This is a genomic window from Roseovarius halophilus (ex Wu et al. 2025) (assembly GCF_047086965.1).
This window is the reverse complement of sequence record NZ_JBKOTX010000031.1, coordinates 1-41,794: the sequence shown is the minus strand read 5'-3', so window position 1 is coordinate 41,794 and position 41,794 is coordinate 1. Positions and strand designations below refer to the sequence as shown.

Below are 41,794 nucleotides of genomic sequence, written 5' to 3'. Positions count from 1 at the left end.
CGGTTGGCTGGTGGCGCGGGCGCGCGGCTGGTCGGCCCTGACGCTGCTGGCCGACGCGCGCGACAGCTGGTTTCGCGACGGCGCCGTCCACGCCTACTTCGACCGACTGATCGACGCGGGCTATTTCGAGGATTTCGACCGGGTGCTGTTCTTCGGCGCGGGCGGCGCGGGCTATGCCGCGGCGGCCTATTCCGTGGCTGCCCCCGAGGCGCGGGTACTGGCCATCCGCCCACAGGCAACGCTGGACCCGGCCCAGGCCGCCTGGGATCGCCGGTTCCTGGGCCAGCGCGCCAGGGATTTCACCAGCCGCTTCGGCTATGCGCCTCAGATGCTGGAGACCGCCAGCCGGGCCTGGATCCTGCACGATCCGCTGGTGGCCGAGGACGCCATGCACGCGACCCTATTCGCCGCGCATAACACGATGCTGCTGCGCACACCCCACCTTGGCCCCACGCCCGAGCGCGAGCTGGCGGCGATGGGTGTGCTGGACCACCTGATCGACGATGCGATGGCGGGCACGCTGGATGCCGCCCCATTCGCTCGCCACTGGCGCGCCCGACGCGAACACCTGCCCTACTTGCGGACGCTGTTCCGGCAGCTCGACGATGACGGCCGCGTGGGATTGCTGGCCCGGTTGTGCCGCTTCCTGATGCACGACAGCAACCGGTCGCTGTTCGCCGACCACACCCTGGCCCCAAACGAGGCCGGCCGCGCCGGGGCGGCACCCAGGGCAGCGACGGGCCACGACACCCCCGATCCCGGCAGCGTCTGAGGCTGATCAGGGCAACCAAGGCCGGCGCGCGGCGCGGCATCCCGATACGATCATGCTGGAAAGCGCGGGGCCGGCGGTGTATGCCCCGCACATGAACAAGCGCGACCCGATGCGGCTGACGATCCGCCGCCCCGACGACTGGCACCTGCATCTGCGCGATGGCGAGATGCTCAGGGGCGTTCTGCCACACTCCGCGGCCCATTTCGCCCGGGCGATCATCATGCCGAACCTGGTTCCCCCGGTTGTCACCGGCGCCCAGGCCGCCGGCTATCGCGACCGCATCCTCGCCGCCCGGCCCCCGGACAGCACCTTCCAGCCGCTGATGACGCTCTATCTCACCGAGGAGACCGACCCCGAGGATGTCGCCCGCGCCCATGCCGAGGGGCTGATCGCGGCCGTGAAGCTCTACCCCGCCGGGGCCACCACGAATTCGGCCAGCGGCGTGCGGGATTTCGACAAGGTCCGCCCGGTGCTGGAGAAGATGGCCGAGATCGGCTGTCCGCTGTGCGTGCATGGCGAGGTCACCGACCCCGAGGTCGACATCTTCGACCGCGAGGCGGTGTTCATCGACAAGATTCTCAAGCCGATCCGCAAGAAGACCCCCGATCTGCGCGTCATCATGGAACATGTCACCACCCAGGATGCGGTGGACTACGTGCGCGACACGCCGCGCGGGCTGGCGGCCACGATCACCACGCACCACCTGGTCATCAACCGCAACGACATCCTGGTCGGCGGGATCAAGCCGCATTACTACTGCCTGCCCGTGGCCAAGCGCGAACGCCACCGCATCGCGCTGGTGCAGGCCGCCACGAGCGGCGACCGGCGCTTTTTCCTGGGCACCGACAGCGCCCCGCACAATGACGCCAACAAGCTGCAGCCCTGCGGCTGTGCGGGCTGTTTCACCGCGCCCAACACCCTGTCCTGCCTGGCCGAGGTCTTTGACGTCGCCGGCAAGCTGGGCCAGCTGGAGGCCTTCACCTCGCGCAACGGGCCGCGCTTTTACGATCTGCCCGTCAACGAGGAGACGATCACGCTGGTCAAGGGCGACCCCGTCGCCTATCCCGAACGGATCGAGACCGGCGACGGACAGGTCACGGTCTTCGATCCCGGGTTCCCCCTGCACTGGCGTGTCGCGGGCTGACACCGGGCGCCGATCGAGTTTACTTGCCAAGATGAAGACAGGAGCCAGCGGCCGATGATCCCCGCCTCTTTCCCCGACAAGCCCGAGATCGCCCGCCTGACCGCACGGATGCTGATCGAGATCGAGGCGATCCATTTCAACGCGCGCGAGCCCTTCACCCATGCCAGCGGCAAGCAGGCGCCGACCTACATCGACTGCCGCAAGCTGATCTCCTATCCGCGGCTGCGCTCGGTGCTGATGGATTTCCTGGCCGTCACCGTGATGCGCGAGGCGGGCTTCGAGGCTTTCGACAACATCGCCGGCGGCGAAACCGCCGGAATCCCCTTTGCCGCCTTGGTGGCCGAGCGGCTGGCCCTGCCCATGACCTACGTGCGCAAGAAGCCCAAGGGCTATGGCCGGAATGCGCGCATCGAGGGCACCATGACCGAGGGACAGCGCGTGCTGCTGGTCGAGGACCTGACCACCGATGGCGGCTCGAAACTGTCCTTCGTCGAGGCGATCCGCGCGACTGGCGCGCAGTGCCGGCATACAGCCGTGATCTTCTTCTATGGCATCCATCCAGGCGTGCAAGAGAGCCTGGCCGAGCACGATGTGTCGCTGATCCACCTGTGCACCTGGTGGGACGTGCTGGCCGAGGCCCGGGCCATGGGTGCCTTCGACGCCGACACGCTGGACGCGGTGGAAGGCTATTTGCACGAGCCCGCCGGATGGGCCCCTGCAGGCGCCTGACGCGCGGCCAGACCGGGACAGGCCGGATTTCCTTGGGATAACCTGTGGAGCAATCCCGGACTAACCCGAGGCACGCGGGGGCGATGGCTGGCCGATCTTGCGAGGGTTGGACATCCGACCACCAGATGTGCTGCTATTGTAGGGCAAGTGGCGTCTGTTGGCGCCTTGCCCACAGCCTGTCCCCAGCTTTTTGCAGATGGCGTGCGCCCCGCGCGACCGCTAGAACCCGGGGCCTGGGACAGGACAGCGGGAATCGGGGGCGAGCGCATGAACGAGATCACCACATTCAATGCCAGCGGCAGCGGCGACGCGGGCAGCCTGCCCCATTCCATCGAGGCCGAACAGCAACTGCTGGGCGCGATCCTGACCAACAACGATGTCTTCGACCGCATCGCCTCGATCGTGAAGCCCGATCATTTCTACGACCCGGTCCATGCCCGCATCTTCGAGACCGCCGCGGCGCGCATCCAGAAGAACGCGCTGGCCTCGCCGGTGACGCTCAAGGCGTTCCTTGAGGATGACGAGGGGCTCAAGGAACTGGGCGGACCGGCCTATCTCGCGCGGCTGGCCGGGGCGGCGATCTCGGCCTTTGCGGCGCGCGACTACGCGCAGATGATCCATGACCTGGCGGTGCGGCGCGAGCTGATCCAGGTGGGCCAGGACATCTCGGCCAAGGCGGCACGGGTCGACGTGGACAGCGAGCCGCGCGAACAGATCGTCGAGGCCGAACAGAAGCTTTACCAGCTGGCCGAACAGGGCCAGTCCGAAAGCGGCTTCCAAAGCTTTCTCAAGGCGGTGACGGACGCTGTTAACGTGGCCAACGCGGCCTACCAGCGCGAGGGGGGCCTGGCGGGCGTCGCCACCGGGCTGGCCGACATGGACACCAAGCTGGGCGGCCTGCATTCCTCGGACCTGCTGATCCTGGCCGGGCGGCCCTCGATGGGCAAGACCTCGCTGGCCACCAACATCGCCTTCAATGTCGCCAAGGCCTACAAGCGCGGCAAGCTCTCCGATGGCACCGAGGGCGCGGTCGACGGCGGCGTGGTGGGCTTTTTCAGCCTCGAGATGAGCGCCGAGCAGTTGGCGGGCCGAATCCTGGCCGAGGCCTCGGAAATCTCCAGCCACAAGATCCGCCAAGGCGACATGGACGAGACCGAGTTCCGCCGCTTCGTCGAGGCCGCCAAGGAGTTGGAGGCCTGCCCGCTCTTCATCGACGACACGCCCGCCCTGCCGATTTCCCAGGTCGCTGCCCGCGCGCGGCGGCTGAAACGGACCCACGGGCTGGACCTGCTCATCGTGGACTACCTGCAACTTCTGCGGGGCAACGCCGACAACCGGGTGCAGGAGATCGCCGAAATTTCCATGGGCCTCAAGGCCATCGCCAAGGAACTGGACATCCCCGTGCTGGCCCTGTCGCAGCTTTCGCGCCAGGTCGAGAGCCGCGACGACAAGCGCCCGCAACTGTCGGACCTGCGCGAATCCGGCTCGATCGAGCAGGACGCCGACGTGGTCATGTTCGTCTTCCGCGAGGAATATTACGTCGAGCGTGAGAAACCCTCGGAGGACAAGCTCGACGAGATGGCCGCCTGGCAGGAACGCATGGCACGGCTGCACGGCAAGGCCGAGGTCATCATCGGCAAACAGCGCCACGGCCCCATCGGGTCGGTCGAACTGGCCTTCGAGAGCCAGTTCACCCGCTTCGGCAACCTGGTCAAACCCTGGCAGCAGGGCGCTGGCGACTTCGGATAACGGCACCCGGAGCAAAGCGCGCTTGCCCCCCTGCCTGCCACCTGTCAAAACCCCAGCCATGTCGAGTGGCTTCCTCAATATCGATCTGACCGCGCTGACCCGGAACTGGCAGGCGCTGGATGCCATGACCGAGGTCGAGACGGCCGCGGTCGTCAAGGCCGACGGCTATGGGCTGGGGGTGGACAAGGTCGCGCGGGCGCTGGCGCGCGCGGGCGCGAAAACCTTTTTCGTCGCCGTCGCCGAAGAAGGAGTCAGGCTGCGCCAGGCGCTGGGGCCGAACCCCGCGATCTGCGTCTTCTCGGGCCACATGCGCGGCGACACCGACATGATCGGCGACATGGGCCTGACGCCCATGATCAATACCGTGGGCCAGTTGACCCGCCACCTTGAAAGCCTGCCCGACCATCCCTTCGGCATCCAATTGGACACCGGCATGAACCGGCTTGGCATGGAGATCGAGGACTGGGCCAGCGTCGCCGAGATCGCCCTTGGCCAGAACTGCCAACTGGTGATGAGCCACCTGGCCTGCCAGGACGACCCGGAGCATCCGATGAACCGCCAGCAGCTCGAGGAATTCCACCTGATGACCGACGGCATCAAGGTGCCGCGCTCGCTGGCGGCGACGGGGGCCATCCAGATGGGGCCGGAGTATCACTTCGACCTGACCCGGCCCGGCGTCGGCCTTTACGGCGGGCTGCCCTTCGCCGATGCCCGGCCGGTGGTGCAGCTTGACCTGCCGGTGATCCAGCTGCGCGACGTGGCCGAGGGCGAGACGGTGGGCTACGGCAACACCTGGACGGCGCAGCGGCCCACCAAGCTGGTCACGGTCAGCGCGGGCTATGCCGACGGCATCCATCGCGTGCTGTCCAACAAGGCGCAACTGTGGCACGGGTCGCAGCCGGTGTCGGTGGTGGGCCGGGTGTCCATGGACCTGATCACCGCGGATGTGACCGACCTGGACGAGGTTCCGGGCAGCCTGTCGCTGCTCTCGCCGCAGCAGACCGTCGATGACATCGCCGACCAGTCCGGCACCATCGGATATGAGGTGCTGACCGCGCTGGGCAGCCGCTACGCGCGCCGGTATTCGGGCGCATGACGCGGGCGCTGGCCGCAACGGGGGCGGCGACACTGAGCCTGCTGGCCGCCATTGGACGGCTGGCCATCTTCATCGGGCAGACCGTCTCGCACCTGGTACGCCCGCCGTTCTATTTTCGTGAATTCGGCCATGCGCTGGTGCAGATCGGCTATTTCTCGCTGCCCGTGGTGGGGCTGACGGCGCTGTTCACCGGCGGCGCGCTGGCGCTGCAGATCTACGCCGGCGGCTCGCGCTTCGACGCCCAGGCGGTGGTGCCGCAGATCGTGGCCATCGGCATGGTGCGCGAACTGGGCCCTGTCCTGGTGGGACTGATGATCGCCGCACGTGTGACATCCTCCATCGCCGCCGAGATCGCCACCATGAAGGTGACCGAACAGATCGACGCGCTTGTCACGCTGTCCACCCATCCGATGAAATACCTGACCCTGCCGCGGGTTCTGGCGGCGACGCTCGTCATGCCGGTTCTGGTGGGCATCGGCGACATCATCGGTATCATGGGCGGCTTTCTGGTCGGCACCGAACGGCTGGGCTTCAACGCCGCCGCCTATCTCAAGAATACCGCCGATTTCCTGACCCGGCTCGACATCGTCTCGTCATTGGCCAAGGGCGCGGTCTTCGGCTTCATCGCCGCGCTGATGGGCTGCTATTACGGGATGCAGTCCGACCGCGGCGCCATGGGCGTGGGCCGGGCGACCAAGACCTCGGTGGTGGCCGCCGCGGTGCTGATCCTGGCGGCGAACTTCCTGCTGACGGAGGCGTTCTTTTCCGCATGATCCGGCTCAGTGACCTGCACAAATCCTTTGGCGCCAACGCGGTGCTGCGCGGCGTGGACCTGCACGTGCCCCGCGGTGAAAGCATGGTGGTCATCGGCGGGTCGGGCACCGGCAAGTCGGTGCTGATCAAGTCCATCCTCGGGCTGGTCACGCCCGACAGCGGCACCATCGAGGTGGACGGCGAGGACGTGACCCGCGCCGACCGCGACGCATTCCTCGCCCGGTTCGGGATGCTATTCCAGGGCGGTGCGCTCTTCGACAGCCTGCCGGTCTGGCAGAACGTCGCCTTTCGCCTGCTGCGCGGCCGCCTCAAGCGGCCCAAGGCCGAGGCGCGCGAGATCGCGGTTGAAAAGCTGCGCCGCGTCGGGCTGTCGCCGGATGTGGCCGACCGCCTGCCGGCCGAGCTTTCGGGCGGGATGCAGAAACGCGTCGGCCTGGCCCGGGCCATCGCCGCCGAGCCCGAGATCATCTTCTTCGACGAACCCACCACGGGGCTGGACCCGATCATGTCGGGTGTCATCAACGAATTGATCCGCGAGATCGTCACCGAAATGGGCGCGACCGCCATCACCATCACCCACGACATGACCAGCGTGCGCGCCATCGCAGACGACGTGGCCATGCTGCACGCGGGCAAGGTGCGCTGGTCCGGCCCGGTGGCGCAGATGGACAACAGCGGCGATCCCTACCTGCACCAGTTCATCACCGGCAGCGCCGAGGGGCCGATCGAGGCTGTGCGCTGATGGACGCCGCCCTGCGTGTGGCCAACCTTTGCCTGCTGGTGCTCTTTCCGGTGGCCTGGTTCGCGCCCTTGCTGCGGGCGGCGCTGCTGCCGCTGTTCGGGCTGAACGAGATTTCCATCGTCTCGGGGCTGCAAAGCCTTTGGGACAGTGACGTGGTCCTGGCCGTCATCGTCACCGCGCTGGCGCTTTTCGCGCCCTACCTCAAGTGCATCGGGCTGGCGCTGGTGCAGGTCCGCCTGCTCGATCTGCGCGCCCTGCCCGTGCTGGCCTGGCTGGGCAAGCTTGCCATGGCCGATGTCTTTCTGATCGCGCTTTATGTCGTGGTGGTCAAGGACGTCAGCCGCACTCATGTCGAGGGCGCCTGGGGGCTTTACCTTTTCACCGGCTGCGTGCTGGCCTCGATCCTCCTCTCGGGGCTGACAGAGCGGCGGATGCGCGGGCCATGGACAGGCCCCGCGAAATGGGCCAAAAGGTGAACATGGCCAAGGATCTTTCCTTCATCTGCACCGCCTGCAACGCCGCCCATTCCAAGTGGTCGGGCCAGTGCGACGCCTGCGGCGCCTGGAACACGATTGAAGAGGCCAAACCGCTGTCCAGCGGGCCCAAGGCCAAGGGGCTGGGGGTCAAGCGCGGGCGCGCGCTGACGCTGACCGATCTGGCCACCGAGGAACCCGAGCCGCCGCGCACCCAGTCCGGCGTGGCCGAGCTTGACCGGGTGCTGGGCGGCGGGCTGGTCAAGGCCAGCGCCCTTCTGGTGGGCGGCGATCCGGGGATCGGCAAGTCCACGCTTCTGTTGCAGGCCGCGGCCCGCTTCGCGCGCACCGGGCTGAAGGTGCTCTATGTCTCGGGCGAGGAATCGGCGGGCCAGGTGCAGATGCGCGCCCGGCGGCTGGAGCTGACCGAAAGCCCGGTGCAGCTGGCCAGCGAGACCAACCTGCGCGACATCCTGACCACGATGGATGCGCAAGCGCCCGACCTTGTCATCATCGATTCCATCCAGACCATGTGGCTGGATTCGGTCGAGGCGGCCCCCGGCTCGGTCAGCCAGGTGCGGTCGGCCGCGCACGAGCTGACGAATTTCGCCAAGCGGCGCGGCATCGCCGTGGTCATGGTCGGCCATGTCACCAAGGATGGCCAGATCGCCGGCCCCCGCGTGGTCGAGCACATGGTCGATACGGTCCTCTATTTCGAAGGCGAGCGCGGCCACCAGTTCCGCATCCTGCGCAGCCACAAGAACCGCTTTGGCCCCGCCGACGAGATCGGCGTCTTCGAGATGTCCGGCCGGGGCCTGGTCGAGGTCAGGAACCCCTCGGCGCTGTTCCTGTCCGAACGCGGCGACCCGGCGCCGGGGTCCGTCGTCTTTGCGGGGATCGAGGGCTCGCGCCCCATGCTGTGCGAGTTCCAGGCGCTGGTCGCCCCCTCGCCCCATTCCCAGCCCCGCCGGACGGTCGTGGGCTGGGACGGCGGGCGCCTGGCGATGATCTTGGCGGTGCTGGAATCGCGCGCGGGGCTGCCCTTTACCGGGCTCGACGTCTACCTGAACGTGGCCGGCGGGCTGCGGGTCTCGGAACCGGCCGCCGATCTTGCCGTGGCCGCCGCGCTGATCTCGGCCAAGGAGGATGCGGCGCTGCCGGCCGACTGCGTCCTGTTCGGAGAGATATCGCTGTCCGGCGCCCTGCGTCCGGTGGCCCAGACCGAAAACCGGTTGAAAGAAGCCGCGAAACTTGGTTTTAAATCGGCGGTAACGTCCGTGCGCGCAAAACGCGTGGGCTCCGGTGGGGTCGCCCTGCGCGAGATGCGCGACCTGCCGGAATTCGTCGAAGGGGTCTTCGGGGCGCGATAGCCCGGGCCGCCGCCAAAGGAGCAAGGGGCCGGGACATGGGCGATTTCACCCTCATTGACGGAATCGTGGCCGTGATGATCGTTCTGTCGGCCCTGCTGGCCTACAGCCGCGGCCTTGTGCGCGAATTGCTGGCCATCGCCGGCTGGGTCGCGGCCGCCGTAGTCGCCTTCATCTTTGCCGACCGGGTCACGCCGCTGGTGCGCCAGATCCCGGTTCTGGGCGACTTCATCGGCGACAGTTGCGAATTGTCGATCATCGCGGCCTTCGCCGCGGTCTTCGCCATCGTGCTGGTGGTCGTGTCGATCTTCACCCCGGTGTTTTCCTCGCTGGTGCAACGCTCGGCCTTCGGCGGGGTCGACCAGGGGCTGGGCTTTCTCTTCGGGGCGCTGCGGGGCATCCTTCTGGTGGCCGTGGCCTTTTTCGTCTACGAGACAATCCTCGAGACGCAAGAGGTCGCCATGATCGACGACAGCCGCGCCGGTGCCGTCTTCGGCGGTTTCACCGATCGGATGCAGTCGGAAGACCCCGAGCAGGCGCTGGGCTGGATCACCACGCAGTATGAACAGCTGGTCGCGGGCTGTACCCCTGACTGACCCGGCCAAGCGGCCGCAACGCGCACCTGGGAATGTAATCGTTTGGTGACAGCGACCCCGCACAGGACTATGTGAGGGGCAAGGTTCAGTCCGTGAGATTCGGAGGGTCCATACGTGACCAAGGTGCTGCCACTCGCCCATCCATTCGACTATACCGGCGACGGGGCTGACGACGACAAACTGAAAGAGGAATGCGGGGTGTTCGGCACCGTCGGCGTGGCGGATGCCGCTTCGATCGTCGCGCTCGGCCTGCATGCCCTGCAACACCGCGGGCAAGAGGCCGGCGGCATCGTCACCCATGACGCCGAACAGGGCTTCAACTCGGCCCGCCGCTTCGGGCTGGTGCGCGACAACTTCACCTCGGAAAAGCTGCTGGCCACCCTGCCCGGCCCCATCGGCATCGGCCATGTGCGCTATTCCACCGCCGGGTCCAAGGGCGGCACCCAGATCCGCGACGTGCAGCCCTTCTTCGGCGAATTCTCGATGGGCGGCGCCGCACTGGCCCACAACGGCAACATCACCAACGCATTGCAACTGCGCCGCGAACTGATCGAACGCGGCTCAATCTTCCAGTCCTCCAGCGACAGCGAATGCATCATCCATCTCATGGCGCGCTCCATGGGCCGGACCATACCCGACCGCATGGAAGAGGCCCTGCGCAAGGTCGAGGGCGCCTTTTCCGTGGTCGCCATGACCCGGACCAAGCTGATGGGCTGCCGCGACCCGCTGGGCGTGCGCCCGCTGGTGCTGGGCAAGCTGGGCGAGGGCTGGGTGCTGGCCTCGGAAACCTGCGCGCTCGACATCATCGGCGCCGAGTTCCTGCGCGAGATCGAACCGGGCGAGATGGTCGTGATTTCCCCCGAGAAGGGCGTGCAGAGCCATCGGCCCTTCCGCCCGGCCAAGTCGCGCTTCTGCATCTTCGAGCACGTCTACTTCAGCCGCCCCGACAGCATCCTGGGCGGGCAGTCCGTTTATTCCACGCGCGAGAGCATCGGGCGCGAGCTGGCCAAGGAAAGCCCGGTAGAGGCCGACCTCGTCTGCCCCGTCCCCGACAGCGGGACCCCGGCGGCCATCGGCTATGCCCTGCAAAGCGGCATCCCCTACGCCATGGGGATCATCCGCAACCAGTACATGGGCCGGACTTTCATCGAGCCGACCGAGCAGATCCGCAACATGGGCGTGCGGCTGAAACTCAACGTCAACCGCGCGCTGATAAAGGGCAAGCGTGTGATCCTGGTCGACGACAGCGTGGTGCGCGGCACCACCAGCCGCAAGATCAAGGACATGATCCTCGATGCCGGGGCCGCCGAGGTGCACTTCCGCATCGCCAGCCCGCCCACGGCCTGGCCCTGCTTCTACGGCGTGGACACGCCCCAGCGCGAAAAGCTGCTGGCCGCCACCATGTCCGAGCACGAGATGCGTGACCACCTGGGCGTCGACAGCATCAAGTTCATCTCGCTCGACGGGCTCTACCGGGCTGTGGGCGAGGCGCAGGGCCGCGATACCGCCTGCCCGCAATACTGCGACGCCTGTTTTTCCGGCGACTACCCGGTGGAACCCACCGACATGCTGGACCAGGGGTTCCAGATGAAGGCCGCCGAATAACGCCAGTCCCGCGCGTCGGCCAGTTTTCGCCGCAACGCGGCATTGCCCGTGCGCGCGTCCTTTCGCCCCTCTGCCGCGGCGCATATCTGCCTGTCTTCGGTATCCCTTGGCGCAAGCAGGAAGACCCCAGATGACCCAGACAACCAACGCGGCCACCGCCCGGGCGGCGACCGATCCCGAGGCCCTGTAGCTGCATGGCACGCGGCTGATCGGCACCATGACCGGCGGCCCCCGGGCAAGCGCGCTGTTGCGCGAGCGCGACGGAACAATTCGCAAGGTCGCCGTCGGGGACAGAACCGATGCGGGCCGGGTCGAACGGATCGCCGAGGATCACGTGATCCTGCGCCGGCGCGACCGTCTTTACCAACTGGCCTTGGCGGGCTGAGCCTGCGGGAGAGGAAACAGACGGGGGCGACCGGGCGGGATTGCCAAGCCCGTGCGGCTGTCTTAACAGCGGGCCATGACTTCGATCGCCCTCATCACAGGTGCCAGCCGCGGCCTTGGCGCCGCCCTGGCCCAGGCCCTCGCCCCGACCCATCACATCGTTGCCGTGGGCCGCACCACCGGCGCGCTGGAAGAGCTGGACGACCGCATCCGCGACCGGGGCGGCGAGGCGACGCTCGCGCCCATGGACATCACCACCGACCCGGCCATGCAGCAGCTCTGCCGCTCGATCCACGACCGCTGGGGCAAGGTGGCTCTCTGGGTTCACGCGGCGGTTCATGCCGCCCCTCTCTCGCCCGCCGCCGCCATGGGCAGCAAGGATTTCGACACCGCCATGAACGTCAATGTCACGGCCACGCAGCGGCTGATCGGCTATGTCGCCCCCCTGCTGGGCCGTGACGGCCGCGCGGTCTTCTTCGACGATCCCCAGGGCGGACAGCCCTATTACGGCGCCTACGGGGCCTCCAAGGCGGCGCAGATCGCGCTGGCGCGGTCCTGGCAGTGCGAGGCCGAGCACACCGGCCCGCAGGTGCGCATCCTGATGCCCAGGGCGATGCCCACGGGCACCCGCGCCCGTTTTCACCCCGGTGAGGATCGCAGCGGACTGGCGCGCCCCGAGGACGAGGCGGCCCGGCTTTTGGGCGACATCACCGGCTAGCCGAGCGCTCTGCGGGCCGCGCTGAGCGCGAGGCGCACCGGGGCACCGCACAAGACGGCGGTCACTGCCGTCCTGCGGACCGGCCTAAGGCCACTGCCGGTCCTTGCCGCCCGCCGGCACCCCCGGTAAACAGGCCAAAAGGGAACAGACATGCGCATTCTCATCACCAACGACGACGGGATCAACGCGCCGGGGCTGGCGGTCCTGCACGCCATCGCCACCGAGATCGCGGGCCCCGATGGCGAGGTCTGGACCGTGGCCCCCGCCTTCGAACAGTCCGGCGTCGGCCACTGCATCTCCTACAGCCATCCGACCATGATCGCCGAGCTGGGCCCGCGCCGCTATGCCGCCGAGGGTTCGCCCGCCGACTGCGTTCTGGCCGGGCTGCACGATGTTATGGCCGGGGCCCGGCCCGACCTGGTGCTTTCGGGGGTGAACCGCGGCAACAACGCCGCCGAGAACGCGATGTATTCGGGCACCATCGGTGGCGCCATGGAGGCCGCCCTGCAGGGCCTGCCCGCCATTGCCCTTTCGCAGTACTACGGCCCCGACAACGCCAAGGCCGACACCCCCTTCGAGGCCGCGGCGCTGCATGGCGTGGCCACCGTCCGGAAACTGCTGGACAGCGCGCCCTGGGACAGCGGCGCCGATTACCGGCTGTTCTACAACGTGAATTTCCCGCCCGTCCCGGCGGCACAGGTCAAAGGCCTGCGCGCCACGATCCAGGGGTTCCGCCCCGACACCGGGTTCTCGGTCGAACCCACGCATTCGCCCGCCGGGCGGCGCTTCCTCTGGATCAAGGGTGGCGCACAGCACGCGCCGACCGCGCCCGGCACCGATGCCGCGGCCAACCTCGAGGGCCATATCTCGATCACGCCGATGCGCGCGGACCTGACCGCCCATGACCGGCTCGAGGCCCTGCGCGAGGCCCTGGCGTGACCCCCGAGCAGCAGATGCGCTTCGTCTACGCGCTACGCTCCAAGGGGGTGACGGATGCGCGCACCCTTGTGGCCATGGAGCGCACCGACCGTTCGCGCTTCGTCAAGGGCCATTTCGCCGATCGCGCCTACGAGGACATGCCCTTGCCCATCGCCTGCGGGCAGACCATCTCGCAGCCCTCGGTGGTGGGGCTGATGACCCAGGCCCTGCGGGTGCAGCCGCGCGACAAGGTGCTGGAGGTGGGCACCGGCTCGGGCTACCAGGCGGTGATCCTCAGCCACCTGGCCCGGCGGGTCTACACCGTGGATCGCCACAAGCGGCTGGTGCAGCAGGCCCGCGCACTGTTCGAAGAAATGGACCTGACCAACATCACCGCCATGAGCGCCGACGGCAGCCACGGGTTGCCCGACCAGGCGCCCTTCGACCGCATCGTTGTGACCGCCGCGGCCGAAGACCCGCCGGGCCCGCTGCTGGCCCAGCTTAAGCCCGGTGGCGTCATGGTCTTGCCGGTGGGCCAGTCGGACACGGTGCAATCGCTGATCCGGGTGACCCGGGGCGAGGACGGCTTCGACTACGAGGAACTACGCCCGGTGCGCTTCGTGCCACTTGTCGAGGGCTTGGGCGCGGACTGATTTTCCCCTATACTTCGCCGAAATGGCGACGCAGACCGAGAACGATCGCCCCAGACCCGAGGATCGAGCCGATGTTCATGCCCCCGCTGTCCCGTTTCCCCGCCCGGCCCCACCGCCTGCTGCTGGCGGGAACCGCGTTGCTCGCCCTGGCCGCATGCGATGGCGATGGCAACCTCGCGGATTTCGACCTGCGTGACATCGGCGGCGGGTTCGACACCTCGCAATCGGTGGCCGAACTGCCCGACCGGCCGCGCCCCGATGATCGCGGCGTGATCTCCTATCCCGGCCACCAGGTGGTGGTGGCGCGCCGGGACGAGACCGTGCGCCAGATCGCCGAGCGGCTGGAAATCTCGGCCCAGGAACTGGCCCGTTACAACGCCATCGAACCCGACACACCGCTGCGCCGGGACGAGATCGTCGCCCTGCCGGGCCGCGTGACGGAACCCTCGCCCGAAACGGGCGCGCCCGGTACAGGCCCGATCCGCGCGCCTTCGGACGTTGACGTGACGACGCTGGCCTCGGACGCGATCGACCGCGCCGAACCGCAACAGGAGGACGCGGCCGCGACAGAGACCCCGCAAGACGACGCCCCCACGGGCGTGGAACCGCTGCGCCACCAGGTCGCGCGCGGTGAGACGGTCTATTCCATCGCCCGGCTCTATGACGTGCCGGTGCGCGGTCTGGCCGAATGGAACGGGCTGGGCGCCGACCTGACGATCCGAGAGGGCCAGCAACTGCTGATCCCGGCCAGCGGCACGGCACCGGCCGCGTCCGACGACGACGAGGTAACAGAGCCGGGGCGTGGCACGCAGACGCCGACCCCGCCCAGCGCCGCCAGTCCCCTGCCAACGGAGAGCCCGGAAAGCGGGACAGAGGACACGGCCGATGCAGAGGCCGAGGACCCGCCCAGCCCCGACATCGGCGAGCAAAGCCCGGAACAGACGGATGCGCCACTGATCGCGCCGGTTTCGGGCAGCATCATCCGCGATTACAATCCGCCCGAAAACCGCGGCATCGTCTTCTCGACCGATGCGGACGCCCCGGTGCGCGCGGCCGCGGACGGCACGGTCAGGCTCATAAGCGAAGAGGTGAACGGAACGAAGTTCATTCTCGTCAACCATGGCAACAATATCTCCACCATCTACATCGGCGTGGCGGAGATTTCGGTGACACAGGGCGACTCTGTCTCCCAGGGCGGCACCATCGGTCGCACGGCAGACGGTGACAATGTCACCTTCCAGTTCCAGGTGGCCGATGGCACCGACCGGGTCGACCCCGCCGACTACCTGCCCTGATCAAAATTCCAGAATTTTGAACGGCGACCGAATTTCTGGAAATTCGTTCATATCCGCATGCCCTGGCGCCCGGCCAGATCGGTGAAGAACTGCCAGGCCACGCGGCCCGAACGGGCGCCGCGCGTGGCTTGCCACTCGATCGCCTCGGCGCGCAGGCTGTCGCGGTCGAACACCACGCCATAGGCCGCGCAATAGCCCTCGATCATGGCCAGGTAGTCGTCCTGGTCGCAGGGGTGAAAGCCAAGCCAGAGCCCGAAACGGTCCGACAGCGAGACCTTCTCCTCCACCGCCTCAGCCGGATTGATGGCGGTGGAGCGTTCGTTCTCGATCATGTCGCGCGGCATCAGGTGACGCCGGTTTGACGTGGCATAAAGCACGACATTCTCGGGCCGCCCCTCGACCCCGCCATCCAGCACGGCCTTGAGCGCCTTGTAATGCTGGTCGTCGTTAGCGAACGACAGGTCATCGCAGAACAGGATGAAGCGTTCCTCACGCCCACGCAGCATCGCAAGGCACCGGCCGATGCTGGGCAGGTCCTCGCGCTGGATCTCCACGATCTTTAGCTGGGAGTGCGCGGCGGCCAAGGCCCCGTGCACCGCTTTGACCAGCGAGGATTTTCCCATCCCCCGCGCGCCCCAGAGCAGGGCATTGTTGGCCGGCATGCCGCGGGCGAACTGCTCGGTGTTGCGGCGCAGGGTGTCGCGCGCGCGGTCGATGCCCAGCAGAAGGTCGAGCTCGACGCGATTGATCCTGTCCACGGCCACCAGCCGGTCCGGGTCGGGGTGCCATACGAAGGCCGGCGCGGTGCGGAAATCAGGTGTCGGCATAGGTACTGGCGCCATGCGCTCAAGCGCCCTGGCGATGCGCTGCAGGGATTCTTCCTCGGTCACTTTTCCGGGTCCTCGTTGCTGCTGTCGTCGTCGGGATCGCCGACGTCCGGGTCGTCGTCGAACCACAGCCCTTCGGCACGCAGCTTTTCCTCGCGCTTGCGCTCGACCCGGGCAACCAGCTGGATCGATATCTCGTAGAGGCCGTAGACCACCACGAAGAGGATCACCTGCGTGATGACATCCGGCGGGGTCACGAGCGCGGCCAGCGCCAGGATGCCGACCACCGCGTATTTGCGCACCTGCCGCAGCCCCGGTGCGCTGACCAGCCCGGCCTTGCCCATCAGCGTCAGCAATACCGGCAGCTGAAAGCACAGCCCGAAGGCCAGGATGAACTTGATCGTCAGGTTAAGGTATTCTTGGGCCGAGCCCTGGAAGACCACCGAAAGGCCCTGCGAGACCTGGTCGTCCACGACCGCCTCGCCCGCCTGGCCGAACTGCTGGAAGCCCAGGAAGAAATCATAGGCCAGCGGCGTGACGACGTAGAAGGCGAAGGCCGCGCCCAAAAAGAACATGAAGGGCGAGGCCACGAGGAAGGGCAGGAACGCCCCCTGTTCCGACCGGTAGAGCCCCGGCGCCACAAAGCGCCACATCTGGTGCGCGATCGCCGGAAAGGCCAGCGCGAAGCCGCCCAGAAGCGAAACCTTGATCGCCACGAAGAAGCCTTCTTGCGGCGAGATGAAGATCAGGTCGCAATCCTGCCCGCGTTCGGACAGAACCTGGCACAGCGGATCTGTCAGGAAGTTGAAGATCGGCGTCGCCACGGTAAAGCAGATCACCATGCCTACCAGAAAGGCGGCGACCGAACGGATCAGCCGCGTGCGCAGCTCTGTAAGGTGCTCGATCAGAGGTGCGGCGCTGTCCTCGATCTCGTCGCCGGTGCTGTCGCCAGTGCTCATGCGCTGTCCTTCGTGGGGCCGGGCGCGGCCTCGCCGGTGTCCTCGGGCGGCTCGTCCGCGCCGTTCTCCATGGCTTCCTCGGCCTCGGCAGCCTCGCGGGCCATGCGGTCCTCCGCGACGCGCGCGGCGTTCTGGCGGATCTTCTCGGCCGCCTCCTTGCGCTCCTGCGAGAGGCGTTCCGTCTCGCCGCCGGGCTTCATCGCGGATTTCGCGGTGTTTTTGACGGCATCGCTGGCGCTCTTGGCCGGGTTGGCCGCGGCACGGATCGTCTTGTCGATGTCCCGCACGCCCGACTCGTCGGCCGCCGCGTTCATGGCCGAGGAAAACTCGCGCGCCATGCGCCGCATCTTTCCGGTGAACCGGCCAAAGGCACGGAACAGACCGGGCAGGTCCTTGGGACCGACCACGATCAGCGCCACGATTCCGATCACCAAAAGCTCGGTCCAGCCAAGGTCAGGCATGTCGCGTCAGCCGATCAGGCTTTGGTGTCTTCGTCTTTCGGGGTGACCTCGGAGGCCACCTCGTCGGACTCGGAGTCGAGTTCCTTCTTGCCGTCATCCACGCCCCTTTTGAAGGCGGTGATGCCCTTGCCGACCTCGCCCATCAGGGACGAGATCTTGCCGCGTCCGAAAAGCACCAGCACGACGACCGCGATCAGAAGAAGCCCCGGAAGGCCTATGTTGTTGAGCATGTCATCTCTCCACTCTGTGGGCCGATCGGCCCGCTTGTGTTCGTCAGCCCCGAGAATTAGGGGCTTATGGCCGCCAATGAAAGGCACAATCGCAGCATCTAACCGATTAATGCGGCATGGGCCCGGTTTTCAACCGGCCCGCCGCGCGGCAGGCCCCGCACCTGCTCTTATTGCACGGCCATGCGATTCGCGCCCGCCTTGGCGGTCGTGATGCGACCGCGCAGGCGCGATGGTGCCGGTCAGGGCGCATGCGGGAAGACAAAGCAGCGATCGCGCCGGATCATCAGCCAGAGCGCCGTGCCCGGTTTCGGCAGAAAGACCGAAGGCACCGCGGCGCGCAGCAGCGACCCGTCGTAGTCCATCCGGAATTCCACCAGGCTTTCCGAGCCCATGAAGCGCGCGCGTTCCACCACGCCTCGGGCCGGCGTGCCGTCCTCGGGGGTGGGGTTGGGGCCGCGCCCGTCGCGGTCGAAGTCGATCTTCAGGTGCTGGGGCCGGATCACGATGTCCAGCTCGGTGCCGTCTGGCGTGCCTGGGGCGAGGAACTGGCCGAAGGCGGTCTCGGTCAAGGCGTTGCGCGCGGTTCCGCGGATCACGTTGATATCGCTGAAGAAAGCCGCCGCTTCCTTGTCGACCGGGGTGTTGTAGATGTTGTAGGGTGCCCCGCTCTGGACGATATGCCCGTCCCGCATCAGGGCGATCTCGTCGGCCATGCGCATGGCCTCGGCCGGCTCGTGCGTGACCAGCAGCACCGCCGCACCTGCCTCTTTCAGCAGGTCGAGGGTTTCATCGCGGATGCCGTCACGCAGGCGGTTGTCGAGCCCGCTGAAGGGTTCGTCCATCAGCATGATCGAGGGTTTCGGCGCCAGGGCCCGGGCCAGGGCCACGCGCTGCTGTTCGCCGCCTGACAGCTCGTGCGGGTAATTGTCGGCGTAGGCCAGCATCCCGACCTTGTCCAGCTGCGCCTCGGCCTGACGGCGCAGGAGCCCGCGTTGGCCGCGCAGCCCGAAGGCCACGTTCTGCGCCACGCTCAGATGCGGGAACAGGGCAAAATCCTGGAACATCAGCCCGATGCCGCGGCGCTCGGGCGGCACGCGGTGCACCGTATCGCAGAGCAGCTGACCATCGGCCCAGATCTCGCCACTGTCCTGCATCTCGATCCCGGCGATCATCTGCAACGTCGTGGACTTGCCGCAGCCCGAGGGGCCCAGCAGGCAGGTCACCTGCCCCGGCTGCACCGAGAGCGACACGTCATCCACGACGCGCCGGCCCTGGTAGGCTTTCACCAGGGACTTGACTTCCAGCCTTGGGGTTTGCGGTGCCACCTGCGCCTCGTTATCCGACCGAAAAAATCGGGTATCCGGGCGCAGATAGCAACCCCGCGCCCGGGGGGCAAGGTCAAAGCGTGGCGTTCACCGCGCCGCCGTCCAGCAGGATGTTCTGGCCCACGATGAACCCGGCCTTGTCGGAACACAGGAAGGCACACATGGCGCCGAATTCCTGCGCGGTGCCGTAGCGGCGGGCGGGAATCGTGGCCTGCCGCTGGGTGCGGGCCTCCTCCATCGTGATCCCCTGTTGGTCGCTCACGCCCTTGTCCAGGCTGTCGGCCCGGTCCGTGGCGTGGATGCCCGGCAGCATGTTGTTGATCGTCACGCCGTGGGGGGCCACCTGCCGCGCGGTGCCCGCGACATAGCCCGTCAGCCCGGCACGCGCCGAATTGGACAGGCCCAGCACCGGAATCGGCGATTTCACCGATTGCGAGGTAATGTTGACGACGCGGCCCCAGCCCCGCTCCATCATGCCGGGCAACAGCGCCTTCATCAGGGCGATGGGCGTCAGCATGTTGGCATCCAGCGCGGCGATGAAATCGTCGCGGTCCCAGTCCGTCCACATCCCCGGCGGCGGGCCGCCAGCGTTTGTCACAAGGATATCAAATTCCTGGGCGGCGGCGAGCACGCTATCATGACCGTCGGGCGTGGTCACGTCAGCGGCCACGGTTACAACCTCCACCCCATGCGCGGTGCGAATCTCCTCGGCCGTGGCCTCCAGCGCCTCGGCACCGCGGGCATTAAGGATCAGGTTCACCCCGGCCTCGGCCAGCGCCTCGGCGCAGCCGCGCCCCAGCCCCTTGGAGGACGCGCAGACGAGCGCCCGCTTTCCCCGAATTCCGTAGTCCATCGGCTGTCTCCCTGTAATTCTGTGCCGTGTGACAAAATGGTCATGGATCCGACCGATCTTGACCATCTTTCACCGCGACCCTTATCCTCGTCAGGTCAGTTTAACCAGCAACAGATTTCAAGAGGTCTCATGAGCGCCCCCGCCAGCCAAACCATCCCGGTCTTTCCATGCGACGCTTTCCGCGTCATCGACGGCGTGGCCGAGGGCGACCCGATCTCGTTCCTGGACGAACTGGTGATGGACGATGTCTACCGATTATCACCGGACGCGCAGCGCTTGGCGCTGTCCTGCTCTTCGGACAAGGCACCCCGGGGGTTGCGGATCGAGGCGGGCTCCAAAATCGGCACGCCGGGCAACAAGCTCCACCTCGACTCCTGCCTGACGTTCATGGCCCAGAGCGGCACCACGCTCGATGCGCTGGTGCTGGTCGAGGTCGAAGGCGACGAGGCCGTCAATGTCTTCCTGCTGCCGCTGGCGCAACTGCATGCGGGACGCGATTACCGGCTGGTCAGCGCCGATCGCGACAGCGCCCCGGCCCGCTTTGGCGAGGTCGCTTTTGCCAGTTTCGCGCGCGGCACGCATATCACCCTGGCGTCGGGCGAACAGGTGCCGATCGAGCACCTGCAGATCGGTGACCGCGTGCTGACCCGCGACGGCGGCGCGAAGGCGGTGCGCTAGGCAGGTCATGCGACGTTGCGCGCCATGGGCGATTTCGCCCCGGTGGTGATCCGCGCGGGCGCGATGTGCAACACCCGCGACATGCTGCTGTCCCCCGAACACCGGCTGTTCATCGGCCAGCACCGTGACGCGATCGGCGTGGGCCGCTTCGAGGTGCCGGTCAAGGTGCGCCACCTGATCGACGGGGACACCGTCTATCAACAGGACGGCGGCTTCGTGGCGTACGTCCAGCTGCTCTTTGATGACCACCATATCCTCTATGCCGAGGGCATCGCCGCCGAGACCCTGCTGGTGGACAGCCACCCCCGCGCCGCCCTGCCCCGCGAGCTTGCCATGTGGCTGGGCGAGGTGCCGCCCGATCACGCGGCCCCCGCACATCTGTCCGACGAGGTGCAGGAAAACGAGGTACGCAGCCGCGACGCCCTGCGTCGCCTGCGCCCGGCGGCGTCGGCACAGTAAGGACGCGGGCCGCGTTGCCCTTCACACGCGCAGGGGCTATGGGGACGCCATGACAAACCGCCCCGATCTGCCCCCGGAAATCGCCCGCCGCCGCACCTTTGCGATCATCTCGCACCCTGACGCGGGCAAGACCACGCTCACCGAGAAGTTCCTGCTCTATGGCGGGGCCATCCAGATGGCCGGTCAGGTGCGCGCCAAGGGCGAGGCGCGGCGCACCCGCTCGGACTACATGCAGATGGAAAAGGACCGGGGCATTTCCGTCTCGGCCTCGGCCATGTCGTTCGATTACAAGGACTTTCGCTACAATCTTGTGGACACGCCCGGCCACTCGGACTTTTCCGAGGACACCTATCGAACGCTGACGGCGGTGGATGCGGCGGTGATGGTGATCGACGGGGCCAAGGGCGTGGAAAGCCAGACCCGCAAGCTCTTCGAGGTCTGCCGCCTGCGCGACCTGCCGATCCTGACCTTCTGCAACAAGATGGACCGCGAGAGCCGCGAGACCTTCGAGATCGTGGACGAGATTCAGGAAAACCTGGCCATCGACGTGACGCCCGCCAGCTGGCCCATCGGCACGGGCCGCGAGTTCATCGGTTGCTACGACCTGCTGCGCGACCGGTTGGAACTGATGGACCGGGCCGACCGCAACAAGGTGGCCGAGAGCATCGAGATCAACGGGCTGGACGACCCCAAGCTGGCCGAACACGTTCCCGACCACCTGCTCGCGCCCTTCCTGGAAGAGGTCGAGATGGCCCGCGAACTGCTGCCGCCCCTGGATGTGCAGGCGGTGCTGGACGGGACCATGACGCCGATCTGGTTCGGCTCGGCGATCAACTCCTTCGGCGTCAAGGAACTGATGGAGGGAATCGGCGACTTCGGCCCCGAGCCGCAGCCCACCAGCGCCACGCCGCGCCAGATCTCCCCGGAGGAACCCAAGGTCACCGGTTTCGTCTTCAAGGTGCAGGCCAACATGGACGCCAAGCACCGCGACCGGGTCGCCTTCGTGCGGCTGTCCTCGGGGCACTTCAAACGCAGCATGAAGCTGACCCATGTGCGCAGCAAGAAACCCATGGCGATCTCCAACCCCGTGCTGTTCCTCGCCAGCGACCGCGAATTGGCCGAAGAGGCCTGGGCGGGCGACATCATGGGCATTCCCAACCACGGGCAATTACGCATCGGCGACACGCTGACCGAGGGTGAGGCGCTCAAGGTCACGGGCATCCCCTCTTTCGCGCCCGAGCTGCTGCAAGGGGTCCGCGCGGGCGATCCGATGAAGGCCAAGCACCTGGAAAAGGCGCTGTTCCAGTTCGCCGAGGAAGGCGCCGCCAAGGTCTTCAAGCCGATGATCGGCGCGGGCTATATCGTCGGGGTCGTAGGCCAGCTGCAATTCGAGGTGCTGGGATCGCGGATCGAGATGGAGTACGGCCTGCCGGTCCGGTTCGAACCGTCACAGTTCACCTCTGCCCGCTGGGTCCATGGTCCGCGTGACGCCGTGGAACGATTCGCACAGGCCAACAAACAGCACATCAGCTACGACAACGACGGCGACGTGGTCTATATGACCCGCCTGCAATGGGATATCGACCGGGTCGAACGGGACTACCCCGAGATCACCCTGTCGGCGACCAAGGAAATGATGGTCTGACCCCCGGCGCGCCCGCCGTGGCGCGCGGGCCGGGGAACAGCCTCATCCGATCCGGGCCTCCATCGTGATTTCGCAATCCAGCAATTGCGAGATCGGGCAGCCGCTCTCGGCGGCCTTGGCGGCCTTCATGATGGTGTCTTCGTCGCCCGCCGCCGTGATGGTGACGTCGAGATGCGCCCGGACCACCCTGGGCCCCTCCTCCATCGAAAGGTGGATGGTCGAGGTCGCGTCGATCTCGTCGGGGACGATGTCGCTCTCGCCAAGGATATTGGACAGGGCCATGGCGAAACAGCCCGCGTGCGCGGCGCCGATCAGTTCCTCGGGGTTGCTGCCCGGGGCATCCTCGAACCGGGTGTCGAACCCGTAGGGCAGTCCCTTGATCGCCCCGCTCTGCGTGCTGACGGTGCCTTTGCCGCCCTGCAATCCGCCGCTCCAGACCGCGCTGCCGTGCTTCTTGATCATATCGGGACTCCTTATCCGTGTTTCCGTCTTCACTCTCACCAGATAGGGCGCATACCGTGGCCGTCGATTTCCTTGACCTTTGTCACGCCGCCGCGTATGCCGCTGCTACTAAAGACGCCCCGGCAATCCGGCCGGGCGGGCCGCGTGAGGATCTGCGGCCGTCTCCAACGCCGCGACCACGCGAAAGGCTTGCTTTGACGAAATTCTCCGACCTGAAACTCGATGCCAAGGTACTCAAGGCGATCGAGGAAACCGGCTACGAAACCCCTACGCCCATCCAGGCGGGGGCGATCCCCCCCGCGCTCGAGGGGCGCGACGTGCTGGGCATCGCCCAGACGGGCACCGGCAAGACCGCCGGTTTCACGCTGCCGATGATCACCATGCTCAAGCGGGGCCGGGCGCGCGCCCGCATGCCGCGCAGCCTGGTGCTGTGCCCCACCCGCGAACTGGCCACCCAGGTGGCCGAAAACTTCGACACCTACGCCAAGTATACCAAGCTGACCAAGGCGCTGCTGATCGGCGGCGTGAGCTTCAAGGAACAGGACCAGCGGATCGACAAGGGCGTCGACGTCCTGATCGCCACGCCTGGGCGCCTGCTCGACCATTTCGAACGCGGCAAGCTGATCCTGTCGGACGTCAAGGTCATGGTGGTGGACGAGGCCGACCGGATGCTCGACATGGGCTTTATCCCGGACATCGAGAAGATCTTCGGCCTGACGCCCTTCACCCGCCAAACGCTATTCTTCAGCGCCACCATGGCCAATGAGATCGAGCGGATCACCAACACCTTCCTGTCCAACCCCGCCCGGATCGAGGTGGCCCGCCAAGCCACGGCCTCGGAAACGATCGAACAGGGCGTTGTCATGTTCAAGGGCTCGCGCAAGGACCGGGCCGACAGCGAAAAGCGCAAGCTGCTGCGCACCCTGATCGACAACGAAGGCGCGGCCTGCAGCAACGCCATCATCTTCTGCAACCGCAAGACGGATGTGGACGCGGTGGCCAAGTCGCTCAAGAAACACGGCTATGACGCCGAACCGATCCACGGCGACCTAGAGCAATCGCAGCGCACGCGGACGCTGGACGGCTTTCGGGAGGGGACGATCCGCCTGCTGGTGGCATCGGACGTGGCCGCCCGCGGTCTGGATATTCCCGCCGTCAGCCACGTGTTCAACTTTGACGTGCCCAGCCATGCCGAGGACTATGTCCACCGCATCGGCCGCACCGGCCGCGCCGGGCGCTCGGGCAAGGCCGTGATGATCTGCGGGCCGCGCGACGAAAAGAACTTCGAGGCGGTCGAGAAGCTGCTGGAGAGGGACATTCCGCGGCTGGAGAACCCGCTGGCCATGGTGGCCCCCGCCCCCGAGGCCCCCGAAGAGACCCCGGCGGAAAAGCCCAAGCGCAGCCGCACGCGGTCGCGCCGCAAGACCGAGGCCCCCGCAGTCGACGCGGCTGCGACAAAGACCGCCGCGCCCGAGGCGGCCCCCGCGCCCGAGGCCAAGCCGGCGGAGGAGCCCCCCAAGGCTCAGCCGGCCCCCCGCCAGGACAAGAAACCCGACGGCCGCCCCAAGCGCAGCCGGGGTGGGCGTGGCCGCGAACAGCGCGACGGCGCCGTTGTCGGCATGGGCGACGATGCGCCCGAATTCATCATCAAGAGCTTTGACGAACGCCGCACCGGGTAGGATGGAAATTCCAGAATTTCCATCCCGCCGCGGTTCCGACGGGCATTCGCGCAACGCTAGCTCAGGCGGCTGACAACCACCGTCACTTCCGGCTTCTTGCCGATCTCGTTCTCGGCCGTGCGCCGGGTCAGCGTGCGCAGGTCTTTCTCCAGCACCGCGTCGTCGCGCAGCACCGCCGGCTTGGCCCGTTGCAGCCAGGCGCCGAGCGCGGTCTCGAGCGTTTCGGAGAGGTCCGCGTTGTTGCGCCCGGTTTCGGGCAGGCCCATCAAGTCGCACCAGGGATCGCCCAGCGGCTCGTTTTCCTCGTCGATGACAAGGGTCACCGTGACATGGCCGTTGAGCGCCATGCGGATACGGTCGCGGACAATGCCATCGAACTGACCCACCTGGGCACGGCCGTCCAGATAGACCCGGCCCGTCTCGATGAACTCGACCGGCTTGCCCGTGCCAAGATCCACCATGGTGCCATTGACCGCCAGCACACCGGGATAGCCCCCCTCGCCTGCCAGCTTGACCTGTTCGCGCAGGTGGCGGTGTTCGCCATGCATTGGGATCACCAGACCGGGCTGGCAGATTTCGTGCATGGCCTTCAGGTCGGGCCGGTTGGCATGGCCAGAGACATGGTAGCGATCCTGGCTGTCGTCGATCACGTCCACGCCCATTTCCGAGAACTGGTTCATGATCCGGATCACGCCGCGCTCATTGCCCGGAATGGTCTTGGACGAGAACAGGAAGGAATCTCCCTCTTTCAGCCGCAGCCCCATGTACTTGCCATTGGCAAGCTGGGCACTGGCCGCGCGGCGTTCGCCCTGGCTGCCCGTGACCAGCAGCAGAAGGTTCTCGCGCGGGATGTCCCTGGCCTCTTCCGGGGTAATCACCGACGGGAAATCATCGAGGATGCCGGTCTCCGAGGCCGCCTCGATCATCCGGCGCATGGCGCGGCCCAGCAGACAGACCGAGCGGCCCGCGGCCACCCCGGCCTGCGCGATGGTGCGCACCCGGCTGACATTGGAGGCAAAGGTCGTCGCGACGACCATGCCCGGCTGGGTCTTCATCAGGCCCTCGATCTCGGGGCCGATACTGGCCTCGGACCGGCCGGGATGGTGCGAGAAGACATTGGTGCTGTCACAGATCAGCGCCTTGACACCCGGTTCGGCCACTTGCGCCCAGAGCGCCCGGTCGAAGGGTTCGCCAAGGCCCGGAGTCTCGTCGATCTTGAAATCGCCGGTATGCACCAGCCGGCCCTGCGCGGTGTCGATCACCAGCCCCGAGCTTTCGGGGATCGAGTGGCTGATCGGAACGAAGCCCACGGTGAATGGGCCGGCCGTGACGCTATCCTCGGGCCAGGCGCCGGCGGTCCGCACGGTGGACTCGGGATGGCCGTGCTCGGCCATCTTGCGCCGGGCGATATTGGCGGTGAAGGCGCGGCAGTGGATCGGTGCGCCCAGCTTTTCCCAGTAGTGGCCCACGGCGCCGACGTGGTCCTCGTGGGCATGGGTGATGAAGATGCCCTCGATCCGGTCCTTACGGGCCTCCAGCCACGCGATGTCGGGGAAGATCAGATCGACCCCCGGCGTGGTGTCCATGTCCGGGAAGGTCATCCCGAGATCGACCACGATCAGGCGTTCGGCGCCCTCGGGTCCGCAGCCATAGACGTAGCAATTCATCCCGATCTCCCCCGCGCCGCCGAGGGGGAGGTAAATCATTCTGTCGCTGCTCATTGTCAGGTGGTTTCCTTGTTGTGGCGATGGATGACCGTCAGACCATGCATGGTCAGATCATCCTCGACCGTGTCAAATAGTGCCTCGCCGGTACTGAACAACGGGGCGAGGCCACCCGTTCCGATCACTTTCATGGGGCGCTCGTAGGCCCCCTTGATACGTTCGCAAATGCCGTTGACCAGCCCGACATAGCCCCAGAAGACCCCCGATTGCATGCAATCGACGGTGTTGGTCCCGATGACCTGGGCCGGCTTGGTCACGTCCACATGCGGCAGGGCCGCGGCGGCACTGTGCAGCGCCTCCAGGCTGAGGTTCACGCCCGGGGCGATCACGCCCCCGACATAGGCGCCGTCTTGCGCCACGACATCGAAGGTGGTGGCGGTGCCGAAGTCCACGACGATCAGATCGCCGCCGTGCCGGTCATGGGCCCCGGCCGCATTGACCAGCCTGTCGGGGCCGACCGAGGTGCCCGCATCCACGCGCGGCGGGACCGGCGGCTGGCAGTCGGGCTTGCCCACCACCAGCGGGCGGCAGCCGAAAAATCGGTCGGCGAAGACGCGCAGGTTGAAGACAACCCGCGGCACCGTCGAGGAAATGATGACATCCGTGATCTCGGGCTCGATCCGGTAGTGGTTCAACAGGGTCGAGAACCAGGTGAAATAGGCATCCGCCGTGCGGGCATGGTGGGTGCTGGTGCGCAGGGTGCAGAGGAACTCCTCGCCGTTCCACAGCGCGAAGACGGTGTTCGTGTTGCCGCAATCGATACAAAGAAGCATGGGGCCCTCGCCTGTCACAGGAACACCTCGGCGGCGGCGATATGCCGGAGGCCATGGGCTGTCCCGAGGACCAGATATCCGTTCTCGTCGACGGTTTCAAAGGTTCCGGTGATCTCTTCGCCGGTCAGGCGCGCGGTGATGAGCGCGCCCCGGCGGGCGGCGTGCTGCAACCAGGCCTCGCGGATCGGGGCAAAGCCGTAGGTGGCGAAGGCGGCCTCGCGCGCAGCATGGGCCGGGGCCAGATGGCCGAGAAAGTCCAGATCGCCGATGCTGACCCCGGTTTCGCCCCGCAGCGAGACGGGCGGCACTGCGCCCGGTTCCAGCGTCGCCGCGTCGGGCGCGGCAAAGAGGTTGACGCCCACCCCGATGGCGAGCCCGGCGACGCGGCCCTGAAACGTGACGCTTTCCAGAAGGATGCCCGCCAGCTTGCCGCCGGCCAGCAGCACGTCATTGGGCCATTTCAGCGCCAGAAGATCGGCCCGGCCCGTCACCGCAACCAGCGCGTCGTGCAGCGCCAGCGCCATGACGAAGGAGCGCAGCGCCACCGCACCCGGTGGACGGTCCAGCGGCATCACATGAGTGGCCGAGAAATTGCCCGGCGGATTGGCCCAGGCCCGGCCCCGGCGCCCGCGGGCGGCGGTCTGTTCATGGGCAAGAATCCAGGCGGGGCCGGGCAGCTCGGGAAAGCGGCGCGCGGCCTCGCTCAGGGTGCTGTCGGTGCGGGGAAGGACGATGCGTCCGACCCCGGCGGGCCACTTATCCTGCAAGGGCGCGCGCGGCCGCTTCGGCGATGGGTTCCACCCCGAAGAGGTTCACGATCCCCACCAGCATCACCACCGCCGAGGCCATGAGCAAAGACCAGAGCACCGGCGATCCATTGCGGTCGAGCGCCTCGTCGGTCGGTTTGCCGAAATACATGTAGAAGACGATGCGCAGGTAGTAGAAGGCCCCGATGACCGAGGCCAGAACCCCCAGGATCGCCAGCCAGGCCAGGCCGCCATCGACGGCCGCGCGCAGCACGTAGAGCTTGCCGAAAAAGCCCAGCATCGGCGGCACGCCCGCAAGGCTGAACAGAAGCACCATCATGGCCAGGGCCTTGCCCGGCTCGGCCCGCGAATACATGTTCAGCGCCGCGATATCGGTGACCGGGCGCCCGTCCTTTTCCATGGACAGGATGAAGGCGAAGGTGCCGATGTTCATGGCGATGTAGATGGTCATGTAGATCAGCATGGCCTGCACACCGAAGGCCGTTCCCGCGGCCAGCCCCATCATGGCAAAGCCCATGTGCGCAATCGAGGAATAGGCCATCAGGCGCTTGATGTCGGTCTGGCCGATGGCCGCGATCCCGCCGAGGAACATCGAGGCCACGGCCAGGAACGCCACGATCTGCTGCCAGTCGCCGACACTGCCGCCGAAGGCGTCGTGCACCAGACGCGCGAATAGACCCATGGCCGCCATCTTGGGCGCCGTGGCGAAGAAGGCGGTGACCGGCGTCGGCGCGCCCTCGTAAACATCCGGCGTCCACATGTGGAAGGGCGCGGCCGAGACCTTGAAGGCGAGCCCGGCCACCAGGAACACCAGCCCGAAGAGCAGCCCGAGCGAGACCCCGTCCGAGGTGGCTTCGATGATGCCCGAGAAAAGCGTCGTGCCTGCATAACCATAGGTCAGCGAGGCCCCGTAGAGCAGCAGCCCCGAGGACAGCGCGCCGAGAACAAAGTACTTCAACCCGGCCTCGGTGGATTTGACGCTGTCGCGCCGCAGCGAGGCGACGACATAAAGCGCGAGCGATTGCAGCTCAAGCCCCATGTAGAGCGCCATGAGATCCCCGGCCGAGACCATGACCATCATGCCGACCACGGAGAGCGCGATCAGAAGGGGATACTCGAAGCGCAGCAGGTCGCGCCGGGCCATGTAACTCTCACCCATCACGAGGACCGCCGCGGCGGAGGCCAGGATCACGACCTTGGCAAAGCGCGCATAGGCGTCATCGACGATCATGCCGCCGAAGGCCGCGGTGGTTCCCTCACCGGCAAAGCCGATCCAGAGGGCCAGCGCCAGGAACAGCGCCGCGGTGGTCCAGGTCAGCACCCCGGCCATCTTGTCCTTGCTGGTATAGACGGCCAGCAGCAGCGCCCCCATGGCATAGACCGCCAGGATGATTTCGGGAAGGATGGTGGTGAGATCGGCAGAGGTCATCGCGCGAAATCCTTACTGCTGGGCCATCATGGTGGTGGGCTCGAAGGCCGCTTGCGCGGTCGTGACCTGACCCACCAGCGCCTCGACCGAGGGGCCGATGATATCGGTGACAAGGCTGGGGTAGACCCCCAGCAGAAGGGTCATGACCACAAGCGGGGCGAAGATGCCGCGCTCGCGCGGGGTCATGTCGGTGATGGACTTCAGACTTTCCTTGATCAGGTCGCCCATCACCACCCTGCGATAGAGCCAGAGCGCATAGGCCGCCGAGAGGATCACGCCCGTGGTCGCCACGGCGGCAACCCAGGTGTTGGCCTTGAAGACGCCCATGAGGGTCAGGAATTCCCCGATGAAGCCACTGGTCCCCGGCAGGCCCACGTTGGCCATGGTGAAGAGCATGAAGATCAGCGCATAGGCCGGCATCCGGTTCACAAGGCCGCCATAGGCGTCGATGTCGCGGGTGTGCATCCGGTCGTAGATGACGCCCACGCACAGGAACAGCGCCCCCGAGATGAAGCCGTGCGACAGCATCTGGAAAATCGCGCCGTCGATGCCCTGCTGGTTCACCGCGAAGATGCCCATCGTGACATAGCCCATATGCGCCACCGAACTGTAGGCGATCAGCTTTTTCATGTCCTCCTGCACCAGCGCGACAAGCGAGGTGTAGACGATGGCGATGGCCGAGAGCCAGAGCACCAGATCGCCCAGAACCTCCGTCCCCACTGGGAACATCGGCAGGCTGAATCGCAGGAAGCCGTAGCCGCCCATCTTCAGAAGGATCGCGGCCAGCACAACCGATCCGGCAGTGGGGGCCTGCACGTGGGCGTCCGGCAACCAGGTGTGCACCGGCCACATCGGCATCTTGACCGCGAAGCTGGCGAAAAAGGCCAGCCAGAGCAGCGTCTGAAGCCCGCCGATGACCTGCACGCCCATGACGGTGATGGTCTCGGTCCCGAACGAATGGGTCAGCAGCGTCTCAATATCGGTGGTGCCCGACTGGTAGAACATGGTCACCATGGCCACCAGCATCAGCACCGACCCGAGGAAGGTGTAGAGGAAGAACTTGAAGGCCGCATAGATGCGTTCCTTGCCGCCCCAGATGCCGATGATGAGGAACATCGGGATCAGGCCCGCCTCGAAGAAGAGGTAGAACAGCACCAAGTCCAGCGCCATGAAGACACCCAGCATGAGCGTTTCCAGCAGCAGGAAAGCGATCATGTATTCCTTGACGCGGTGGGTCACGTTCCAGCAGGCCGCGATGGTGATCGGCATCAGGAAGGTGGTCAGCATCACGAAGAGCACGCTGATCCCGTCCACGCCCATCTTGTATTGCAGACCCAGCAGCCAGTCGCGTTCCTCGACGAACTGGAAGCCGGTATCGGCGGGGTTAAACCCGAAGAGGATGAACAGCGAGACCACGAAGGTCATGACCGTGGCGGCCATGGCCACCCACTTGGCGTTGCGCTGCGCCGCCTCGTCCTCGCCACGCAGGAAGATGGCCAGGATCACCGCCGCGATGGTGGGGATGAAGGTCGTGATTGTCAGAAGGTTGCCCATTACTCGACCCCCCCGGTGATCGTGACATAGGTGAGGATCAGCGCGAGCCCGATCACCATGGCAAAGGCATAGGTAAAGACGTAGCCCGACTGCCAGCGCCCTGCGAGCCGGGTGAAGAAGGGCACCACGCCCAGGGCCAGGCCGTTGATGCCGCCGTCGATGACGTTGCCGTCGCCACGCTTCCACAAAAAGCGGCCGATGATCCGCGCGGGGCGCACGAAGACGAGGTCGTACAGCTCGTCGAAATACCACTTGTTCAGCAGGAAGTCATAAAGCGGGCGCTGGTTCTCGGCCAGTTTCGCCGGTAGGTCCGGACGGCGGATATACATCTGATAGGCGGTGCCCAGCCCGATCAGCATGGCGAGGAAGGGCGCCAGCTTGACCCAGGTCGGCACGTAGTGCGCCTCGTGCAGGACGGTGTTCTCGGGGCGGATGAAGATGCCCGCCTCGCCCGGCGCGCTGTCCATGACATAGCCCAGTTCCGAGGCCTTGGGGCTGCGCTCGGCCACGGCCTCGACCAGTTCGGCGGTCGGTTCGCCGTACTGGCCGCCGAAGAAGTCCACCACCTCGTTGGTCTTGCCGAAGAAGCTGGAATACCAGATCGCCCCGGAAAAGATCGCGCCGATGGCCAGAACGCCCAACGGCACCAGCATGACATTGGGGCTTTCATGGGCGTGCTCATGGGTGTGCTGGTTGCCGCGCGGCGTACCCCAGAAGGTCATGAACATCAGCCGCCAGCTGTAGAAGCTGGTCATCAGCGCGGCCACCACCAGCAGCCAGAAGGCATAGCCGCCCGCGCTTCCGACATAGGCGCTCTCGATCACGGCGTCCTTGGAGGCGAAGCCGGCAAAGCCGATCCAGCCGGTCAGCGGGATGCCAACACCGGTGATCGCCAGCGTGCCGATCAGCATTGCCCAGAATGTCTTGGGCATCTTGTGCCGCAACCCGCCGTAATTGCGCATGTCCTGTTCGTGGTGCATCCCGTGGATGACCGAGCCGGCCCCGAGGAAGAGCATCGCCTTGAAAAAGGCATGGGTCAGCAGGTGGAACATCGCCACCGAGTAGACCCCCACGCCGGCGGCCACGAACATGTAGCCAAGCTGCGAGCAGGTCGAATAGGCGATGACGCGCTTGATATCGTTCTGCACCAGGCCCACCGTCGCCGCGAAGAAGGCCGTGCTCGCACCCAGGAAGACGATGAAGGCCTGCGCGTCGGGCGCGAATTCGTAGATCGGCGACATCCGGCACACCAGAAAGACCCCCGCCGTGACCATGGTCGCGGCGTGAATCAGCGCCGACACCGGGGTCGGGCCCTCCATGGCGTCCGGCAGCCAGGTGTGCAGGATCAACTGGGCCGATTTGCCCATAGCCCCGATGAAGAGCAGCACGCCGATCAGGTTGGCGGCGTTCCACTCGGCCCAGAGGAAGCGGATCTGCGTCTCGGCCAGGTCGGGAGCGGCGGCGAAGACATCGTCCAGCTTGATCGAGTCGACCAGAAAGAAGATCGCAAAGATGCCGAGGGCAAAGCCGAAATCGCCGACCCTGTTGACGACGAAGGCCTTGATGGCAGCGGCATTCGCGGTCGGCTTGCGGTAGTAAAAGCCGATCAGCAGGTAGGAGGCGACGCCCACACCCTCCCAGCCGAAGAACATCTGCACCAGGTTGTCAGCGGTCACCAGCATCAGCATGGCGAAGGTGAAGAACGACAGATAGGCGAAGAAACGGGCCTTGTAATGCTCGCCCTCCCGGAAGTTCTCGTCATGGGCCATGTAGCCGAAGGAATACAGATGCACGAGCGCCGAGACGGTCGTGATGACGATCAGCATGACCGCCGTCAGCCGGTCCATGCGGATACCCCAGGAGGTGTCAAGCGTGCCCGATTGGATCCAGCGCAGGATCTCAACATGCTCGGTCGTGCCGTCGAAAGTCAGGAAGACGATCCAGGATAGCAGCGCCGACAGGAACAGCAGCCCCGTGGCGACCCACTGGGCCGCCTGCTCGCCGATCATCTTCCAGCCGAAGCCCGCGACGATGGCCCCGACAAGCGGCGCGAAGAGGAGGATGGTTTCCATGTCGCCTTAGCCTTTCATCACGTTGACGTCTTCGACGTCGATGGTGCCCCGGTTGCGGAAGAAGCACACCAGGATGGCCAGCCCGATCGCGGCCTCGGCGGCGGCGACGGTCAGCACGAAGAGGGTGAAGACCTGCCCGACCATGTCCTGAAGGAAACTTGAGAAGGCCACGAAGTTGATGTTCACCGCCAGCAGCATCAGTTCGATGCTCATCAGCAGGATGATGACGTTCTTGCGGTTCAGGAACAGCCCGAAGATGCCGATCACGAAAAGCGCCGCGGCGACGGAAAGATAATGTTCGAGTCCGATCATGGTTACAGCCCCTGCCCCGGTTTGACGTCCTTGAGTTCCATGGCCTTTTGCGGGTCGCGGTACATCTGCGCAAGGATGTCCTGGCGGCGGATGTCCTGGCGGTGCCGCAGGGTCAGCAGGATGGCCCCGATCATGGCGACCAGCAGGATCAGCCCGGCCAGCTGGAACAGGATGAAATAGGTGTCGTAGATCAGTAGCCCCAGCCCGGCGGTGTTCTGCACACCCCCCTCGACCGGCGCGGCGAGGCGGCCCTGCGCGCCCTCGTCAAAGCCCCAGGCCCCGAAGGCGATGGCCAGCTGCATCAGCAGGATCACCCCGATGACCAGCGCCAGCGGCATGTATTTCGCCATCTCGGCCTTGAGCTGGGAAAAGTCGATGTCCAGCATCATGACCACGAAAAGGAACAGCACCGCGACGGCGCCGACATAGACGATCATCAGCAGCATCGCGATGAACTCCGCCCCCAGCAGCACAAAAAGCCCCGCCGAGCTGAGAAAGGCCAGGATCAGCCAGAGGACCGAGTGCACGGGATTGCGGCTGATGACGGTCATCAGACCGCCCACAAGCGTCGTGGTCGCGAAGGCATAGAATGCCAGAACCATGGGTGTCATGTGTCACCGTCCTTTTCCATCACGTCCGAGGCGAGGTCCATCGCCTTGGTCATTGCCGGAACGCCGCCGAAGAGCCCACCCAGGGCGATGGTTTCGGCCACTTCCTGTTGCGTGGCGCCCGCCTCGATGGCGTGGCGCACCGTCATCCTGATCTGCGCCTCGGCCTGGGCGCCCATGATCGTCAGCCCCTGGAGCGTCAGCAACAGGCGCGTCTTGGACTCCAGCCCCTCGGGGTTCAGACCCTTGCCCATGGTCGCTTCCATCAGGTCGCGCGGCATGGTCGGAAAGAGCGTCTCGAAGCCCTTGGGTGTGAAGGGCTCGACCGACGGGTTTAGCGTTCTCGCCCAGTCCTGCCCGGCCTTCAGCATGGCCTCGAACGGGGTGTCACCGGTCATGGGGCACCTCCACCCTGCCGCGCCTGCGGGGCGGGGCGGCGCTCCGTGGACGGAGCGCTCGCGGCTGAGAGGAAAGCGCGAGAAATCATCGGTACGGCGCGTCCAGTTCGAGGTTGCGGGCGATCTCGGCTTCCCAGCGGTCGCCATTGGCCAGCAGCTTTTCCTTGTCGTAGTAGAGTTCTTCGCGGGTCTCGGTCGAGAACTCGAAATTCGGCCCCTCGACAATCGCATCCACCGGGCAGGCTTCTTCGCAGAAGCCGCAGTAGATGCACTTGGTCATGTCGATGTCATAGCGCGTGGTCCGGCGGCTGCCGTCCTCGCGCGGCTCGGCGTCGATGGTGATCGCCTGCGCGGGGCAGATCGCCTCGCACAGCTTGCATGCGATGCAGCGTTCCTCGCCGTTGGGATAGCGGCGCAGGGCGTGTTCGCCGCGAAACCGCGGGCTGAGCGGGCCCTTTTCGTGCGGGTAGTTGATCGTCTTCTTGGGCGCCAGGAAGTAGCGCATCCCCAGCTTGAACCCCTTGAAGAAGTCCTGCAGCAGGAAATACTTGGCCGCCCGCGTGTAATCCATCGTCGTCATGTCAGCCCCCCATCGTGTAACGGGCCCAGAAGGCACCGAAGATTTCGAACTTGGCCAGGAAGGCCACCAGCACGACCCAGCCAAGGCTGACCGGCAGGAAGACCTTCCAGCCCAGCCGCATCAGCTGGTCATAGCGGTAGCGCGGCGTGATCGCTTTCACCATGGCGAAGATGAAGAAGAAAAAGCCCATCTTCAGCAGCAGCCAGAAGATCCCGTCGGGCAGCCCCGGAATGGGCGACAGCCAGCCGCCGAAGAACATCAGCGAGACCAGCGCGCACATCAGCACCACCGACATCAGCTCGCCGATCATGAACAGCAGGAACGGCGTCGAGGAATATTCCGTCTGGTAGCCCGCCACCAGTTCCGACTCCGCCTCGGGCAGGTCGAAGGGCGGGCGGTTCGTCTCGGCCAGCGCCGAGATGAAGAACAGGAAGACCATCGGGAAATGCGGAAGCCAGTACCAGTTGAAGATGCCCCAGGCGCCGTCCTGCGCGGCGACGATATCGCCAAAGTTCAGCGATCCGGTCGAGAGGATCACGCCCACGATGATCAGGCCGATCGAGACCTCGTAAGAGATCATCTGCGCCGCCGAGCGCAGCGAGCCGAGGAAGGGATACTTCGAGTTCGAGGCCCAGCCGCCCATGATCACGCCGTAGACCTCGAGCGTGGAGACGGCGAAGACATAGAGGATGGCCACGTTGATGTCTGCCAGGACCCAGCGGTCGTTGAAGGGGATCACCGCCCAGGCGATCACGGCCAGCACGAAGGTCATCATCGGGGCCATGAGGAAGACGATCTTGTCCGCCCCGGCCGGGATCACGACCTCCTTGAAGATGTACTTGATGAAGTCGGCAAAGCTCTGGAGCAGGCCGAAGGCGCCGACCACGTTGGGCCCGCGTCGCATCATCACCGCGGCCCAGACCTTGCGGTCGGCCAGCAGCAGGAAGGCCAGCGCCGTCAGCAGCGGAACGAGCACCAGAAGGCACTGGCCAAGAACCAGCAGCACGATACCCAGATTTGTAGTAGTGAAGAATTCGACCATGGTTGTCCCCTCAGACCGTCGGGCTGCCGTGTCGCGCGCAATCGGCGACGGCAGCCACGGAGTCAATCGTTCCAAGCGCATCGGACGGGCCTGCAGGGGCCATATGGTTTGCCCGCCCCGCCCGCACCATTGCCGCTATGAGCCCCGCGCGCGTCATACCCTCACTCCGCCGCCATGGGGGCCTCGGCCCGGGCCTTGGCCTCGGACGAGAGCTGCGCCATCAGCTCGCTGGCCCGGGCGATCGGGTTCGTCAGGTAGAAGTCCTTGATCGCATTCTGGAAATCTCCCTTGCCCAGCGGGCCGGGCGCGAGCGGGGCCCAGGCATTTTCCGGCACCTCGTCGACCTGTTGCAGGTGGGGCACCTCTGCCACAAGCGCCTGGCGCAGCTGCGCCAGCGAACCCCAGGGCTGGGTCGCGCTCACCTCGGCCGAAAGCGCGCGCAGGATCGCCCAGTTTTCCTTGGCCGCGCCCGGCGCGAAGCCGGCGCGCAGGGCCAGCTGCGGGCGGCCCTCGGTATTCACGAAGAGGCCCTGTTCCTCGGTGTAGGCCGCACCCGGCAGGATGACATCGGCGCGATGCGCGCCGCGGTCACCATGGCTGCCCTGGTAGATCACGAAAGCCCCCTCAAAGATGTCCACCTCGTCCGACCCGAGGCTGTAGACCACGTCGGCGCCTTCGATGTCATCCATGCCGCCCGGGGCCACCGCGCCCACGTCCATCGCCCCCACGCGGCCGGCAGCGGTGTGCAGGACCAGCAGCTTGCTGTCGGTCTCCTCGGCCAGTTGCATGGCGGCGGCCAGCACGGCAGCGCCATCCTCCGCGCGCAGGGCGCCCTGGCCGACGATGACAAGGCTGGACGCCTCTTTTACGGCACCATGGTCCTTGCCCAGCAGGCTTTCCAGCGCGGCGCGGTCGGTGCCCACATGGGCGTGGTCATAGGTCAGGTCCGCCGCTTCGCCGACAAGGCCGATCTCGGCCCCGTTCAGCCAAGCCTTGCGGATGCGGGCGTTGAGCACGGGCATCTCGTTGCTCGGGTTGGTGCCGATCAGCTGGATGAATTTCGCGTCGTCGATATCCTCGATGGCCGCGGTGCCGACATAGCCCGAGCGGTTGCCCGCGGGCAGTTTCGCGCCGTCGGTGCGGCATTCCACGACACCGCCCTGCCCTTCGATCAAGTGCTTGAGGCCATAGGCGGCTTCGACCGGGGCCAGATCACCCACCAGCCCGGCCAGCTTCTTGGCGCCCTTGATCTTCTCGGCGGCCACCGACAGGGCCTCGGGCCAGGTCGCGGCGCGCAACTTGCCGTTCTCGCGCACGTAAGGACGATCGAGCCGCTGGCGGCGCAGTCCGTCCCAGACAAAGCGCGTCTTGTCGGAAATCCATTCCTCGTTCACGCCGTCATGGTTGCGCGGCAGGAAACGCATGACCTCGCGGCCCTTGGTATCCACGCGGATGCTGGCCCCCATGGCATCCATCACGTCGATGGATTCCGTCTTGGTCAGCTCCCACGGGCGGGCGGTGAAGGCATAGGGCTTGGAGACCAGCGCGCCCACCGGGCACAGGTCGATGATGTTACCCTGAAGGTTGCTGTCCAGCGTCTCGCCCAGATAGGCGGTGATCTCGGCATCCTCGCCCCTGCCGGTCTGGCCCATCTGATGGATGCCCGCGACCTCGGTCGTGAAACGCACGCAGCGGGTGCAGGAAATGCAGCGCGTCATATGCGTCTCGACCAGCGGGCCGAGATCGAGATCGTCCACCGCGCGCTTGGGCTCGCGGTAGCGGCTGAAATCGACGCCATAGGCCATGGCCTGGTCTTGCAGATCGCACTCGCCACCCTGGTCGCAGATCGGGCAATCCAGCGGGTGGTTGATGAGCAGGAACTCCATCACCCCCTCGCGGGCCTTCTTGACCATGGGCGAATTGGTTTTGACCACGGGCGGCTGACCTTCGGGGCCGGGGCGCAGGTCCTTGACCTGCATCGCGCAGGAGGCGGCGGGCTTGGGCGGGCCGCCCACGACCTCGACCAGACACATGCGGCAGTTGCCGGCGATGGACAGGCGTTCGTGGTAGCAAAAGCGCGGGATCTCGATTCCGGCCTCTTCACAGGCCTGGATGAGGGTCATGGCCCCCTCAACCTCGATTTCGTGATCGTCGATGATGACCTTGCGCAGATCGGACATGGGCATTCCCCTATCGCCTTTGCGTCCCGGGCGGCCGTCACCGGCCCGGGGCGGTTGCGGTGCGTTCTAACGTGACACAACATAGTATGCCAGCAGGAACAGGCCAAAAAGCCCGGGAAAAATCAGGCACGGCGCGGGGTCATACCCGATTGGTTTTATCGGGATTTGATCCTACCGCAGCAGCCGCCCGATCTGGCTGTCGGCGGCCATTTCACGCCGCCCCACCCGGCAATAGGTTCCGGGCTGGCCCTTGACTGCGCCCATCTTGGCCAACCGGGCGCGGGCGATCCCTTCCAGCCGGTCCGCCTCGGCGTCATTGTCGACATAGGCATCGACCTCATCGCGGCTATAACCGAGGCTCCGCGCGTGCTGGCGCAACGACATCAGGAACCCAAAGCCGCGCAGGCGGCGGGCCTGAAGGCTGGGGCAGACCTCGCTGATCTCGTGGGCGATGCCGGTGGCGATCAGTCCCTCGGTGACTTTGGACACCTCGCTCAAGGGCGGGCGGGCCACCAGCGGCGTGGCCACAAGCGCCAGGGACAGGGCCAGGGCAGACACCGGGCGAAGACAGGAAACAGCGGACATTGCAGCGCACCTTCTCAAGATTGCCGCCCAGAGGTCGGCCCTGTGCCGGTGATATGCAATAGCACCAGCGGCGTGGGCGCAGGTCTCGGCGGATCAGGGCTCAGGCCTGCGCTTGTCCGAGCACGCCCCAGCAAAAGGAAAAGGCGGCCCCGGGGCCGCCTTCGCAGGGTCACAGGCCGCGTGGCGCCTTACTGCGCCGCGATGGCCTGGCCCTTGACACGATCCTCGATCTCGTCGCGGAAGTTGCGGATCAGGCCCTGGATCGGCCAGGCTGCGGCATCGCCCAGCGCGCAGATCGTGTGGCCCTCGACCTGCTTGGTCACGTCCCAGAGCATGTCGATCTCCTCGACGCTGGCGTCACCCTTCACCAGGCGCTCCACCACCCGCATCATCCAGCCGGTGCCCTCGCGGCAGGGGGTGCACTGACCGCAGCTTTCGTGCTTGTAGAAGGCCGCCAGCCGCCAGATCGCCTTGATGATGTCGGTGGACTTGTCCATGACGATCACCGCGGCGGTGCCCATGCTGGACCCCTTTTCCTTGAGCGCGTCGAAATCCATGATCGCGTCGCGCATGTTCTCACCGCGCACGCAGGGCACCGAGGACCCGCCGGGGATCACCGCCTTCAGGTTGTCCCAGCCGCCACGCACGCCGCCGCAGTGCCGGTCGATCAGCTCCTCGAACGAGATGCTCATCTCTTCCTCGACGACGCAGGGGTTGTTCACATGGCCCGAGATGGCAAAGATCTTGGTGCCCGCGTTGTTCTGGCGGCCCATGCCCGCGAACCACTCGGGCCCGCGGCGCAGGATGGTCGGCACCACGGCGATGGATTCGACGTTGTTCACGGTGGTCGGGCAGCCATAGACCCCGGCCATGGCCGGGAACGGCGGCTTCATCCGGGGCATGCCCTTCTTGCCTTCGAGCGACTCCAGCAGGGCGGTTTCCTCGCCGCAGATATAGGCCCCGGCGCCGTGGTGCAGGTAGAGGTCGAAATCCCAGCCCGACTGGGCGGCGTTGCGGCCCAGCAGCCCGGCGTCATAGGCTTCGTCGATGGCCGCCTGCAGCGCCTCACGCTCGCGGATGTATTCGCCGCGGATGTAGATGTAGCAGGCATGGGCGTTCATCGCGAAGCTGGCGATCAGGCAGCCTTCGATCAGCGTGTGCGGATCGTGGCGCATGATCTCGCGGTCCTTGCAAGTGCCCGGCTCGGATTCGTCGGCGTTGACCACGAGGTAGGACGGGCGCCCGTCGCTTTCCTTGGGCATGAAGGACCACTTCAGCCCCGTTGGAAACCCCGCACCGCCACGCCCGCGCAACCCGCTGGCCTTCATCTGGTCGATGATCCAGTCGCGCCCCTTTTGCAGGATGCCGGCGGTGCCATCCCAATGGCCCCGCGTCTTGGCGCCCTTGAGCGTGCGGTCGTGCATTCCGTAGAGGTTGGTGAAAATGCGGTCTTTGTCTGCGAGCATCGGCGGGTTCCCTATCCTGCCCCGGCGCGGGGCACCGTCATTTCTGCCTGGTCTTCTGCCAGAGTTTGTAGGTGACAGCCAGACACCAAATGAACCCCGCCAGCGCGAAGAGCGTCAGCAGGACGGCAAATCGCGGGGCGAGGCCAAGTGTACCGGTGATCGCCGGGGCGAAGACCGACAGCAGTGCCGAGGCAACCATGACAAGGGCAATCCGACGCCCCTTGGCAGCGATTTCGGCGCGGTCCGGATCGATGTCGCGGGGGTCGTGATCGTGGTCTGGCACGGTCGTCCTACTGGCTGTCTGTCTTGCTGTCCGACTCGGGCATGGCCGAAAGCGTCACCGACTCGCCCTTTGACCCGGATTTAGGCGTGTAGGCGGTGGTTTCCACCTTCTCGCGCGCAGCGGGCGACTTTGCCGCGGGGGCCTTCGCCTTTCTCGGGGCGGCCGCCTTGCCGCCGCCCTGCTTGGGGGACGGCTCGGTCCCGGCCTTGGGGGCCGCCGGTTCCGCTGCCGGCTTGGCGGATGTCTTCGCGTCAGCCTTGGCGGCCGGCTCGGCAGACTTGGGTGCCGGTTTGGCAGCCTTCGGTGCCGGTTTGGCAGCCTTGGCCGCCGGTTTGGCGGAGGTCTTGGCGGCAGGCGTTTTTGCGGCGGGCTTGGTCGTCTCGGTCGCCGCGGCCTCTGGCGCGGCGGCAGGTTTCGTCGCTTCGGCCTTCACCGCAGGCTTGGGCGCCTCTGTCTGCGCGGCCGGCTTGGCCGACTGTGATTTCCCGGCCGGCGTCGCACTGTCCGCTTTCGCCTTGGGCTTGGGCGCTTCGGCCTTGGCAGCGGCCTTGGGCGCCTCCACCTTTGCAGCAGGTTTGGGCGCCTCAGCATTGGGCGCTTCGGCCTTCGCGGCAGTCTTTGACGCCTGCGTCTTGGCCGCCGGGGCCTTGGCCGTGGGCGCAGCTTTCGGCGCGGGCATCGACGCCGGACGCAGAGCGACCATCGTGGGCGCAACCACCCATTTCACCATGCTGGTCTGGCTTGCCATCATGGCCGCCACGGGGGCGGTGGACTGAAGCCCCAGGCGCATCATGGCGCCCGGCAGCCTTGTCAGGCTTTCGGAGGAGAACATCGCAAAAATCCTTTCCGGACCCGCGGGGCGGGCCCACTTGCATGATCCGCGCCGATCCTCCCCGATCGGTGCTCTAAAAAGAGGCCCACGTCACGCCGGGCACCCTGATTGTTGCACTGCAGCATCCATCTTTCAATAGACGTCGCCCTTTTTCACCTTGTCCGAGAATTCGGTTGCCCCGCCCTGGGCCAGAACCTGCGCCTGGGCGACCCAGTCGTCACGGGATACCCGGCCCTTGAAGCCCTGCAGGTTGTCGTCGAGCCAGGCAACCTCGTCCGCGGTCCAGCCGGCAATCTGATCGAAGTGATAGACGCCCATTGAGTTGAGCAGCTGTTCCAACTTGGGGCCCACCCCCTTGATCTGCTTGAGATCGTCGGCCCCGCCGTCGCGCGGGGCGCGCAGCATCTCGGGCTTGGTCGACTGCCCGGTGGTGTTGCCACCATCGGTCCTGGCCTCTTCGCCCGCGGCCTCGACGGCCTCGGGCGTCGGCTTGGGCATGGTTCCACGCTGAAGCAGGTTGTGTTCCAGCGCGTTGGCCGCCCACCGGGGGACCTGACCGAGCCAGACTGGCCGAAGATGGCATCTGAGATGAAGCG

General features: G+C 66.3%; 41 protein-coding genes and 2 pseudogenes. 19 read left to right on the top strand and 24 right to left on the bottom strand.

What is annotated here, in order from left to right; all coding sequences use genetic code 11:
- From ACH107_RS08865 to ACH107_RS08790, 16 genes are all read left to right on the top strand, one after another.
- Nucleotides 1-772, top strand: a 772-nt coding sequence (locus ACH107_RS08865) for a hypothetical protein (RefSeq protein WP_412505506.1), incomplete at its 5' end; no start/stop codon positions are given.
- Between the two features lie 91 nt (nt 773-863).
- Complete coding sequence (gene pyrC / locus ACH107_RS08860; RefSeq protein ID WP_412505508.1) at nt 864-1,916, top strand: dihydroorotase; 1,053 nt, start codon at nt 864-866, stop codon at nt 1,914-1,916.
- Between the two features lie 54 nt (nt 1,917-1,970).
- Nucleotides 1,971-2,645, top strand: coding sequence for an orotate phosphoribosyltransferase (locus tag ACH107_RS08855; RefSeq protein WP_310690729.1), 675 nt, complete (start codon nt 1,971-1,973; stop codon nt 2,643-2,645).
- A gap of 267 nt (nt 2,646-2,912) precedes the next feature.
- The gene (locus ACH107_RS08850) at nt 2,913-4,394 is read left to right on the top strand and encodes a replicative DNA helicase (RefSeq protein WP_310690730.1); all 1,482 of its coding nucleotides are present in this window, start codon (nt 2,913-2,915) and stop codon (nt 4,392-4,394) included.
- Between the two features lie 58 nt (nt 4,395-4,452).
- Nucleotides 4,453-5,490, top strand: a complete 1,038-nt coding sequence (alr, locus tag ACH107_RS08845; protein ID WP_310690731.1) for an alanine racemase — start codon at nt 4,453-4,455, stop codon at nt 5,488-5,490.
- Entirely contained in the window at nt 5,487-6,263 is a 777-nt protein-coding gene (locus tag ACH107_RS08840) for an ABC transporter permease (RefSeq protein ID WP_310690732.1), read from the top strand. The genes alr and ACH107_RS08840 overlap by 4 nt, the downstream gene beginning before the upstream one ends.
- Nucleotides 6,260-7,006: an ABC transporter ATP-binding protein gene (locus tag ACH107_RS08835; protein WP_310690733.1), complete on the top strand. Its 747-nt coding sequence runs from the start codon at nt 6,260-6,262 to the stop codon at nt 7,004-7,006. The genes ACH107_RS08840 and ACH107_RS08835 overlap by 4 nt, the downstream gene beginning before the upstream one ends.
- The gene (locus tag ACH107_RS08830) at nt 7,006-7,482 is read left to right on the top strand and encodes a paraquat-inducible protein A (RefSeq protein WP_310690734.1); all 477 of its coding nucleotides are present in this window, start codon (nt 7,006-7,008) and stop codon (nt 7,480-7,482) included. Before ACH107_RS08835 ends, ACH107_RS08830 begins: the two co-directional genes overlap by 1 nt.
- Before the next feature lie 2 nt (nt 7,483-7,484).
- Nucleotides 7,485-8,849, top strand: coding sequence for a DNA repair protein RadA (gene radA / locus ACH107_RS08825; RefSeq protein WP_310690735.1), 1,365 nt, complete (start codon nt 7,485-7,487; stop codon nt 8,847-8,849).
- A gap of 35 nt (nt 8,850-8,884) precedes the next feature.
- Nucleotides 8,885-9,442: a CvpA family protein gene (locus ACH107_RS08820; protein ID WP_310690736.1), complete on the top strand. Its 558-nt coding sequence runs from the start codon at nt 8,885-8,887 to the stop codon at nt 9,440-9,442.
- A gap of 126 nt (nt 9,443-9,568) precedes the next feature.
- Entirely contained in the window at nt 9,569-11,047 is a 1,479-nt protein-coding gene (gene purF, locus ACH107_RS08815; protein ID WP_405049830.1) for an amidophosphoribosyltransferase, read from the top strand.
- A 217-nt stretch (nt 11,048-11,264) separates the two neighbouring features.
- Entirely contained in the window at nt 11,265-11,432 is a 168-nt protein-coding gene (locus ACH107_RS08810; protein WP_310690738.1) for a hypothetical protein, read from the top strand.
- Nucleotides 11,433-11,507: 75 nt separating this feature from the next.
- Complete coding sequence (locus tag ACH107_RS08805) at nt 11,508-12,149, top strand: SDR family NAD(P)-dependent oxidoreductase (protein ID WP_412505505.1); 642 nt, start codon at nt 11,508-11,510, stop codon at nt 12,147-12,149.
- Between the two features lie 150 nt (nt 12,150-12,299).
- The gene (surE, locus tag ACH107_RS08800; protein ID WP_412505504.1) at nt 12,300-13,088 is read left to right on the top strand and encodes a 5'/3'-nucleotidase SurE; all 789 of its coding nucleotides are present in this window, start codon (nt 12,300-12,302) and stop codon (nt 13,086-13,088) included.
- Between the two features lie 14 nt (nt 13,089-13,102).
- Nucleotides 13,103-13,720 (top strand): protein-L-isoaspartate(D-aspartate) O-methyltransferase, encoded by a 618-nt coding sequence (locus ACH107_RS08795; protein WP_310690764.1) that lies wholly within the window; start codon nt 13,103-13,105, stop codon nt 13,718-13,720.
- 71 nt (nt 13,721-13,791) lie between these two features.
- The gene (locus tag ACH107_RS08790; RefSeq protein ID WP_310690741.1) at nt 13,792-15,015 is read left to right on the top strand and encodes a M23 family metallopeptidase; all 1,224 of its coding nucleotides are present in this window, start codon (nt 13,792-13,794) and stop codon (nt 15,013-15,015) included.
- 47 nt (nt 15,016-15,062) lie between these two features.
- Here the strand turns inward: ACH107_RS08790 and ACH107_RS08785 are convergent, their stop codons facing one another.
- The 6 genes from ACH107_RS08785 to ACH107_RS08760 form a co-directional block, all read right to left on the bottom strand.
- Complete coding sequence (locus ACH107_RS08785; RefSeq protein WP_412505507.1) at nt 15,063-15,857, bottom strand: ATP-binding protein; 795 nt, start codon at nt 15,855-15,857, stop codon at nt 15,063-15,065.
- 44 nt (nt 15,858-15,901) lie between these two features.
- On the bottom strand, nt 15,902-16,801 hold the full coding sequence (tatC, locus tag ACH107_RS08780; RefSeq protein WP_310690742.1) for a twin-arginine translocase subunit TatC: 900 nt from the start codon (nt 16,799-16,801) through the stop codon (nt 15,902-15,904).
- A complete protein-coding gene (tatB, locus tag ACH107_RS08775; RefSeq protein ID WP_310690743.1) occupies nt 16,798-17,262 on the bottom strand; it encodes a Sec-independent protein translocase protein TatB in 465 nt (154 codons plus the stop codon). The genes tatC and tatB overlap by 4 nt, the downstream gene beginning before the upstream one ends.
- A 14-nt stretch (nt 17,263-17,276) precedes the next feature.
- Complete coding sequence (locus ACH107_RS08770; RefSeq protein ID WP_310690744.1) at nt 17,277-17,492, bottom strand: twin-arginine translocase TatA/TatE family subunit; 216 nt, start codon at nt 17,490-17,492, stop codon at nt 17,277-17,279.
- A 239-nt stretch (nt 17,493-17,731) separates the two neighbouring features.
- Complete coding sequence (locus ACH107_RS08765) at nt 17,732-18,817, bottom strand: ABC transporter ATP-binding protein (RefSeq protein ID WP_310690745.1); 1,086 nt, start codon at nt 18,815-18,817, stop codon at nt 17,732-17,734.
- Nucleotides 18,818-18,890: 73 nt separating this feature from the next.
- Nucleotides 18,891-19,670: an SDR family oxidoreductase gene (locus ACH107_RS08760; RefSeq protein ID WP_412505503.1), complete on the bottom strand. Its 780-nt coding sequence runs from the start codon at nt 19,668-19,670 to the stop codon at nt 18,891-18,893.
- A 36-nt stretch (nt 19,671-19,706) separates the two neighbouring features.
- On the opposite strand from ACH107_RS08760, the pseudogene ACH107_RS08755 reads away from it, so the two are divergent.
- Nucleotides 19,707-20,807: pseudogene (locus ACH107_RS08755) on the top strand (Hint domain-containing protein).
- 49 nt (nt 20,808-20,856) lie between these two features.
- Complete coding sequence (locus tag ACH107_RS08750; protein WP_310690747.1) at nt 20,857-22,452, top strand: peptide chain release factor 3; 1,596 nt, start codon at nt 20,857-20,859, stop codon at nt 22,450-22,452.
- 42 nt (nt 22,453-22,494) lie between these two features.
- On the opposite strand, the gene ACH107_RS08745 is transcribed toward ACH107_RS08750, so the two are convergent.
- Nucleotides 22,495-22,914: an OsmC family peroxiredoxin gene (locus tag ACH107_RS08745; RefSeq protein ID WP_310690748.1), complete on the bottom strand. Its 420-nt coding sequence runs from the start codon at nt 22,912-22,914 to the stop codon at nt 22,495-22,497.
- A gap of 194 nt (nt 22,915-23,108) precedes the next feature.
- Here ACH107_RS08745 and ACH107_RS08740 point away from each other — a divergent pair, with 194 nt between their 5' ends.
- Nucleotides 23,109-24,593 carry a DEAD/DEAH box helicase gene (locus ACH107_RS08740; RefSeq protein ID WP_310690749.1) on the top strand — a complete coding sequence of 495 codons (1,485 nt, stop codon included), beginning with the start codon at nt 23,109-23,111 and terminating at the stop codon, nt 24,591-24,593.
- Between the two features lie 56 nt (nt 24,594-24,649).
- Here ACH107_RS08740 and ACH107_RS08735 read toward each other — a convergent pair whose 3' ends face one another.
- The 17 genes and pseudogenes from ACH107_RS08735 to ACH107_RS08655 all read right to left on the bottom strand — a co-directional run.
- On the bottom strand, nt 24,650-26,314 hold the full coding sequence (locus ACH107_RS08735; protein ID WP_412505502.1) for a ribonuclease J: 1,665 nt from the start codon (nt 26,312-26,314) through the stop codon (nt 24,650-24,652).
- Nucleotides 26,315-26,316: 2 nt separating this feature from the next.
- Complete coding sequence (locus ACH107_RS08730; RefSeq protein ID WP_310690751.1) at nt 26,317-27,090, bottom strand: type III pantothenate kinase; 774 nt, start codon at nt 27,088-27,090, stop codon at nt 26,317-26,319.
- A gap of 14 nt (nt 27,091-27,104) precedes the next feature.
- Nucleotides 27,105-27,857: a biotin--[acetyl-CoA-carboxylase] ligase gene (locus ACH107_RS08725; RefSeq protein ID WP_412505501.1), complete on the bottom strand. Its 753-nt coding sequence runs from the start codon at nt 27,855-27,857 to the stop codon at nt 27,105-27,107.
- A complete protein-coding gene (gene nuoN / locus ACH107_RS08720) occupies nt 27,847-29,286 on the bottom strand; it encodes an NADH-quinone oxidoreductase subunit NuoN (protein ID WP_412505500.1) in 1,440 nt (479 codons plus the stop codon). Before nuoN ends, ACH107_RS08725 begins: the two co-directional genes overlap by 11 nt.
- 12 nt (nt 29,287-29,298) lie before the next feature.
- Entirely contained in the window at nt 29,299-30,840 is a 1,542-nt protein-coding gene (locus ACH107_RS08715) for an NADH-quinone oxidoreductase subunit M (RefSeq protein ID WP_310690754.1), read from the bottom strand.
- Nucleotides 30,840-32,912, bottom strand: a complete 2,073-nt coding sequence (nuoL, locus tag ACH107_RS08710; RefSeq protein WP_412505499.1) for an NADH-quinone oxidoreductase subunit L — start codon at nt 32,910-32,912, stop codon at nt 30,840-30,842. The genes ACH107_RS08715 and nuoL overlap by 1 nt, the downstream gene beginning before the upstream one ends.
- 6 nt (nt 32,913-32,918) lie before the next feature.
- Nucleotides 32,919-33,224: an NADH-quinone oxidoreductase subunit NuoK gene (gene nuoK / locus ACH107_RS08705; protein WP_084863455.1), complete on the bottom strand. Its 306-nt coding sequence runs from the start codon at nt 33,222-33,224 to the stop codon at nt 32,919-32,921.
- A gap of 2 nt (nt 33,225-33,226) precedes the next feature.
- On the bottom strand, nt 33,227-33,835 hold the full coding sequence (locus ACH107_RS08700; protein WP_412505498.1) for an NADH-quinone oxidoreductase subunit J: 609 nt from the start codon (nt 33,833-33,835) through the stop codon (nt 33,227-33,229).
- Complete coding sequence (locus tag ACH107_RS08695) at nt 33,832-34,230, bottom strand: carboxymuconolactone decarboxylase family protein (protein ID WP_412505497.1); 399 nt, start codon at nt 34,228-34,230, stop codon at nt 33,832-33,834. Before ACH107_RS08695 ends, ACH107_RS08700 begins: the two co-directional genes overlap by 4 nt.
- Nucleotides 34,231-34,315: 85 nt before the next feature.
- Nucleotides 34,316-34,810, bottom strand: coding sequence for an NADH-quinone oxidoreductase subunit NuoI (gene nuoI / locus ACH107_RS08690; protein WP_310690758.1), 495 nt, complete (start codon nt 34,808-34,810; stop codon nt 34,316-34,318).
- A 1-nt stretch (nt 34,811) separates the two neighbouring features.
- On the bottom strand, nt 34,812-35,852 hold the full coding sequence (nuoH, locus tag ACH107_RS08685; RefSeq protein ID WP_310690759.1) for an NADH-quinone oxidoreductase subunit NuoH: 1,041 nt from the start codon (nt 35,850-35,852) through the stop codon (nt 34,812-34,814).
- 161 nt (nt 35,853-36,013) lie between these two features.
- Entirely contained in the window at nt 36,014-38,032 is a 2,019-nt protein-coding gene (gene nuoG, locus ACH107_RS08680) for an NADH-quinone oxidoreductase subunit NuoG (protein WP_412505496.1), read from the bottom strand.
- Nucleotides 38,033-38,203: 171 nt separating this feature from the next.
- On the bottom strand, nt 38,204-38,617 hold the full coding sequence (locus ACH107_RS08675; RefSeq protein ID WP_412505495.1) for a DUF5333 domain-containing protein: 414 nt from the start codon (nt 38,615-38,617) through the stop codon (nt 38,204-38,206).
- Nucleotides 38,618-38,805: 188 nt separating this feature from the next.
- Complete coding sequence (gene nuoF, locus ACH107_RS08670) at nt 38,806-40,083, bottom strand: NADH-quinone oxidoreductase subunit NuoF (protein ID WP_310690762.1); 1,278 nt, start codon at nt 40,081-40,083, stop codon at nt 38,806-38,808.
- A 37-nt stretch (nt 40,084-40,120) separates the two neighbouring features.
- Nucleotides 40,121-40,366, bottom strand: coding sequence for a DUF5337 family protein (locus tag ACH107_RS08665; RefSeq protein WP_412505494.1), 246 nt, complete (start codon nt 40,364-40,366; stop codon nt 40,121-40,123).
- Nucleotides 40,367-40,373: 7 nt separating this feature from the next.
- Nucleotides 40,374-41,114, bottom strand: coding sequence for a hypothetical protein (locus tag ACH107_RS08660; protein ID WP_412505493.1), 741 nt, complete (start codon nt 41,112-41,114; stop codon nt 40,374-40,376).
- Between the two features lie 216 nt (nt 41,115-41,330).
- Nucleotides 41,331-41,794: pseudogene (locus tag ACH107_RS08655) on the bottom strand (hypothetical protein); the annotation flags it as partial.

Coding starts and splice junctions, on each gene's coding strand:
- ACH107_RS08745 (WP_310690748.1), bottom strand. CDS start 22,914: ATGATCAAGAAGCACGGCAGCGCGGTCTGGAGCGGCGGATTGCAGGGC.
- ACH107_RS08850 (WP_310690730.1), top strand. CDS start 2,913: ATGAACGAGATCACCACATTCAATGCCAGCGGCAGCGGCGACGCGGGC.
- ACH107_RS08675 (WP_412505495.1), bottom strand. CDS start 38,617: ATGTCCGCTGTTTCCTGTCTTCGCCCGGTGTCTGCCCTGGCCCTGTCC.
- ACH107_RS08730 (WP_310690751.1), bottom strand. CDS start 27,090: ATGCTTCTTTGTATCGATTGCGGCAACACGAACACCGTCTTCGCGCTG.
- ACH107_RS08810 (WP_310690738.1), top strand. CDS start 11,265: ATGACCGGCGGCCCCCGGGCAAGCGCGCTGTTGCGCGAGCGCGACGGA.
- ACH107_RS08700 (WP_412505498.1), bottom strand. CDS start 33,835: ATGACACCCATGGTTCTGGCATTCTATGCCTTCGCGACCACGACGCTT.
- ACH107_RS08715 (WP_310690754.1), bottom strand. CDS start 30,840: ATGGGCAACCTTCTGACAATCACGACCTTCATCCCCACCATCGCGGCG.
- ACH107_RS08735 (WP_412505502.1), bottom strand. CDS start 26,314: ATGAGCAGCGACAGAATGATTTACCTCCCCCTCGGCGGCGCGGGGGAG.
- radA (WP_310690735.1), top strand. CDS start 7,485: ATGGCCAAGGATCTTTCCTTCATCTGCACCGCCTGCAACGCCGCCCAT.
- pyrC (WP_412505508.1), top strand. CDS start 864: ATGAACAAGCGCGACCCGATGCGGCTGACGATCCGCCGCCCCGACGAC.
- nuoN (WP_412505500.1), bottom strand. CDS start 29,286: ATGACCTCTGCCGATCTCACCACCATCCTTCCCGAAATCATCCTGGCG.
- ACH107_RS08820 (WP_310690736.1), top strand. CDS start 8,885: ATGGGCGATTTCACCCTCATTGACGGAATCGTGGCCGTGATGATCGTT.
- ACH107_RS08660 (WP_412505493.1), bottom strand. CDS start 41,114: ATGGCAAGCCAGACCAGCATGGTGAAATGGGTGGTTGCGCCCACGATG.
- nuoL (WP_412505499.1), bottom strand. CDS start 32,912: ATGGAAACCATCCTCCTCTTCGCGCCGCTTGTCGGGGCCATCGTCGCG.
- nuoH (WP_310690759.1), bottom strand. CDS start 35,852: ATGGTCGAATTCTTCACTACTACAAATCTGGGTATCGTGCTGCTGGTT.
- ACH107_RS08790 (WP_310690741.1), top strand. CDS start 13,792: ATGTTCATGCCCCCGCTGTCCCGTTTCCCCGCCCGGCCCCACCGCCTG.
- nuoK (WP_084863455.1), bottom strand. CDS start 33,224: ATGATCGGACTCGAACATTATCTTTCCGTCGCCGCGGCGCTTTTCGTG.
- surE (WP_412505504.1), top strand. CDS start 12,300: ATGCGCATTCTCATCACCAACGACGACGGGATCAACGCGCCGGGGCTG.
- tatB (WP_310690743.1), bottom strand. CDS start 17,262: ATGCCTGACCTTGGCTGGACCGAGCTTTTGGTGATCGGAATCGTGGCG.
- nuoG (WP_412505496.1), bottom strand. CDS start 38,032: ATGTCCGATCTGCGCAAGGTCATCATCGACGATCACGAAATCGAGGTT.
- ACH107_RS08695 (WP_412505497.1), bottom strand. CDS start 34,230: ATGACCGGTGACACCCCGTTCGAGGCCATGCTGAAGGCCGGGCAGGAC.
- ACH107_RS08785 (WP_412505507.1), bottom strand. CDS start 15,857: ATGGCGCCAGTACCTATGCCGACACCTGATTTCCGCACCGCGCCGGCC.
- ACH107_RS08795 (WP_310690764.1), top strand. CDS start 13,103: ATGCGCTTCGTCTACGCGCTACGCTCCAAGGGGGTGACGGATGCGCGC.
- ACH107_RS08770 (WP_310690744.1), bottom strand. CDS start 17,492: ATGCTCAACAACATAGGCCTTCCGGGGCTTCTTCTGATCGCGGTCGTC.
- ACH107_RS08835 (WP_310690733.1), top strand. CDS start 6,260: ATGATCCGGCTCAGTGACCTGCACAAATCCTTTGGCGCCAACGCGGTG.
- nuoF (WP_310690762.1), bottom strand. CDS start 40,083: ATGCTCGCAGACAAAGACCGCATTTTCACCAACCTCTACGGAATGCAC.
- ACH107_RS08750 (WP_310690747.1), top strand. CDS start 20,857: ATGACAAACCGCCCCGATCTGCCCCCGGAAATCGCCCGCCGCCGCACC.
- ACH107_RS08760 (WP_412505503.1), bottom strand. CDS start 19,670: ATGGACTACGGAATTCGGGGAAAGCGGGCGCTCGTCTGCGCGTCCTCC.
- ACH107_RS08855 (WP_310690729.1), top strand. CDS start 1,971: ATGATCCCCGCCTCTTTCCCCGACAAGCCCGAGATCGCCCGCCTGACC.
- ACH107_RS08840 (WP_310690732.1), top strand. CDS start 5,487: ATGACGCGGGCGCTGGCCGCAACGGGGGCGGCGACACTGAGCCTGCTG.
- nuoI (WP_310690758.1), bottom strand. CDS start 34,810: ATGACGACGATGGATTACACGCGGGCGGCCAAGTATTTCCTGCTGCAG.
- tatC (WP_310690742.1), bottom strand. CDS start 16,801: ATGAGCACTGGCGACAGCACCGGCGACGAGATCGAGGACAGCGCCGCA.
- alr (WP_310690731.1), top strand. CDS start 4,453: ATGTCGAGTGGCTTCCTCAATATCGATCTGACCGCGCTGACCCGGAAC.
- ACH107_RS08805 (WP_412505505.1), top strand. CDS start 11,508: ATGACTTCGATCGCCCTCATCACAGGTGCCAGCCGCGGCCTTGGCGCC.
- ACH107_RS08830 (WP_310690734.1), top strand. CDS start 7,006: ATGGACGCCGCCCTGCGTGTGGCCAACCTTTGCCTGCTGGTGCTCTTT.